We start from the raw sequence: 57,671 nt of genomic DNA, 5'->3' as shown, positions 1-57,671 counted from the left end.
ACCGAACCAAGAGGAAGAGTTCAGTGCACGCTGACACAGTCCAGCCCCTCGAGAGCAGTGTCGACCTGGCCCACCGCAACGCCTCGCGGGCCGCCGGCCTCGTCACACCCGCCCTGCGGGCCACCGTCGACACCTTCGACCACCGCATCCGCCCCATCGTCGCCTACCACTTCGGCTGGATGGACACCAGCGGACGCCCCACGGCGAACAGCGGCGGCAAGATGATCCGGGCGGCACTGACCATCCTTGCCGCCGAGGCCTGCGGCGGCGACGCCCAGCAGGCCGTACCCGGCGCCGCGGCCGTCGAACTGGTCCACAACTTCTCGCTGTTGCACGACGACGTCATGGACCGCGATCTGGAGCGGCGCGGCCGGCCCACCGTCTGGAGCAAGTTCGGCACCCCCGCGGCGATCCTGGCGGGCGACATCCTGCTGGCGCGCGCCTGCGGCATGTTCGACGAGGCCTCCGGCCACCAGGGCTGGGCGACCAAGGCCCTGATCGACGCGATCGCCGAGCTGGCCGCGGGCCAGATGGCCGACCTCGCGCTGGAGCGCCGCGCCACGGTGACCCTGGAAGAGGCCCTCACCGTCTCCGAGCAGAAGACCGCGGCGCTGCTGCGCTGCGCCTGCACGCTGGGCGCGGGGCTCGTCGGCGCGCCCGAGGGGACCAGCCGCCGCTTCGGCGCCTTCGGCATGCACCTGGGCATGGCGTTCCAGCTGGTCGACGACGTGCTCGGCATCTGGGGCGACCCGGCCGTCACCGGCAAGCCGGTCCGTTCGGACCTGCACAACAAGAAGAAGAGCATTCCCGTCGTCGCCGCCCTCCACAGCGGCCGGCCCGGCTCCGGGGAACTGGCCGCGCTCTACGCGGACACCGACCCCCTGACGGAGGACGGTGCCCGGCGCGCCGCCGAGCTGGTCGAGCTGGCCGGCGGCCGCGCCTGGACCGAGAGCGAGATCGAGCGGCACCGCGGCCTCGCCGTGGCGCAGCTCGACGCCCTCGGGCTGACGGAGGCGCAGCGGGCGCCCCTGCTCGCCCTCGCCGACTACGTCGCCTTCAGGAAGCACTGATGACCGCCGCCATCGTGAGTGTCGCCGCGCGCCCGCTGAGCACGGCGGTGCGCCACGGCGACGTGGTGCTCGCCGACCGGCTGCACCTGGAGTCGGGCGCCCGCGAGGGCCGGGTTCACCGGCTGCTCGCCGGGGCCCTCAGGGCACAGGGGCTGACGGTCCACACCGGCGGGGCCGCCGTCGCCGGCGTCGAGGCACCCCAGGGCGCCGAGGCCCCTCTGGTGGAGATCGGCGCGCCGGACCGGCTCCCGGAGACGGACGGCGACGCGCTGCTGTGCCTGGTGCGCGACGACGCGGGTTCGGACGCCGTCGACCGTGCCGAAGAGGCCCTGGCCCGGGTCCTGGGCGACTGGGAAGCGGCGAAGGGGGACCGAGAGGTGGCCCTGGCCGCCCCCCGGTCGTTCTGCGCCGGTGTGGACCGCGCCATCGAGATCGTCGAACGCGCCCTCGACCAGTACGGCGCCCCGGTCTACGTACGCAAGCAGATCGTCCACAACCGGCATGTCGTCGAGGACCTCGCCCGCCGCGGCGCGGTCTTCGTCGAGGAACTCGACGAGGTGCCGGAGGGCGAGCTGGTCGTCTTCTCCGCGCACGGGGTCGCCCCGGCGGTACGTGACGCGGCGGGCGAGCGCGGTCTGCGGGTGATCGACGCGACCTGCCCGCTGGTCACCAAGGTCCATGCCGAGGCCAAGCGGTTCGCGGGCCGCGGCGACACCGTCGTCCTGATCGGGCACGCCGGTCACGAGGAGGTCGAGGGCACGCTGGGCGAGGCGCCCGACCGCACGGTGCTGGTGCAGGACGCGGCGGAGGCGGCGCGCCTGGAGGTCGAGGACCCCGAGGCGGTCTCCTTCCTCATGCAGACCACGCTGGCGATGTCCGAGGCCACCGAGGTGGCCCGGGCCCTGGCCGGCCGCTTCCCGTCGATCAAGGCACCGCAGTCCGAGGACATCTGCTACGCCTCGACCAACCGGCAGCGCGCCGTCGAGGAGATCGCCGGCCGGGTCGATCTGCTCCTGGTGGTCGGATCGCCCAACTCCTCCAACTCCGTACGCCTGAAGGAACTCGCGGAGCGGATGGGCACCCCCGCCCAGCTGGTGGACGACGCCTCGTACGTCGTTCTGGAGCAGCTGCACGGGGCCCGGCGGATCGGCCTGACGGCCGGTGCCTCGGCCCCGGACGCCCTCGTCCAGGAAATCGTCGCCAATCTCCGCGCCCTCGGCCCCGTCACGGTCACCGAGCACCAAGTCGCGACGGAGAACGTCACCTTCCAGCTTCCCAAAGAGCTGAGGAGCGCCCGGAAAGACCGCGCCCGCAAAGACTTGGAGAAGACCGTTGACAGCTGTTGACCTTGCCGTGCCCACGACACCGCTGCGTCGTCCCACCCGGCAGCTGATGCTCGGCGGCGTGGGCGTCGGCAGCCGCCACCCCGTCTCGGTGCAGTCGATGACGACCACGGTGACGGCCGATGCCCAGGCCACCCTTCAGCAGATAGCCGAACTCACCGCCGCGGGCTGCGACATCGTCCGGGTCGCCTGCCCCAGCCGGGACGACGCCGAGGCCCTCGCGGAGATTGCCCAGAAGTCGAAGATCCCCGTCATCGCGGACATCCACTTCCAGCCGCGCTATGTCTTCGCCGCGATCGAGGCGGGCTGCGCCGGTGTCCGGGTCAACCCGGGCAACATCAAGGAATTCGACGACAAGATCAAGGAGATCGCGCAGGCCGCGAAGGAGGCCGGCACCCCGATCCGCATCGGCGTCAACGCGGGCTCGCTCGACCCGAGGATCCTGCGGAAGTTCGGCAAGGCGACCCCGGAGGCCCTGGCCGAATCGGCGCTGCGCGAGGCGGAGCTCTTCGCGGAGCACGACTTCCACGACTTCAAGATCTCGGTGAAGCACCACGACCCGATGGTGATGATCCGGGCGTACGAGCTGCTGGCCGCGCAGTGCGACTATCCGCTCCACCTCGGCGTCACCGAGGCGGGACCGGCCTTCCAGGGCACGGTCAAGTCCTCGGTGGCCTTCGGCGCGCTGCTGCGCCAGGGCATCGGCGACACCATCCGCGTCTCGCTGTCCGCGCCGCCCGTGGAGGAGGTCAAGGTCGGCATCCAGATCCTCCAGTCGCTCGGCCTGCGCCCCCGGCGCCTGGAGATCGTCTCCTGCCCGTCCTGCGGCCGCGCCCAGGTGGACGTCTACAAGCTCGCCGAAGAGGTGAGCGCCGGGCTCGAAGGGCTGCCGGTGCCGCTGCGGGTCGCCGTCATGGGCTGTGTCGTCAACGGCCCCGGCGAGGCCCGCGAGGCCGACCTCGGTGTCGCCTCCGGCAACGGCAAGGGGCAGATCTTCGTCAAGGGCGAGGTCGTCAAGACCGTCCCCGAGTCGAAGATCGTCGAGACCCTCATCGAAGAGGCGCTGCGCCTCGCGGACGAGATGGGGGTGGATCTCGATGAGACTGGCTGACCTCACCGGCCCCGCCGACCTGCAGTCCCTGACGGACGGCCAACTCGGGGCGCTGGCCGCGGACATCCGCTCCTTCCTGGTGGAGTCCGTCTCGAAGGTCGGCGGACACCTGGGCCCCAACCTCGGCGTCGTCGAGCTCACCCTCGCCCTGCACCGGGTCTTCGAGTCCCCCAAGGACACCCTGCTCTTCGACACCGGCCACCAGGCCTACGTCCACAAGCTGCTCACCGGCCGGATGAAGGCCTTCTCGACGCTGCGCCAGGAGGGCGGGCTGTCCGGCTATCCCGACCGCAGCGAGTCCGAGCACGATGTCATCGAGAACTCCCATGCCTCCACGGCCCTTTCGTACGCGGACGGCATCGCCAAGGGCTTCGGCCTGGCCGGCGCCGCGCACCGCAGGGTGGTCGCCGTCGTCGGCGACGGCGCGCTGACCGGCGGGATGAGCTGGGAGGCGCTCAACAACATCGGCGGCGCCCCGGACCGGCCGGTGATCATCGTCCTGAACGACAACGGCCGTTCCTACGCCCCCACCGCCGGCGCCCTCGCCACCCACCTCGGCGAGCTCCGGGAGGGCCGCGGCGGGGCCGGTCTCTTCGAGAACCTGGGCCTGGCCTACCTGGGCCCGGTCGACGGCCACGACCGCCCGGCGGTCGAGCGCGCACTGCGCCGGGCGGCCGCACTCGACCGCCCCGTGGTGGTGCACTGCGTGACGCAGAAGGGCCACGGCTACGCACCGGCCGCCGAGGACGCCGACGACTGCTGGCACGCGGTGGGCACCTTCGACCCCGAGACCGGCGGCAGGTCCGCTTCCGGCGGCCGCTCCTGGACCGAGGTGTTCGGTGCGGAGATGACGGAGCTCGGTGCGCAGCGGCCCGACGTGGTCGCCCTCACCGCCGCGATGCTCCAGCCCGTGGGCCTGGCCGGCTTCGCCCGCCGGTTCCCCGACCGGGTCTTCGACGTCGGCATCGGCGAACAGCACGCCGCCGTCTCCGCCGCCGGGCTGGCGCACACCGGACTGCACCCCGTCGTGGCCGTCTACTCCACCTTCCTCAACCGCGCCTTCGACCAGGTGCTGATGGATGTGGCGCTGCACCGGCAGCCGGTGACCTTCGTACTCGACCGGGCGGGCGTCACCGGCCCCGACGGCCCCAGCCATCACGGGATCTGGGACGCCTCCTGGCTGTCGCTGGTACCGGGGCTGCGCCTGGCGGTGCCGCGCGATGCCGAGGAGCTCAGGACGCTGCTGCGGGAGGCGGTCGCCGTCACGGACGGGCCCACCGTCCTCCGCTTCCCGAAGGCGCAGGCCGGCCCGGCCCTGCCGGCGCTCCGCCGGGAAGGGGGCATGGACGTGCTGCACGAGGCGCCCGGCGCCCGGGTGCTGCTGGTCCCGACCGGTCCGCTCGCCGACCCGTGCCTCCAGGCGGCGGCCGCACTGGACGCCCTGGGCATCCCGTCGACGGTGGTGGACCCGCGCTGGTCCGTCCCCGTACCGGAGGGGCTCCCGGAGCTGGCCGCACGGCACGAACTCGTGGTGACCGTCGAGGACAACCTGAGCGACGGCGGGCTCGGCGCGCGCCTGCTGCGGCAGCTGTCCGAGGCCGGTGCGCCCACCCCCGTACGGACCGTCGGGCTGCCGACGGAGTTCCTTCCCCACGGCAGCAGGACGGCCCTCCTGCGCCGGCATGGGCTCACCGCCGACGGCCTGGTCGCACGGGTCGGCGGATGGCTGCCACAAGCGGCCCCCCGCTGACCCGGGAGCCCGGGCGGCCATCCCTCGCCCACATTCGGCCACATGGCGTCAAGCCAGCCTGTAAGGAGTCGTATCCCATGCCTTCGCACCTTCCTTTCGCACGTCAGCTCAGGCTGCGGCGGCTTCACCGGCACGATGACGACAGACTCGTGATCGTGCCGCTCGACCACTCCGTCACCGACGGTCCGATCACCGGCGGGCGCCATGTCGACCGGCTCGTCGGGGAGTTGGCGGTCAGTGGCGTCGACGCGGCCATCGTCCACAAGGGGACGCTGCGCTGTATCGACCCGATGCGCTTCACGCAGATGTCGCTCATCGTGCACATGAGCGCGAGCACCGTGCACGCCCCCGACCCCAACGCCAAGTACCTCGTCGCCGGCGTCGAGGAAGCCGTACGGCACGGTGCCGACGCGGTCAGCGTGCACGTCAACATCGGCTCCGACGAGGAGAAGCAGCAGATCGCCGACCTGGCCGCGGTGGCCGAGGCCTGCGACCGGTGGAACGTGCCGCTGCTCGCGATGATGTACCCGCGCGGCCCCCGCATCGACAACCCCCGTGACCCGGAGCTGATCGCCCATGCGGCCTCGCTCGCCGCGGATCTGGGGGCCGACATCGTCAAGACCCTCTACACCGGGTCGCCCGACACCATGGCCGGGATCACGGACATGTCCCCACTGCCGATCCTGGTCGTCGGCGGCCCGCAGCGCAGCGGACTCGACGCGACCCTGTCGTACGTGGACGAGGCGCTGGGGGCGGGCGCCGCGGGAGTGGCCATGGGCCGCAACATCTTCCAGGCCGACGAGCCGGGCAAGGTCGCCCGCGCGGTCGTCGAACTCGTCCACGAGGGCTCCTCCGCCGGGTCCCGTATCGAAGCGGACATCCAGGTCCACGAGCTGTCCCTGCCCGTCTGACCGCACCTGTGTGCCGTCGACCTCGCCCCACCATATTTGTGGAGAAATAACATGAAGCTGAGCTGGCTGGACGTCCGAGCGGTCGGGGACGCGAAGGAAGCGATCCTCCAGGAGGCGCTGCACCACCGCATCGAGGGCATCGTCACCGATGACCTCGCGGACCTCGAAGGGCTGCCGCCGACCCTCACCAAGGTGCTGTTCCCCGGGGCGGGCGCGGTGCCCGAGGAGCTGGGGCGGGCCGATGTGGTGATCGTGGATCCGATACGTCATGGCATCACCCCCGCCGAGCTGGCGATCCGTCACCCCGAGGTGACCTTCGGCCGCTTCGTGGAGATCGTGGACGCGGACAGCCTCGAGCTGGCGTGTGAGTCCGCGCGTACCGAGCAGCTGAGCCTGCTGCTCTTCCGCGACCCGACCAAGATCCCGCTGGAGATCGTGATCGCGGCCGCCGCCAAGGCCACCGGCAGCCTGATCACCGTGGCGCAGGACGCCGAGGAGGCCGAGATCATCTTCGGTGTCCTGGAGCACGGTTCGGACGGCGTGATGATGGCCCCCAAGGGCGTCGGCGAAGCGGCGCACCTGAAGGCCGCGGCCCAGCTCGACACCCCGAACCTGAGCCTGGTCGAGCTGGAGGTCACCGCGACCAGCCACGTCGGCATGGGTGAGCGGGCCTGTGTCGACACCTGCACCCACTTCCGCGAGGACGAGGGGATTCTCGTCGGGTCGCACTCCAAGGGCATGATCCTCTGCGTCAGCGAGACCCACCCGCTGCCGTACATGCCCACCCGGCCGTTCCGCGTCAACGCCGGCGCCATCCACTCGTACACCCTCTCCAAGGACGAGCGGACCAACTACCTCAGCGAGCTCAAGTCCGGCAGCAAGGTGCTGGCCGTGGACGTCAAGGGCAACACCCGGCTGGTCACCGTGGGCCGGGTGAAGATCGAATCCCGTCCGCTGATCTCCATCGACGCGGTCGCGCCCGGCGGCCAGGCGGTCAATCTGATCCTCCAGGACGACTGGCACGTACGGGTGCTCGGCCCCGGTGGTGCCGTGCTCAACAGCACCGAGCTGAAGCCCGGCGACCGTGTCCTCGGCTTCCTGCCGAGCGCGGACCGCCACGTGGGCTACCCGATTGATGAGTTCTGCCTGGAGAAGTGACACCGGTGACGCACATAAGCAATAACCGGCCCCGGATCGCCGTGATCGGCGGCGGGATCGCCGGTCTGACGGTGGCCGCGTCGCTGTTGCGGGCCGGCATCGAGTGCACCGTGTACGAGCAGGCCACGGTGTTCGCCGATGCCGGCGCGGGGATCCAGATCGCCCCCAACTCGTCCCGCATCCTGCACCGCCTCGGGCTCGCCGGCGCACTGGAGCGGCGGGCCACCCGGGCGCACGCCATCGAGACGCGCCGCTGGCAGGACGGCGCGCCGCTCGCCCGCACGGAGCTCGGCGAATCCTGCGTGGAGCGCTACGGCGCGCCCTACTACCTCATCCAGCGGGCCGATCTGCACCGCAGCCTGCTGGAGTTGCTGCCGCCCGGGGTCGTCCGGCACAGCTCCGCATGCACCGCCGTCGAGGAGCGCCCGGACGGGGTCACCCTGCGCTTCGCCGACGGCACGAGCGAGGAGGCCGGGGTCGTCGTCGGCGCGGACGGCATCCATTCGACGCTCCGCAACACCCTCGTGGGCGACCGTCCCCGGTTCTCCGGGCACACGGTCCACCGCGGACTGGTGGCGGCCGACCGGCTGCCGTCCCTCTTCGAGGTGCCGAAGGTGCTCTTCTGGCTGGGGCCGAACGGCCATGTGACGAGCTATCCGATCGCCCAGCACGGTCTGGTCCACTTCAGCGCGGTGATCACCTCACCGGAGTGGGACCCGGAGGTGTGGTCGGCGCCGAGCCGCCCGGAGGAGGCCGCGGCCGCCTTCGCCGGCTGGAACACCGATGTCGCCGAGCTGATCGGGGCCGCGGAAACGGCCCACCACTGGGCCCTGTTCGACCGCGACTGCGTGGGCGGCTGGAGCACCGGCCGGATGACGCTGGCGGGCGACGCGGCGCACCCGATGGTGCCCTATCTGTCCCAGGGCGCCAACCAGGCCATCGAGGACGCCTGGGTGCTCGCGGATCTGCTCAGCGCCGCGGACCCCGATCCGGGGCCCGCGCTGCGGCGGTACGAGGAGCTGCGGCTGCCCCGCGTACGCGAGGTGCACCGGCGCTCCCGGGAGCGGGGCCATGAGTTCCACCTTCCCGACGGCCCGCAGCAGCGCCTGCGCGACCGGTCGATGCCCACGGCCGAGCGGCTGGACGACTACGCCTGGCTCTACGGCTTCGAGGCCGCGCCGGTAGGGAGCCGGTAGCCGCCGGCGGCCGCCCGCGAGCCCGTAGCAACCTGAGGAACGAAGGGGAGAGACCTCGGTGGACCAGAGCACCCTCGATGCATATCTGCGCCGTCTGGGCATCGGGCGTCCGCGGCGAACCGACGCCGGGACGCTCCGTGTGCTCCAGGAACGTCATCTCGTGTCGGTGCCGTTCGAGAACATGCACATCCGGTCGGGGAAACCCACCGCACTCGGCCCCGCGGTGATCGACAAGATCGCGCACCGCCACCGCGGCGGCACGTGCATCGAACTCGCCAGCGCCTTCGAGCAGTTGCTGCGCACCCTCGGCTACCCGGAGGTGACGGTGCTGGGCGGACGCATCTTCCACGCCGGCCGCTTCATGGCACCGGTGGTGCACTACGTGCTGAAGGTGGAGACCCCCGAGCCATGGCTCGTGGACGTGGGCTTCCTGCGCGGCAGCCGCTATCCGCTGCGGTTCGACGTGCGCACGCCCCAGCAGGACCCCGAGGGCGTCTTCCAGCTGGCCGACACGGACGGCGGCGGCATCGAACTGCGCCGCGACGGGGTACCCCAGTACCGGCTGGACCCCACCCCGCTGCGCTTCGAGGACTTCCCGCCCACCTGGTGGGCCTGGACGCTCCCTGAGCTGCCCATGTCGCATCTGCTGGTGGCCTCGATCCTGGACGCCACGGGGCGGACGACGATGGTCGACCAGCGCCGGCTGCTGGAGGTGTCGGGCGGGCGGACCTCCGAGCGGATCCTCGACGGCGCCGCCGAGGTGCTGGAGGTGTACCGGAGCCGGTTCGGCATCGCGCTGGACGAGCTCCCGGCCCCCGGGCCGGGCCCCGAGGAGGACGATCCGGTGGTGCTGGAGCAGTACCGTGCGTGGTTCCGTGCGCAGTACGGAGACCCCGAGGTGTCTCCGGTGGCGGGCGGCTTCCCGATGCGGTAGCGGCCCTGGGACAGCGGCCGGGCGTGCGGCCGGAACCCTCCGGTTCCGGCCGCACGCCCTCGGTGTCTCCCGGCGGCCGCTCAGCGCACGGGCCGTGCCTTCCAGAAGTAGTTGTGCACGCCGTCGGCGGTGAGCAGCCGGCGGAAGGACATCGTGACCCGCATCCCGGCGTGCATCTCCTCCTCGGCCGCGTCGGTGAGCTCGCACCGGAACCGGCCGCCGCCGTCGAACTCGATCACCGCCAGGATCAGCGGCGGGTGCGGGGTGAAGCCCAGATGGTCGACCGTGTAGGTGACGACGGTCGCCGGTGTGCCGTCGAGCCGCTCCTCGGTCATCTTGTCGATCGTCCGGCAGCTGGTGCACACCCGGGCGGGCGGCAGCTGCCGGGTCCCGCAGTCCGTGCAACGGCTGGCCACGAAGCCGTACTTCCACCCCGCCCGGCGCAACGACGGGGCGGCGGCGGGCGGTTGCGGCTTCGGACGGGCGGCGGGCTGCCGGTCGAGGAACCCGCGCCAGGTCAGATAGTCCCCGTACGAGAGCCGGTCGCTGCCGGCCGCCGCCGGTGCGGCGGCCGGGACGGCGGCCCGCCGCGCGGTCAGTGCGGCACAGGTCCGCAGGACGAGCACGGAGACTCCGTCACCGATGACGACCAGGGCGATCGTCTGCCCCGGCTCGGCGCGGTCGAGCGCGTCGGCGAGCAGCAGGCCCGGCTGCGCGGTGCCCGGGTTGCCGACGGCTTTGGCGAGGCCGTCCGCGTTCCCGTCCGCGGCCTTCCCGGTACGGGCGGACAGCCGGCCGGCCACGGACCGCAGGGCGCGCTGGTGCAGTCCGGCGACGGCGAGGTGGTCGAGCTGTTCCGCCCGCAGCTCCGCCCGCTCCAGCGCGTCGTCGAACGCGGCATCGGCCAGCCGGGTGTAGACCTGCTCGGTGAAGCGCTCCTCCGACGTCGTGGAGACCGGGGAGTCCGGTGTGCGACGGCGGTCGAGGATCTCGGCGGTCACCGAGGCATGGGCGATCACCTCGGCGAGCGGGGGGAGTTCGGGCCGGGCGCTGAAGAGGAAGGCCGCCCCCGCGTCGCCCCCGTCGCGTTCGTCGGCGCTTCCGGGCAGTCCCGTCCGTACGTCCGCGAGCACCACCAGGGTGTCCTCGGCGCTGCCGCTCGCCAGGTGCAGAGCGCCGGCACCGGACCGCACCGCGCCGGCCATGTCGACGGCCATCGCCTCCGGGGCGAGGCCGAGCGCCGCATGGATCGCCGCGGCATTGGTCTTGTCCAGATACGGCGGGGTGGCGGTGGCGAAGAGCAGGTTGCGTACGCTCCCGCGGGCTTCGGGGACGGCGGCCAGTGCGGCGCGGGCCGCCTCGACGCCCAGCGTCGTGCTGTCCTCGTCGTAGGAGGCGACCGCACGGGTTCCCCCGGCAGCTGTCCCGCCGAGCACGGTGGCGATCGCGCTCCGCCGGAGCCGGAAGTACGGCACATACGCGCCGTAGGCGACGAGCGAGGTCAAGTGACCCTCCCGTTAAAAGAGTGAGATCCTTATGATTATCTAACTGTATCGGCTCTAGGGAGGGGGAGACCGTGCCGTCACACGGCATCCGCGACAAGGTCGCGATCGTCGGTATGGGGTGCACCACGTTCGGGGAGCACTGGGACGCCTCGGCGGACGACCTCGTACTGGACGCGGTCCGGGCCGCCTGTGCGTCGGGCGGGGTCAGCGACGTCGAGGTCGACGCGTACTGGCTGAGCACCCTGGCGTCGGGGAACTCCGGACTCGCGCTGTCCCGCCCGCTGCGCCTGCCGTACAAGCCCGTCACCCGGGTGGAGAACTACTGCGCCGGCGGCTCGGACGCACTGCGCAACGCCTGCTACGCGGTGGCGAGCGGCGCGTACGACACGGCGATGGCCGTCGGGGTGGAGAAGCTCAAGGACTCCGGCATGTCCGGGCTCTCGGCCCCCGCGGTCCCCGGCGACGGCACCGAACCCGACCTCACCGCACCGGCCGCCTTCAGCCTGCTGGCCCAGGCGTACGGGCACAAGTACGGCCTGGCCGACGGGACGCTCCGTGAGGTGCTGGACCGGATCGCGTGGAAGAACCACGCCAACGGCGCGCTGAACCCGCGGGCGCACTTCCGCCGGGCGGTATCCATGGAGACCCTCCGCAAGGCCCCGCGCGTGACGGGCGAGTTGGGCGTCTTCGACTGCTCGGGTGTGAGCGACGGCGCGGCGGCGGCGCTGGTGGTACGGGCCGAGGACGCCTACCGCTACACCGACCGGCCGCTGTTCGTGAAGGCGCTCGCGCTCGCGGTCGGCCCGGCCGCCGGCACCGCCGACCCGGAGTACGACTTCACCTCCTTCCCCGAGGTCAGGCGCTCGGCCGCGGACGCCTACCGGCAGGCCGGGATCACCGACCCGGGGGCCGAACTGGCGCTGGCGGAGGTGCACGACTGCTTCACGGTCACCGAGCTGGTGCTGATGGAGGACCTCGGTTTCGCGCCGCCGGGGGAGGGCTGGCGCGCGGCCCTGGACGGCGCCTTCGACCGGGACGGTGCCCTGCCGGTGAATCCGGACGGCGGGCTGAAGGCCTTCGGGCATCCGATCGGGGCCTCGGGGCTGCGGATGCTGTTCGAGTGCTGGCTGCAACTGCGCGGGGAAGCGCCCCAGGAGCGCGCCCTGTCCGCGTCCGCCCTCGGGCGGGGGCTGGCGCTCACCCACAACCTCGGCGGCGGTCCGGGGGAGTGCCTGTCGTTCGTGTCCGTCGTCGGGGTCGAGCCCCCGGCGCCGGTGAAGCGTCATCACACCAGCGCCGTCACAGGGACGGCATGAGGGGGAGGAACAGCATGGCGAAGATCTGTGCCGGCCGGGTCGTCGTGATCACGGGCGCGGGCAACGGGATCGGCCGCGCGCACGCCCTGGCGTTCGCCGGGGCCGGCGCCCGGGTGGTCGTCAACGACCTCGGCGGGGCCAGGGACGGGGCCGGCAGCTCGACCGCCGCCGCCGAGACGGTGGCCGCCGAGATCCGGGCCGCCGGCGGCGAGGCCGTGGCCAACTTCGACGACATCTCGACCTGGGAAGGTGCCCGGCGGCTGATCGGCCAGGCCGTCGAGCGGTTCGGCAGGCTGGACACCCTGGTCAACAACGCCGGGATCCTCCGGGACCGGACGCTGGTCGGTATGACCGAGCAGGACTGGGACGCCGTGGTCGCCGTCCATCTGAAGGGCACCGCCGCCGTGCTCCACCACGCCGCCACCCACTGGCGTCAGCGGTCGAAGGCGGGCGAGGAGGTGGCCGGCCGGGTCATCAACACCACGTCCACCTCAGGGCTCTACGGCAATCCGGGGCAGTCCAACTACGCGGCGGCGAAGGCCGGTATCGCGGCCCTGACGATCGGCGCGGCGCAGGAGCTGGGCCGGTACGGCGTGACCGTGAACGCGGTCGCTCCGGCCGCCCTGACGCGTATGACCGAGGATCTGAGCGTCATGCCGGGCCTGGCCGCCCAGCATGATCTGGCGCCGGAGAGCGTGCCGCCGGTCGTCGTCTGGCTCGGCAGTCCGCTGTCCGGCCATGTCACGGGCCGGGTCGTCACGGTCTTCGGCAGGCGGATCTCGGTGGCGGAGGGCTGGGTGGACGGCCCCGCCGCTGTCGGTGCGGAGCGATGGGAGCCGGAGACTGCCGGCGAGGCGCTGGACAAGCTGGTCCAGCGGGCGGCCCCCAACGCCGATGCGTTCGGTAAGCGCTCCGAGTGACGGTCCGGGGACCGGTCCGGCCTGGCTGACGCTCAGTCGAGGAGTTCCAGACGGGTATTGGCGCCGCTCGCATTCAATTCCTTCTCCATACGGGAAATGTGACGGCGCCAATGGGCCTCGGCCTCGTCGGCCTCGCCCGCCTGAATCAGCTTCACCAACTTCACATGCTCTTCATGATCACGCCGGGTGCCGGTCTTTCCGCCGGTCGCAATATGCGGACTCTTGGCCTGGTAGAAGATGCATTGCAGCGTCTCGTGCAGTGCCAGCATCGCCCGGTTGCCGTTCAATTCGACCAGAGTCGCGTGGAATGCTGCCTTGGCCTCGGCGAGTGCGGCGGGGTCGTCCTTCGCCTCTTCCTCCGTGGCGAGCGCCTCGTGCAGCCGGCCGATGCCGGACGGGGTGTGCCGACTGGCGAGCTGTCGTACGCAGGGCGGCTCGATCGAGGCGACGAGCTGGAACATCTCGCCCAGTGTGGTCTCGCGGTACTCCAGGATGAGCCCGAGGTAGCGGGCGGCCACCATGGGATCGGGGGCGTTGACCCGGGCGCCGCCGTGCACGCCGCGGCGCACGCTGATCAGCGCCTCGGACTCCAGGACGCGAATGGCCTCGCGCAGGGTGGGGCGGGAAATGCCGAACTGCTCCATCAGGGCCGATTCCGGCGGGAGTGCGTCGCCCGGCGCCAGTTCGCCCCGGATGATGACCCGGCGCAGGCTGGCCGCCACCAGTTCCGCGGTCTTCGGGACACGCACGCGAAGTGTCGCCCCGTTTCGCTTCTGGGGGCCCTTATTCACCGCTCGGGTTGCTTCAGTCAAGGCCGCTTCCTCCTAGGTGGCGCGCATCGACGACGCGGTGCGAGCGAAATTGCAGTGAGCACCTTTACGCCCTGTTGAGTCGATTGCATTAAATGAATCAATCAGGATTACTGAGTGTAGCAAGGCTGCGCGCCGAAATGTGGACCGTCTGTGATCGCACGGTAACTCAGCTGTGACCCTGGGTGGATGGGGCGGGCGCGAATGGCCGGATGACAGTGCCTCAAGGGGGATGGTAGCGTTAAATCAGTTAACTAAGTTATGCCTTAGGGGGTGGGGTATGGGCAGGCTTGAGGGGAAGATCGCCATCGTCACCGGTGCCGCGTCGGGCATCGGAGCGGTCACCGCGGAGCGGCTCGCCGCGGAGGGGGCCCGGGTGGCGCTCGCCGACCTGGACGAGGCCGGCGTGAAAAGTTTGGCCGAGAAGATCCGGGGCGCGGACGGCACGCACGCGATCGGCATCGAGGCGGACCTGGCGGACCCGGCATCGGTGCGCGCCATGGTGGCCGCCACCGTCGAGGAGTTCGGCGGTCTGGACATCCTGCACAACAACGCCGCGGCGACCGCCCTGGCGTCCTCCCTGGACGTGCCGGTGGCCGACGCCGACCCCGAGGTGTGGGACCGGACCATGCGGGTCAACCTCAGCGGCGCCATGGTCGCCACCCAGGCCGCCCTGCCGCATCTCATCGCGCGCGGCGGCGGCTGCGTCATCAACACCTCCTCGGCCGCCGGGCTCTCCGGCGATCTGAGCCACCCGGCGTACGCGGCGTCCAAGGCCGCCCTCATCAGCCTGACGCGTTCCGTAGCCACCCAGGCGGGCCGAAGCGGTGTGCGCTGCAACGCGATCGCGCCCGGCCTCATCATCACCAGGCCCGAACGCGAGGCCGCCTACCGGGTGATGCTGCCCCACCACCTCACCACGCGGCTGGGACGGCCCGAGGACGTCGCGTCGGCCGTCGTCTTCCTCGCCTCCGACGAAGCCTCGTTCATCACCGGACAGACCCTCGTGGTCGACGGCGGGCTGCTCGCCCACCAGCCGTACTACGCGGACCGGAGGGCCGAGACGTGAGCGGCGGCCCGGACCTCGCCCACCGCACCGCCCGCACCCGGCTCCGGCCCTGGCTCGGTTCGGCCCCCGGCCCGGTGGCGGGACCGCCCACCGCGGCCGCCGGCGGTGTCGGGATCGGTCTGACCTGGCACGGCGGCGCGGACCTCGATCCCGCCCGGCCGGGCAGTGAGCCGGTGGTGCAGGCCCTGTGCGGGCTGATGCACCTCCACGGGCAGGAGGCGGGACGACCGCGCCGGCTCGGGCTGGAAGCGGCCTCGGCCGCGGCCGGAGTGCTGGCCGGCCAGGGCGTCCTCGCCGCTCACGTGGGGCGCGCCCGTGGCATCCCGGTCGACGCCGTGGAGACCTCCGTACTGCGCGCCGGCACCTTACTCGCCGGCCAGTACACCGCCGAGGCCACCTCCCCCGACCCGTGGGGACCCTCGGTCAAGGGGGACGGCGGCCCGCCGCCGTTCCGCAGCGCCGACGGGCCCCTCTTCGAGATCGAGACCTTCGACCCCGCCCGGTGGCTCGCGTTCTGGCGCAGCCTCGGCGTGGACACCGCCGTACTGGGCCGTGCCTGGACCGCCTTCCAGCACCGCTACCTCAAGGGCCACTGCCTGCTGCCCGCCGCACTGCACACGGCCGCGGCCGGCACGCCCTGGCCGCGGATCGTCGCGGTCGCACAGGAGTACGGGCTCAGCCTGTCGGCGCTGCGCGGCTACCGGGACGTACTGGCCGAGCCGGGCTGGTCGCCGGGCCAGCCCCGGCTGACCCCGCTGCCCGCGACCTGCGGTGGCAGGCCGGCCGCCGCACCCCAGAGCGCCGGAGCGGGCCGCACCGGCGATCTTCCGCTGGCCGGGATCCGGGTGGTCGAGGCCACCAGCCGGGTCCAAGGACCGCTCGCCGGACAGCTGTTGACCATGCTCGGGGCCGAGGTGACCTGGGTCGAGCCGCCCCAGGGCGACGCGAGCGGGATGGGCTCTCTCTACCACCGCGGCAAGCGGCGCACGGGTCTGGACCTCGGCCGTCCGGCCGGCCGGGACGCGCTGCGCGAACTCATCGCGGAGGCGGATGTCTTCCTGCACAACTGGCGTCCCGGAAAGGCCGCCGAGTGGGGCTTCGCCCCCGGGGAACTGGCCCGTACGAACCCCCGGCTGGTCTTCGGCGAGGCGTCGGGATGGGGTCCGCACCTCGACCGGCGCGAGGTGATCGGCACCGAATTCATGGTGCAGGCGTACGCCGGGGTGAGCGAAGGGAACACCCCGCGGCACGAGCGCCCGGCCACGACCCGGGTGCTGCTGTGCGACATGTTCGGTGCGCTGGTGGCCTGCGAAGGGGTGTTGGCCGGGCTGTACCGGCGGGAGCTGTCGGGCCACGGCTGGACGGCCGAGTCCTCGCTGCTGACCGGTGCCATGGCGCTCCAGTCCCATGTCGTCCTCGGCCGGGCCACCGGCGACGAACCCGGGCGCAGCGACGGCCGGCCGGTATGGGGCGCGATCGACGAGCCGGCCGGGACCGCGGACGGGTACCTCATGGTGAGCGCCGACGACGAACCCGCCTACCAGGCGCTGTGCGAGGTGCTGGAGGTACCGCCCGGCCGGCGCGGTGAGCGTGACGACCAGCTGACCGCACGCCTGCGCGAGGCCCCGGCGGCGCAGTGGGAGAAGCTGCTGACCGAGGCCGGTCTTCCGGCCGCCGCGGTCTGCCGGGACCTGTCCGATCCGCCGCGGGACCCGCGCCTCGCCCCGCTCTTCGAGCCGTTCGCCGGTGGCGGGCAGGCGCCTGTTGCGCCATGGCTCTTTCACTGACGACCGGCGTGCGCGGCCTCGCGCATGGAAAGGCAGACATGGAATCTGTGAGTGAACTGATCAAGGCATTGCGGGAAGCCTGCCGGAAGTGGCCGGAGCGCCCGGCGATGACCTTTCAGGGCCGCAGCCTGACCTACGGCCAGTTCTGGGAACGGGTGGAGGCGCTGGCCGCCTCCTATCGCGGGCTGGGCGTGAAGGACAAGGACCGGCTGGTCTGCCAGCTCCCCAACTCGCCCGAATACCTGGTGGCGTTGGTCGCGGCCTGGGAATGCGGGGCGACCTTCGTCGGGGTCGACCACGATCTCACCGGACCGGAACTGGTATCGATCACCGGGCGCACGGACGCGGTCGCCCTGCTGTACCAGCCGCGGTACGGGAACGACACCCCCATGGCGCCGCTGGACGACGTACGCGCCGCATTTCCCGGCGTCCACCTGATCGTGCACGGCGGCGACGTCCTCCCGCCGGAGGCCCACCAACTGGCGGACCTGGCCGACGCATCGCGTCCGCATTCCGCGATCGGCCCGGAATCACCGGGCGTGCCGGATTCCCGTACCGCGCTGCTGCTGCTGACCTCGGGAACCACCGGGCTGCCGAAGTGCGTCATGGAGTCCTTCAGCGCACTGTGGGCGAAGATCGAGTGCTTCACCACGGCCTTCGAGCCGGACGAGCGCGATGTGCACCTGCTGTATCTCCCGCTGGCCCACGCTCTGGGACTGAAGATGTCCATGGTGGCCCTGACCCGCGGAAGCCGGCTGGTGCTGATGGACCGCTTCTCGCCCGCCGGGGCGCTGCAACGCATCACGGACGAGCGGATCACGGTCCTGCCGGGCACCCCGGCACACTTCCAGCTGATGCTCGACCATCTCGACCCCGGCGCACACGACTTGAGCTCCCTGCGCTGGGCGGTGGCGGGCGCGGCGACCTTCCCCGGGGCGCTGTTGCAGCAGATGTACGCCACCTTCGGCGTGCAGCTCTTCTATATCTACGGTTGCAGCGAAGGATTCCTCTGCTACACCACCGACCGGGCCGAGATCGAAACGGGTTCGGTGGGCCACCGGGTGTTCGAGGGGCCCGCCGACACGGCTCCCGACGGCCGTCTGGAGATCTTCGCCAGGGACGGCGCCGAGATCCTGGGACGCGGTGTCGTGGGCGAAATCGTCTTCGGTGCGTCCCGCCCCGTCCGCTACTGGGGACAGGACAGTGTGGCGCAGGACGGCTGGTACCACACCGGTGACCTCGGGCTGATCGACGACGAGGGGCGGCTCCACGTCAAGGGCCGTATGAAGGAACTGGTGAACCGCGGCGGGCTGAAGGTCTCGTGCAGCGAAGTCGAGTCCGCTCTCACCGCGCTTCCGGGCATCGTCGACGCCGGGATCTTCCCGGTGCCGGACCGGATTCTGGGAGAGGCCATCGGCGCCTGTGTCGTCCTGGCGGACCCGCAGGACGAACTCGGACTGGAGGAACTGCGGGCGCGGCTGCGGCATTCCCTCGCGCGGCACAAGCTGCCGGACGCGCTGTGGGTGGTGGACGGTGTGCCCCGCACGAAGATAGGCAAGGTGGACCGGGCGGCGCTGCGGCTGATGGAGCCCGGAAGCGCGGCGGCACCCGCCGGCTGACGTAGGGCCAGGCCCGCCAGGAGCGGGCGCGCGGTTGTGGGAGGGGCACAACTTACCGGCGCCGAATCGGTCTGCTTCCGGCCTGTTTGGCAAGCTGATTGCTGGCATGATCGCTGTGAGATCGGCAGAGATCTTGTGCGGTTCCTACGAGATCAGAGGAGACGGAGATGGCCGAGAACGGTCAGGTGCTGGTGACGGGTATCGGAGCGATGACGCCGGTCGGCGCCGATGCGTCCTCGTCCTGGTCGGGGCTGCTGGCGGGAAAGTCCGGGGTCCGCGCGCTGGTGGAGGAGTGGGCCGCCGACCTCCCGGTGGGCATCGCGGCCGGGCTCACCGAGGACCCGGCCGCCGCGCTGCCCCGTACACAGGCCCGGAAGCTGGACCGCGGTGAGCAGCTCGCGATGCTCGCCTCCCGGGAGGCCTGGCAGGACGCCGGCGCGCCCGAGGTCGAGCCCGAGCGACTGGCCGTGGTCATCGGCACGGGCACCGGCGGGGTGCTCACCACCCTCGGGCAGGACGACATCTTCGAGGAGTCCGGGGCGCGCCGGCTCTCTCCGTTCGCGGTCCCCATGCTCATGCCCAACGGACCGGCCGCCTGGGTGAGCATGGACCTGGGCGCCAAGGGCGGCGCCAGGACGCCCGTCAGCGCCTGTGCGTCCGGTGCCGAGGCGCTCGCGATGGGCCTCGACCTGCTCCGCGCCGGGCGGGTGGACGTGGTGGTCGCCGGCGGCGTCGAGGCCTGTCTGCACCCGTTCACCATCGCCGCCTTCGCCCAGATGAAGGCGCTCTCGACGCAGTTCGAGAACCCGGAGTCGGTGTCCCGCCCGTTCGATGTGGCCCGCAGCGGCTTCGTCATGGGCGAGGGCGCGGGAATCATGGTCCTGGAGCGCGCCGAGTTCGCGCGGGCCCGCGGCGCCACGACGTACGGCACGCTGGCCGGCAGCGCCGTGAGCTCCAGCGCGAACCACATCACGGCGTCCGACGCGGCGGGCCAGGTCCACGCCATCGAGCTGGCCCTGCGGGATGCGGACCTGACCCCGCAGGACATCGGCCATGTGCACGCCCACGCCACCTCCACCGAGTCCGGTGACCTGGCGGAGGCCGAGGCGATCGGCCGGGCCGTGGGCACCCATGCCTCGGTCACGGCCACGAAGTCGATGACCGGTCACATGCTGGGTGCCTCCGGAGCGGTGGGCGCGATGGCGGCGCTGCTGGCGCTCAAGGACGGCGTGGCGCCCGCCATCCGCAACCTCGACGCACTCGACCCGAGGATCGACCTGGACGTGGTGCAGGGCGAGAACCGGACCGGGGAGTGGAAGGCCGCGCTGGCCAACTCCTTCGGGTTCGGCGGACACAACGTGAGCCTGGTGTTCACCAAGTGACCACGGCCGCCTGGCCGGTCGTCCCGCGGCGGCAGGGCCCTGGGGGCCCGCCCGGTGCCCGATGGGGCTCCTTGCCGCACCGCAGGACGTGACACAACAGAGGGGGATACGGGGGAGATGACGGTGGACGGTGCCGATGCCGCGCACACGGCGGGGCCGGCGGGCACAACGGTGGAACCGCACGGGGGCAGGTCCGGGGACCGGAAGACGGCCGCCCGCCCGGCGGGCGGATGGCGGGGGCGGCCCTGGCTGACCGTCTTCACCCTCTCCCTCGCCGCGATGATGGTCTCGCTCGACGGCACCATCGTCGCCGTGGCGCAGCCCGTCATGCAGCAGCGGCTGCATGCCTCGCTCACCGAGATGCAGTGGGTGACGAACGGCTATCTGCTCGCCGTCGCCGTACTGCTCATCGTGGCCGGCCGGGTGGGCGATCTCTTCGGCCACCGGCAGGTGTTCCTGGCCGGCACGCTGGGGTTCACCCTCGCCTCCGCGGCCATCGGGCTGTCGACGGACGTCGGTGCGGTGATCTGCTTCCGGGTGCTGCAAGGCGTGTTCGGCGCGCTGATGCAGCCGGCGACCCTGGCACTGATCATGACGGCGTTCCCCGCGGACCGGATGAACCTGCCGATCGCCGTACGCAGCAGTGTCATCGCCGTCTCCATGGCGCTCGGCCCCATCGCGGGCGGACTGATCGTCCACTACGCGAGCTGGCAGCTGGCCTTCTTCATCAATGTGCCGCTCGGGGCGCTCACCGTCCTGCTGGGGCTGGTCGTACTCCGCGACGCGAAGGAGGAGGGCGCCGCCCGCGGGCTGGACGTACCGGGACTGCTGCTGCTGAGCGCCACACTGAGCGCCCTGGTCTGGGGGCTCACCGCGGTGTCCGGCCGCGCCTGGGGCGACCCGGCGGTGTGGGCCCCGCTGGCCGGCGCGGCCGCGCTGGCCTGCTGCTTCGTCGGGTGGGAGCGGCGGGCTGCGAACCCGGTGATCCCGATGCCGCTCTTCCGGTCCCCGCTGCTGTCCGTCGGCGTGCTGCTGTTGATCGTCAATGCGTTCAGCTTGTTCGGTACCTCGTTCTTCCTCGCCTTCTACCTCCAGCACGTCCGCGGTCTGACGCCGATGGAAAGCGGTCTGCAAGTCCTGCCGCTCACGGTGATGATGGTGGTCGGCGCCCCGTTCGTCGCCCTGTGGATCGGCAAGGCGGGCCCGCGGATCCCCGCGGCGCTCGGCATGCTGATGAACGCGGTCGCGCTGTTCGGCATCTCCCGGCTGGACGGCCACGAGGGAAGCGGGCAGCTCGGGTTCTGGCTCTTCGTGATGGGCCTGGGGTTCAGCCCCATCATGGTCGGGGCGACGAAGCTCGTCCTGGGCAATGCGCCGCAGGGGTTCTCCGGAGTCGCCAGCGGCATCCAGCAGACCGCCATGCAGGTGGGCGGCAGTCTCGGAGTGGCCGTCCTCGGCGCCCTGATGGCCTCCGGCGTCAGGGACGTCCTCTCCCGCCGGCTGGCCGCGGACGGCACCCGCCTGTCCGCGGCGCAGTTCGATCACACCGTGCAGTCGGTGTCCGTCGGTCTGCACGGGCATTCCGCGCAGCTGTCGGGGCTGCCGTCCTCGGTGTTCGAACAGGTCAGCCGTGCGGCATTCCGGTCCGGCATGGGGACCGCCCTCACGGTCACCTGTCTGGTGGCGCTGTGCGCGGCGGTCGCCGGACTGCTCGTCCGTACCCGGCAGCCCGGCAAGTAGCGGAAAACATCCTGGAGTGAGTGATGACGTACGTAATTGCGCAGCCCTGTGTCGACCTCAAGGACAAGGCCTGCATCGAGGAGTGCCCGGTCGACTGCATCTACGAGGGCAAGCGGTCCTTGTACATCCACCCGGACGAATGCGTCGACTGCGGTGCCTGTGAGCCGGTCTGCCCGGTCGAGGCGATCTTCTACGAGGACGACACCCCGGAGGAGTGGAAGGACTACTACAAGGCCAATGTGGAGTTCTTCGACGAGCTCGGCTCGCCGGGCGGCGCCGCCCGGCTCGGCCTGATCGACCGCGACCACCCCGTGGTCGCGGAGCAGCCGGTCCGTACGGCCAAAGCCGCGGGCGAATAACGCGCTCCGCCCGCTCCGGCCCGCCGGGCCGGGGACGCGCCAGGAGCCGCAGCACGACGAAGGGCCGCCGGGGAAAGCCGGCGGCCCTTCTCGCGCGCTGAGCGAAGCCGGCTCAGCGCTTCTGGAACGTCAGCGCTCCACCAGCGTGAACAGGCTCTCCCAGCGGCCGACGATCTCCTCCGTGGAGAACCGCTGGATGTTCTCGCGGGCCGTTTCGCCCATCGTGTCCCGCAGGTCCTTGTCCGACATCAGGGCGTCGAGATGCCGGGCGAATTCGGTGACATTGCCGGGGGGCGCGAGGAGCCCGTCCACACCGTCCGAGATGATCTCGTGGACGCCCGGCGCCACATCGAACGCCACACACGGCACCGCGGTCGCCATCGCCTCCATGGGCGCCAGCGGGAAGCCCTCGCCGCGCGAGCTGAGCGCGAAGACCGCGCTCTCCCGCAGCGCGCCCGGGACATCGCTCGTCCGGCCCATCCAGGCGACCGTGGCGGTGATCCCCAGCTCCGCGGCCTGCTTGCGCAGCGCCTCTTCCTCCTCGCCGGAGCCGTAGATCCGCAGCGTCCAGTCGGGGTGCTGCGGCGCGACCTTCGCCCAGGCCTCCAGCAGCAGGTCCACGCCCTTCTCCTCGTGGAGCCGGCCGATGCTGACCACACACTTGTGGGAGCGGTCCGAGGGGACTTCAGGGAAGAACGGCAGCGGGTTCGGCATGAAGCCGACATTGTCCATCCGCTGCCGGATCCAGCGGTCGGCGTCCTCCCGGGTGAGCGTCAGCATCCGGTCGACGTCCTGGTAGAACCGCTTGACCCGGCCGAAGCGGGACGACTTGCGGCAGGTGTCGAACGATTCGTGGCTCATCCCGATCACCGTCAGCCCCGCGGTGTCGGCCAGCGCGACCCACTCCATCGCCCACACCTGCGTGACGATCACCACCCCGCCCGGCTTCGCCGCCCGGAACAGCGCGCTCATCTTGGCCGCCTGCTCCTGCATCCCCGCCTCGCGGGCGGCCCGGCGGCGCTGCTCGGCGAGGTTGAGCTTGTCCTTGAGGCCGCGCACGGGGCGGACGGACGGCGGGTGCGCGGCGTAGAGCGTGGTGGTCTTGAACGGCAGGTCGGCCGCCAGCTCATGGACCCGTCCCTCGGGGGGCGGCACCACGCCGACGAGGTGCACCCGGTGGCCCCGCTCGCTGAACAGACGCGCCATCTGGTGCGACCAGCTGGTGATGCCGCCCATCTCGTTGACGCTGTTGGAGACGAAGAAGATGTCCCGCGGCTCGGCTGCGTACGACTTGGTCATCAACGGCTCCACTGCGCGAAAAACTGATCGACGATGCTCTGGGCGGCGTTGCCCTGGTCGTATTCTCCGAACTTGGCGACGAATTCCTTGCGGCTCTTCGCGTATTCCAGAGCCTGCGACTCGAACGACTTGATCGCCTCGTGGAAAGCGTCCTCGGTGCGGACCACCGGGCCCGGTGCGTGCTCCAGCAGATCGAAGTAGGTGCCACGGCCCTCGTGCACATACTCGTCGTAGTCGTAGGTGAAGAACACCAGCGGCCGGTCGAGCAGCGCATAGTCGAACATCACCGAGGAATAGTCCGTGATCAGCCCGTCGGCCAGCTCCAGCAGCGGCGTCACATCGTGGCGCGCCGAAACGTCGATGACCCGGCCCTGCACGGTCGGCGGCAGCACCACATGATTGAGGTAGTGCGAGCGCACCAGGAGCACATAGCGGTCGCCGAACTGATCGGCGAAACGCTCCACGTCGAAGGGCAATTCGAAGCGCCCGTGCCGCCCGCCCGCCTTGCGGAACGTCGGCGCGTAAAGCAGCACGGTCTTGTCCTCGGCAATGCCCAACTCCGCGGCCAGCGGCCCGCGTTCACGCGCACCCAGTGCCGCTTCCCGCTGCCGGGCCCGGACCAGAGCGTCGTTGCGGGGGTAACCCACCCGCAGCAGGGTCTTCTCCTTGAGCCGGAACGCCTTGGCCAGGGTGTGCACGTCGTGCTCGGAGCGGATCAGGAACCGGTCGAAGCGGTCCAGTGAACGCTGCTGCTCCGCCTGCTGCTGCCGGGTCTGCGCCTTCAGCGACGGCTGGTCGAAGCCCATGTTCTTCAGCGCCGAGCCGTGCCAGGTCTGGATGTAGGTGGTCTCGGGACGCTTGGTGAGCTTGAGCGGGTAGCTCTGGTTGTCCACCCAGAACTCGGCCTGCGCCAGCGCCTTGAGATAGGGCAGCGACCAGCGCTTGACGAGCGTGACGCCCTTCGGGAAGTCCTTCGGGGACCCGGCGTAGGACCAGATCGCCTCGAACTCCAGGCCCTGCCGGCGCATCTCCTCGTAGATCGCCCGCGGGCTGTCGCTGAACTGCTTGCCCAGGTGGCTCTCGAAGACCACCGTGCGCTTCTTGACCGGCAGCCGGCTGAAGACCTCGTGGTAGGCGCGGAGCTTGTTGTCGCCGGAGGTGACCTTCTTGCGCAGCTCCTTCGCCTTGCGGTAGCCGGTCTTGGCCAGTGTCCCGGGCCTGCCGCGCACCCCGCGGGTGATCAGTTCCTGTACACGCTCGGCGTTACGGTTCTCGCTGACCAGGCGGAACGCCAGATGCCCCTTGGCCGAGACATGCGGTTCGAGACGGTCGGCGACCATCCGCGACAGCCGGGGCCGTACCGGCAGCCCACCGGAGAGCCCGGTGTCGGCGACGGTGAGCCGGCTCGTGGTGCGCACCCCGTCCACGTCCAGGCGCAGCCGGACGTCCCAGATGGTGTCGACGATGCCCAGCGGGCGCAGCTTCGCGGTGAGGTCGGCGACGGTCTCCCAGTGGATGGCGTCACCTTCGTGGCGCAGCACCCGCACCGGGAAGTGGAAGGTCTGGAGACTGCGCCGCCGGGCGCTGAACTCCAGCTCGCCCTTGAGCTGCGCGCCGGGCGGGATGATGCCGAGCGGATTGTTGATCCGGCCGGTCAGCGAGACGGACCTGCCGGACTCGGCGAAGCGGGTGAGCTGATTGCGCAGGAACAGCTGGTTGACCGGCTTCTCGTGGTAGCCGATGTCGGTCACGTCCAGCACATCGCGTCCGAACGGATCGTCGGTGTAGCCGTCGCACCAGTAGATCCGGCCGTCGTGCTCGGCGAGCGGCGAGGAGACCTTGTCGCGGTTGATGAGCGTGTCGACCGCCGGGATCAGGTGGTCCCAGTCACCCTGCTGGAGCAGATACGCACAGATGGCCTGTATCGGCTGCACGCGCTCGTACGCCTCGGGGGCGATGCTCGCGAGGTACTCCCGGGAGAGCTCGGCGAACTCCTGGCGGTAGGACTCGTCGCGGAACGGCAGATCGCGCAGATGCAGCACGAGGTCGTGCTTGAGGAATTTGACGTCCTTGGCGAGCTTCATCTCGGCCAGCCCGCGCTCCGCCAGCATGGCGTCGATACGCCGGTGGATTTCCAGCCGGTGGGAGTAGTTACTCATTTCGTGCCGCCGGTTCGTCACCGACTTCACGGCGGCCTGCTCGTGGACGTGCCAGAAGTAGACCTGATTGGGGATCAGCGTGATGCGCTGGGCCGCAAGATAGGCCTCGGCGATAAAGACCAGGTCCTCGTAGAACATTCCCTTGGGAAAGAGGAGATTGTTCTCGACGAGGAATTCCCGGCGATAGCACTTATTGGTGCACAGAGTGTCCCAGACGAACAGGTCCGGCAATTCTGTGACGGATTCCAGCGTGCGGGTGGTGGAATACAGCCAGGCGTACCACTCGTCGCGCTTCTGGTTCCGGGTGTCCTTGTGCAGCCGGACGGTCAGCCCGGAAACGATATCCGACCCGGTTTCCTCCGCCGCCTCCAGCATATTTCTGCACGCATTGAGTTCCAGGACGTCGTCGCTGTCCAGGAACATGACGTACCGGCCCTGGGTGTGCTGGATGCCGACGTTCCGCGGCTCGCCTCCCGCACCGCTGTTCTCCGGCAGCTGGAAGGCTCTGACCCGCCCGGGATGACCGGCCGCGAGTTGCTGCGCCACTTCGAAAGAACGGTCGGTGCTGCAGTCGTCGACGATCACCACCTCGACGTCCCGGAGCGTTTGGTCCAGCACGGACTGGACCGCGGTCGGCAACCGGTCGGCGTCGTTGTAGACGATGACGACTACTGAGACGTCAGGCACAGGCACCTCAACCCTCTTTCGATACTGTTTCCCGCCAGAATAGCCCTATCTGCCCCCTCGGATTACAACCGATCGCGCCCATAGCGCTACGGACGGTGAGCCACGGGAGCGTCGGGAAGGCGTACTCCGGCGTTCGGATCTTGACCATGCGTCAGCCCTGTAGATCCACCCGCCGCGGCAGGCTCCGGCCGGGAAGGAAGACGGGTGCCCCCGCGAATCGGTTGCCTGTCGTGCCATGTGACGTCCGTTGCGATCAGACATTTATCGGATTCCGTGCGAAGCGCAGTGGGAAGCAGCGGGAAGGGACCCGGAGCGGAGCGGTCGGAAATGGCAGTCCGCGCACGGCGTCCGCACGGGACGACAACAGGCGACAACCGACGACGGCAGACGACGACAGACGACGACAAGGCGGCGACAAGAGGACGGCAAGAGCGCGGCGAGGCAACGACAAGAGCACAACAAGAGATCGAATTCCCGGAATGCCGGGGACGGGGCGACGCGCCGGTGTAACGGCCGCACCGCCGGCCGCCCTCACGTGCCGGGCGCCCGGACCACGCTCCGGGCACCTCCGCGCCCGCTCATACGTCCTCCCCATGGAGGAGGTGTCCTCGCGAGTTCAGGGAAAGATCCTGCTCAAGAACTAGCGACGCGCCTTTGCCAAGCCATTACGCTTGCCGTCAAGGCCGCGCACGGCGGCCATGGAGGAGTGAGATGAGGAGCAGCAACCCGGTCTTCTCGCGACGGGGGTTCAGCCGCGACACCGGCTACGCGGGCTTCAACGCGCCGCCGCAGGCCGGGGGCGCCGCGAACCCGTACGCCGGAGCAAACCCCTACGCGCAGGGCGGCAACCCGTACGCCCAGGGCCAGCAGGACATCACCCAGGCACCGCCGCAGTACACACCGCAGACCCGCCCGATGACGATGGACGATGTCGTCGCGCGCACGGGCATGACGCTCGGCACGGTCATCGCGGGCGCCACCGTCGGCTGGCTCTTCCTGACCCAGAGCCTCGGCTTCGCCATCGGCGCCGGCCTGGTCGCGATGGTGCTGGCGCTCGTCCAGTCCTTCAAGCGCAAGCCGTCGCCCACGCTGATCCTGGCGTACGCGGCGCTGGAGGGCGTCTTCCTCGGCGCGCTCAGCGGCTTCATCAACGGCCTGCCGAACATGAACGGCGCCCCCATGCAGGCGGTGCTGGGCACGATGGCGGTGTTCGTCGCCATGCTGGTCGCCTACAAGACGCGGATCGTGCGGGTCACCGCCCGCTTCACCCGCTTCGTGATGATCGCGGCCATGGGCTTCGTCCTGCTGTCGCTGGTCAACGTGATGTTCATGGTGTTCGGCGGCGGTGAGGGCCTCGGCTTCCGCAGCGGTGGCCTGGGCATCGTCTTCGGCATCGTGGGCGTGGTCCTCGGCGCGCTGTTCCTGGCCCTGGACTTCAAGCAGGTCGAGGACGGCATCGCCTACGGCGCTCCGCGCGAGGAGTCCTGGCTGGCCGCGTTCGGCCTCACGCTGACGCTGGTGTGGATCTACATGGAGATGCTGCGGCTGATCTCGATCCTCCGGGGCGACTGACCCCGCAGGACACGGGCGCCGAAGCGCCCACGCGCCGTACGAAGGGCCCGCCGGCATCCTGCCTGCGGGCCCTTCGGCGTGAGGAACGGTGAGAGTCCTGAGCCGGACCGGGGCGGAGCCCGTCACCCGGGATCAGAACTTGCGCGCGGCGCGCCTGAGATCGTGTTCATGGACGATTGCCTTGGCGTGCCCGTAGGCGAGGTTGTGCTCGCCGCGGAGCCAGCTGACCTTTTCGTCGAAGCGGAAGAGAGCGGGGCCTTCCTCAACGGTGCGGAGCCAGTCGGAGATTTCCCGGCCGGTGCAGTGCGGGATACGGGAGAGCATGTTCCGGTGGGTCTCTTCGGAGAAGAGCTGAGACATCGGCGCCTCCGGACGCGGTCGATGCTGGTACTTCAGCCCACCGTGCCTGAGCGTTCGGGCGTTGGCAACCACCCCGGGGTGGCGCATAGGCTCACGGCGTGCTTGACGTGACCCCCTTGCAGACCGCCGTTGACGCCCTCGCCGACCGCCTCCGATCGCTGCCGCAGAGCAGGCTCGACCAAGGTGCCGCAGCGGAAGCACTCGCGCTGGCGCGGCAGTTGGCGACCCGGGCGCAGCTGATCGAGCGGCCACAGGAGCCCCCGTACGAGCTACCGGACGCCGGAATGTTCGCGGCCGGTGACCAGCTCGCGGTGGCCGGACACGATCTCGTCGAGGCGCTGCGGGCCGCGGCGGTGCGGATGGCCGACGGAGCGGGGGATTCTGACGCGAAAGTGGCCCCCGCCGAAGAACTGGCGGAGGCCGTGCGATGCGTCGGGGCGGTGGCGGCGCGCTGCTAGAGCCTGTCGTCGTGCGCCCGTCAGGGGTTACGGGACAGCCCTGGGGGCTTGCCGCCGCGCCGGGTCAGAGCGAGGCGATCACGCGGTCGGCGAGGATGTAGACGCTCTCCTCGCGGCTCTCACCCCAGGCGAAGGTCAGCGCATACGCACCGGAGATACCGGAGCCGCCCAGCAGCACGGGGGCGTGCCCCGCGTGCAGTGCGCCGGCCACGCGCTCCGCGGTCTCGCGCTGCCCGGGGGTCAGGCAGAGCGTGGTGCCGTCGGTGAAGACATAGACGTCGAGCGTGCCCAGCGGGCCGGGGCGTACGTCCGCGAGCGGGGTCGCCTGCTGCGCCAGCTCCTCCAGGCGCGCCACGGTGCGCTCGTGATCACTGATCACCGGGGGCGGGGAGAAGTCGGGGTGCGAGGGGTGGCGCCGGCGCGCGGCGGCCAGTTCGGCGGACTCGGTCTCCTCGACGGGCTCCAACTCCGGCGCGTCCAGGGCGTCCATGGACTCCAGCGCGTCCATCGCCTCCATGGCGTCCGAGCCGAGCAGCGGCTCCAGTCCGGCCAGGTCGGCCTGACGGGGCAGGAACGGCTGGATGTCGAGCCGGTCGGGCTCCTGGCGCTCGGGCAGCTCGCGGTCGGCACGGGCGTCCAGCAGGCCCTCGTCGCCGAGGCCGACCAGGCCGCCCAGCAGCGACGGGGCGTCTGCGGCGTCCCTGGCCTCCTGCGCGGCCCAGAAGGCGCGGGCCTCGGCCAGTTCGCGCTCCCGCTCCTCGGCCAGGGCGTCGGCGACGGCGGCGCGTATATCGGCGAGCGGGGTCTCGGCGGCCGGGGTGGGGCGGGCGGCCGGGATGGTCGCGAGGGCCGGGTGCACCGCCTCGGCGTCCGCGACGGCGTCCTGACGGGCAGCGGTGAGCTCGGCGTGCAGCTCGGCGATCTGGCGGCGCAGAGCGCGGGCGGTGTGCAGGGCGGCGACGCCCAGTGCCACGGCGACGGCCGCGGCACTCAGCAGGACGACAGTGGTGACGCTCATGCCGAAACCTCTCTTCGTTCGGTCTCGCATGCGCGAGACGCGCGCTGCTCGATGACCCTCCCCCGGCTTTCGGCCGGGGGCACCCCCATGCGGCGCTCGCTCATGCGTCCTCCCCACTTCGCTCGGCGGCCCTCTTCGCGCGGGCCGCGCACAGGTACGCGGACTTCCCCCGGCCTTCGGGCGGGGCGACCCCCCTGACGCACTCACTCACGGGATCACTCCTGGTAGCGGCTCACTCACCGGCGTACTCCCGTTAGCAGAATGTTCTCCGACTTCCTACATCAGCCTGCCGGTCCTCGGCGACCGCTCCCGGTGCGCTATGTCCCGAAAAGGAGGGGGTGCAGGGCCCCGTGCGTTCGTGTGACCCCATGCTGACCTGCAAGAACGCCTCTCCCTCAGGGCGTTGGTCACAATCCTGGGGGAGATTGGGTCGCGATCTCGTTAACGAGTGACGCAGGTCACGCCGTGTCGCCGCCGGTATCCGCACGACAGCGAAGGGTGTGCGCCCGGCGGGAGTTGGTCCGTTTTGTCGCGCTCCCCTTCGAGCCACCGGAGGGTGGCGGACGGGCTGAGCTTCGCCCCCGGTGGGGGACACGGCAGGGGCCGGGGCGCTCATTCTCGAGCCCCGGCCCCTACTCTCCGCTACGTCGCGGCTCAGCTCAGCTCAGCCGCTCGTGCTTGTGGTCGCGCTGGGCTTCGCTTCCGCTGCGGGCAGGTGCCGGGCACTCGTACCTCGCACCCGACCCCTACCCTCCGCTCCAGCTCAGCTCAGCCGCTCGATGACCATCGCCATGCCCTGGCCGCCACCCACGCACATCGTCTCCAGGCCGAACTGCTTGTCGTGCCACTGGAGGGAGTTGATGAGGGTGGTGGTGATGCGGGCGCCGGTCATGCCGAAGGGGTGGCCGACGGCGATGGCGCCGCCGTTGACGTTCAGGCGGTCCAGGTCGATGCCCAAGTCGCGGTAGGACGGGATCACCTGGGCGGCGAACGCCTCGTTGATCTCGACCAGGTCGATGTCGGAGACCGAGAGGCCGGCCCGCCGCAGCGCCTGCTTGCTGGCCTCGACCGGGCCGTAGCCCATGATCTCGGGCGACAGGCCGGAGACGCCGGTGGAGACGATCCGGGCCAGCGGGGTCAGGCCCAGCTCGCGCGCCTTGGTGTCGGACATGATGACCAGCGCCGCGGCGCCGTCGTTCAGCGGGCAGCAGTTGCCGGCGGTCACCAGGCCGTCGGGGCGGAAGACCGGCTTGAGGCCGGAGACGCCCTCGACGGTGACGCCGGCGCGCGGGCCGTCGTCCTTGGAGACGACCGTGCCGTCGGGCAGCGTGACCGGGGTGATCTCCCGCTCCCAGAAACCGTCGTTGATCGCCTTCTCGGCGAGGTTCTGGGACCGCACGCCGAACTCGTCCATGTCCTGGCGGGTGACGCCCTTGAGGCGGGCGAGGTTCTCCGCGGTCTGGCCCATGGAGATGTACGCGTCCGGGATCAGGCCGTCCTCGCGCGGGTCGTGCCAGTCGGCGCCCTCCTGCTCGGCGCGCGCCGCGGTACGGGCCTCGGCGTCGGCGAAGAGCGGGTTGTGGGTGTCCGGCAGGCCGTCGGAGCTGCCCTTGACGCTGCGGGAGACGGTCTCGACGCCGGCCGAGATGAAGACGTCGCCCTCACCGGCCTTGATGGCGTGCAGCGCCATCCGGGTCGTCTGGAGCGAGGAGGAACAGTAACGGGTGATGGTGCAGCCCGGGAGGTGGTCCATCCCCATCTGGACGGCCACGATGCGGCCGAGGTTGTGGCCCTGCTCGCCACCGGGGAGGCCGCAGCCCAGCATCAGGTCGTCGATGTCCCTGGGGTCCAGCTCGGGGACCTTGGCGAGGGCGGTCTCGATGATCTTCGCGGTCAGGTCGTCCGGTCGCAGATCCTTGAGCGAGCCCTTGAAGGCGCGGCCGATCGGGGAGCGGGCGGCTGAGACGATCACGGCTTCGGGCATCACACGGCTCCAAGTGCGCGGGAAAACGGCGGACTGTGAGGGAAGTTACCTGCACGTAGTGCTGAGGTCACGGGGTCCGCGCTGTGATGCGGGCCTCTTTTCTAAGCGGGCGCTTATGGGAACGGGCAGGAGCCGCACGGTATTCCCGTACGGCTCCTCCCCGTTCGTTCCGTGCCGCCCGGGGCACGCCCGGTGGCCGCCCGTCAGCGCGTGACCGACGAGGGGTCCGTCGGCTCCGGCGCCGGCAGCTGGCGGCGCCTGCGGTGCTTGAGCAGCGCCCAGGGCGCCCGGGAGGCGGTGACCTCCGTGCCGCCCTCGGAGGCCGCCTCGGCGGCCGCCTGCTCGACCGGCAGCAGTCCCTCGCCGCGGGCGGGCTCCGGCTGCTCCTTCTCCGGCCACAGGCCGAGCGAGGCGCACAGCGTCGGCAGGACGGCCATCGCGGCGGTGGCGTAGCCCTCGGCCGACGGGTGGTAGTTGTCCGGCCCGAACAGCTCCCGGGGATGTGCCTCGAATTCGGGGCCGAGCAGATCGCCGAGCGAGACCGTACGGCCGCCGCTCTCGACCACCCCGATGGTCTGGGCGGCGGCGAGCTGCCGGGAGAGCCGCCGGGCCACCCAGCGCAGCGGCTGGTAGACCGGCTCGATGGTGCCCAGATCCGGGCAGGTGCCGACGACCACCTCGCAGCCTGCCGCGCGCAGTCTGCGCACCGCCTCGGAGAGATGGCGCACGGACTGGGCCGGCGGCATCCGGTGGGTGACATCGTTCGCGCCGATCATGATGACGCACACGTCCGGGGTCTGGCTGCCGTCCGCGAGTATCAGCTCCACCTGGCGCTCCAGGTCGTCCGACTGTGCGCCGGGCAGTGCCACATTGCGGAAGTCGACGGGCAGCTCGGAGAGCGCGGCCAGGCCGGAGGCGAGCAGCGCGCCGGGGGTCTGGCGGGCGCGGTGGACGCCCTGGCCCGCCGCGGTGGAGTCGCCGAGGAAGCCGAGCCGCAGCGGCGGTCGGTCGGTGCGGTGATCGAAGGCGGCGCCGTAGCGGCCGTCGGCGCACGGCGGAATGTCGCTGGAGCCGCCGACCGTGCGGCGTGCCAGCCGGACCTCGGTCAGCAGTACCCCGACCGTGGCCACACCGAGCAGTCCGATCCCGCCGCCGCCGAAAGCGGCGGCGGTCGCGATCCGCCGCGCCACTCTGGCCCTGGACATCGTCATCGGCATGGGCCGGGCTCCTCCCCGCGCAGTGCGGGCGCGCCCTGGGCCCGCTGCGGGCCGGACGCGCTCGTGAATCGGCAAGAACTCCTACAACAGGGTGTTGCCCGTTCCTGCACGGAACGCAACTCATCCCTCCTCTAACGGACCCGGGCAATAGGCTGGCCGCACGGGCGCAGGAGAGCGTGCCGCCCCCTACCGCGGAGATCACCGTGCAGTTTTACGATTCGATGATTGAGCTAGTCGGCAACACCCCGCTCGTGCGGCTCAACAACGTCACTCGAGGAATCCAGGCCACCGTCCTGGCGAAGGTCGAGTACTTCAACCCCGGCGGATCGGTCAAGGACCGGATCGCCGTGCGGATGATCGAGGCCGCCGAGCAGTCGGGTGAGCTCCAGCCGGGCGGCACCATCGTCGAGCCGACATCCGGCAACACCGGTGTGGGCCTGGCGATCGTGGCCCAGCAAAAGGGTTACAAGTGCATCTTCGTCTGCCCGGACAAGGTGTCCACGGACAAGATCAATGTGCTGCGGGCCTACGGCGCCGAGGTGGTGGTCTGCCCGACCGCCGTGGATCCCGAGCACCCGGACTCCTACTACAACGTCTCGGACCGCCTGGTGCGCGAGACGCCCGGTGCGTGGAAGCCGGACCAGTACAGCAACCCGAACAATCCGCGCTCCCACTACGAGACGACCGGTCCCGAGCTGTGGGCGCAGACGGACGGGCGGATCACCCACTTCGTGACGGGCGTCGGCACCGGCGGCACGATCAGCGGCACCGGCCGCTATCTGAAGGACGCCAGTGACGGCAAGGTCAGGGTCATCGGCGCCGACCCGGAGGGCTCCGTCTACAGCGGCGGCTCCGGGCGCCCGTATCTGATCGAGGGCGTCGGTGAGGACTTCTGGCCGACGGCCTACGACCGCACCGTCGCGGACGAGATCGTGGCGGTCTCGGACAAGGACGCCTTCCAGATGACCCGGCGGCTCGCCAAGGAGGAGGGCCTGCTGGTCGGCGGCTCCTGCGGAATGGCCGTGGTGGGTGCGCTGGAGGTCGCCTCGAAGCTCGGGCCGGACGATGTGGTCGTCGTGCTGCTGCCGGACAGCGGCCGTGGCTATCTGTCCAAGATCTTCAACGACGAGTGGATGGCCGACTACGGCTTCCTCGAGGAGGGCGGCCCGGCGGCCCGCGTCGGCGAGGTGCTCCAGCACAAGGAGGGCGCGCTGCCCTCGCTGGTGCACATGCACCCGGAGGAGACCGTCGGCGAGGCGATCGACGTGCTGCGCGAGTACGGCGTCTCGCAGATGCCGATCGTCAAGCCGGGCGCCGGGCACCCGGACGTGATGGCCGCGGAGGTCGTCGGCTCGGTCGTCGAGCGCGAACTGCTCGATGCGCTGTTCACCCAGCGGGCCTCGCTGACCGACCCGCTGGAGAAGCACATGTGCCCGCCGCTGCCGCAGGTGGGCTCGGGCGAGCCGGTCGCCGACCTGATGGCGGTCCTGGAGAACGCGGACGCGGCGATCGTCCTCGTCGAGGGCAAGCCGAAGGGCGTGGTGAGCCGACAGGACCTGCTGGCCTACCTGGCGCGCGAGGCCGGCAAGTAGCAACGGCCCCGGCGGCCGGGGCAGGGGCAGCCGCTGCCCCGCCCCGGCCGCCGCCCGTTTCCGCACCCTTCGGGGCGTCAAGTGGCCGTCAGGAAACGGCCCGTCGACGCAAGGTGTACGTATGCGTCATGTGCGCGCAGCACGGGCTTAACACGCGGCGGGCACAGTGTTGTCACGGCGATAAGGACCTCCGGAGCGGCTCCCGGACCTCCACGATCGCCACCGGATGCGACGACCGGCTCTGACCCGGTACGCGTCCCTTGCGGGGACCGCCGTCGTCCCGCCCCTGGCTACGGCCGGGGTGCGGCGGTCCCCGCACATCCGGCTCCCGCCGGCGCCTTCAGTCCCTGCCGGTCCCTTGTCAGTCCCCTGAGTCCGCTGCGCCGTCGCGGCGCTCCGTGCGCGGGCGCAGCAGCTTGTGCGGGCCCCTGGCCTGTACGGCGTTGACGCCGACGATCCCGGCCCAGCACATCAGCAGCCCCGGCTGCCCCGCCTGGCTCACCGCGATCGCGGACAGCGGGACGGCCAGCACCAGCGAGAGAGCGGCGAGCCCGAACCGTTCCCAGACCTCCTTGCCGCCGCCCCCGGGGCGCGGCGGCCGGGCGCCGCGGGCCACCTGGAGCTGCTGCTCGGCGAGTTGCCGCCGTACCCGCTGGTCGACGCTCCGGTCCAGCTTCTCCAGGAAGGACTCCAGGAGCTCCGACTCGTACTCCGGGCCCAGCTCTTTGCGCGTCTGGAGGGTCGCGTCGAGTTCTTTGCGCAGGTCGGGGTCGTGCGTCGCCATGCGGCCGAGCGTACGGCCGCCGGGCGGGCGGCGCGGTAGGGCTAGCCCCCCAATTCGGCGGGCGCCTGGTCCTCGTGGGGCGCTGCCGGCTCCGCCGTGCGCGCGGTGTCGCGGCGGGCGGTCACCCAGTACAGGACGGCCGGCACGGCGAGCCCGACGAGCCAGGAGATGTCGGCGCCGCCGAGCGGTGCCACCAGCGGGCCGGTGAAGAAGTGCGTGGCCAGGAACGGGAGCTGGGCGAGCACCCCGAGGACGTAGACCGTCAGTGCCCGCACGTTCCAGGCGCCGTAGCGGCCGGCGGGGTCGCTCAGCGCCGGGATGTCGTAGCGCTCCTTGGAGATCAGGTAGTAGTCGACGAGGTTGATCGCCGACCAGGGCGTGAAGAAGGTCAGCAGGAACAGCAGGAAGTCCTTGAAGGACGTCAGGAAGGAGTCCTTGCCCAGGAGGGCGACGGCGGTGCCGGCCAGCATGATTCCGGCGATGTACGCGGAGCGGCCGCGCGGGCTGAGGGTGCGCTGCCCCCGGAACCCGCTGACGCTGGTGACCAGCGACATGAACCCGCCATAGGTGTTGAGGATGTTGATGGTGAGCTTGCCGAGGGCGATGGCGAAGTAGAGGAACGAGGCGATCACCCCGGCGCCGCCGAGGCCGACGATATAGCTGACCTCGTGCCCCACGAACGCGGCGGGCGCCGCGGCGGCCGCCAGCGCGCCGAACGTCATCGACCATTGCGAGCCGAGCACCGAACCGGACAGCGTCCACCAGAACGTGGCGCGCGCCGAGGTGTGCCGCGGGAGGTAGCGCGAGTAGTCGGCGACGTACGGGCCGAACGCCAGCTGCCAGGAGGCGGAGAGCGAGACGGCGAGCAGGAAGACCGGCAGCCCGAAGCGGTGGTCGGCCAGGAGCGTGCCGAGGTCGGCGCGCTCCAGCAGCCGGAAGCCGAGGTAGACGAAGGCCAGTGCGCAGACCAGGCCGGCGATCTTGCCGAGGGTGTGGATCAGGCGGTAGCCGACGGCCGCGGCGACCGCGGTGACCGCGGCGAAGAGGACGATCCCGGGGGTCTCGCCGAGGTGCGTCAGCTCCCCGACCGCCTGCCCGGCCAGCACGCTGCCGCTGGCGAAGAACCCGATGTACATCACGATGACCAGCGCCAGCGGGACCACCGCGCCGCGCACCCCGAACTGCGCCCGCGAGGTGATCATCTGCGGCAGGCCGAGCCGCGGCCCCTGGGCGGAGTGCAGTGCCATCACCGCACCGCCCAGCAGGTTGCCGAGCAGCAGCCCGATCAGCGACCAGAAGGCGTTCGCCCCGAAGACGACGGCCAGCGCGCCGGTGATGACGGCGGTGATCTGGAGGTTGGCGCCCAGCCAGAGCGTGAACTGGCTGACCGCGCTGCCGTGCCGTTCGTCGTCGGGGACGACGTCGATGGAGCGCCGTTCGACCACACCTGCCATGAGTCCGCCTCGCGTCGCGCCTGTATGGATTCATGCAGGATCGATGGCGGTGAATGGAAGGTCAATAGGCAGGGGTGAAATTCGTGGTCACGGGTGCCCGGCCGCGGACGGCCGCGCCCCCAGTGGTGAAGCGGCCCGGGGCCCGCGGTCCCGGGCCGCACGGCCGTTCAGGCCGCGGTCGCCCCGTCCATCGGCCGCAGCTCATCCGCGTACGAGACCGAGACCCGCCGCATCAGCCCGTCCCCGGTGATGTCGTACTGGCCCAGCCGCCACAGCGGCGGTGAGTACGCATGCACCGACACCGCATCGTCACTCGCGCCGGTGAGCCGGTGGATGTGGTCCGGGCCGAAGGAGAAGGAGGAGCCCTTGCCGACCGCGGTGGCCAGGTGCTCGCCGCCGATGCGGGGGTTGGACTCGGTCAGGACGCCCTGGACGACATGGACCGCTCCGGAGGAGATGTCGTGATCGTGCCAGCCGGTGTCGTTCTGCCGGGTCCAGCACAGCAGCCAGACATCGACGAACTCGTCGCGGTGCAGGGAGGCGTAGTGGCGCTCGGTGTCGGAGAACGCGACCTGTTCGCGCCAGAGGTCCGGGCGGATGGCGAGCTGGTCGACCAGCGCCTGGAGCTCGCGCTTGTCGAGGTTGCGCTCGGGCAGTGCGGTGAACGGCTCCTCGCCGTCGGGGACCTCGCGGGCGGTGTCGGCCAGGGAGGTGCGGTACGTCATGGGCGGGCTCCTTTCGTCGGGCCCAGCAGGCGGGCCGGGTTGGCGGTACGCAGGGCGTGGACGGCGGCCTGCGCGCCGAGGTCGGGGATGACGGGGTCGGCATAGGGGCGGTCGCTGCCGCTGACGACGACATCGATGCCGGTGGCCCGGACGAGCGCATCGACCGCACGGGTCCCGTAGGAGGACGTCTCGTAGAACGCCTTGCAGTCCACCCGGCCCCGGTCCCGGCCGCCGCCGCGGGCGACCAGCCGCTCGCCGTGCAGTGGCGCCAGTCCGGCCAGGGCCGCGAAGCAGACCCGCAGATCCGGGTGGCGCGGCCGGCCGAAGGCGCGGAAGGCGAACCAGGAGGCGTGCAGCTGCTGGAGGTAGGGGACCAGGGCGGGCCACCAGGCGGGCGCGTCCCCGTCGGCGGACGGCGCCGGGCCGGGGTGGATGAACAGCGGTGCGTCCTGCTCGGCGGCCGCGTCCAGCAGCGGGGCGCAGCGCGCCCACCCGGCGGCGTCGAGCAGCGCGGTGGCGGGGAGCTGGAGCCCCACGCAGCCGCGGGCCAGCTCGCGCCGCAGCGCCTCGGCGTCCGGCTCGGGTGCGGAGAGGCAGACCGAGGCCCAGACGCCGAAGGGGGCGGGCAGGTCCAGTGCGCCGTCGTGGAACGCGGCGAGCAGGGGGGCGGCCTGGGCGGGCGGCAGATATTCGATGCCGAGCGGGCTGGAGAGCGACACCAGGGCCAGATCGAGGCCGTCGGCGCGCGCGAGCCGGGCGCGGGCCGCGATGTCGTGGTCGGCGGGGTCGACGGCGTACGGGGGCTCGCCCGGCAGGTGCAGCGTCCAGCCGTCCAGCCGCGGCGGCGCACTGCGCGACCGCAGCAGCGCGACGAACTCGGGCGGCCAGATGTGCTGGTGGACGTCGGTGGGCACGGGCCTCCCTCGGGGCGCGGGGCGGTGGTGCGGACGGCACACGGACAGCACGCGGACCGCGGGGTCCGACACCTTGAACCGCTTCACTTAACCGCTTAACTGATGCGTTTAAGTGAAGCGGTTAACAGCAGGTGCTGTCAAGGCCGTGCCGGAGCTGCCGGGCCATTGCCCCCACCGGGAGCGCCGCCTCGGGACCTCCGCATCGTGGCCGGGCGCCGCCCCCTCCTTGGGTAGGCTTCCGGCATGGCCAGGCCCAATAAGCGCACCACCCTCCGCGAGGTGGCCGAGGCCACCGGCCTCTCCACTGCAGCCGTCTCCTACGCGTTGCGCGGCAAGCACGTCTCCAAGGAAACCGAGGAGCGGGTGCGCAAGGCCGCCGCCGACCTCGGCTACGAGGCCGACCCGATTGCCCGCGCCCTCGCCAGCGGCCGTACGAGCACCGTCGGGGTGCTCGCCGGTGATCTCCAGGACCTGTGGCAGCAGCAGCTGATGGCGGCGATAGGGCGCGAGCTGCTGGCCGGCGACCGCTATGCGCTGATCCTCGACGCGGGCGGCGACCCCGAACGCGAGCTGTCCCTCGCCAAGCAACTGCGCGACCAGCGCGTGGACGGCCTCCTGGTCTCACCCGTCGATCCGTCCGCCGAGGGCTGGTCGAAGATCGCCGATGCCGTGCCGGTGGTCTCCATCGGCGACGCCCTGAGCCGGGCCCGTACGGCGGGCGAGGTGCTCTTCGACAACCGGGCCGGCATCGACGCCGTCCTGGACTACCTCCGCGGGCTGGGCCACCGCCGGGTCACCGTGCTGACCCCCACCGGCCCCTCCACCCCCGACCGCCCCGCCGACGTCTATGTCCGCGAGGCCGCCGACCGGCTCGGTATCGAGGTCGAAGTCCTGCCTTGCCCGCAGGAGTTGGACGCGGCGACCGCGATGGCCCGCCGGGTCCTGGCCAACAGCCCGGACGGCCGCCGTCCGGCCGGGCTCGCCCCGCCCACCGCCGTCTTCTGCTTCTCCGACTCCATCGCCTACGGCGTTTACGCGGCAGCCGCCGAGGCCTCCCTCACCGTCGGCCGTGACCTCTCCGTCGTCGGCTTCGACGACCACCCCGTCTCCCGGGTCCTCACCCCGCCCCTGACCTCCGTCGACTGGGGCCTGGCGGCCATCGCCAAGGAAGCCGCCCGCCTCGCCGTCGCCGCCATCGAGGGCCGCCGGGTCCGCCGCAAACGCATCCTGTGCGCCCCGCGCCTCTCGGAGCGCGGGTCGGCGGTGGCCCCGCGGGAGTGAGGCGGCGGGGGCGGCGTCGGCGCCACGGGAGTGACGTCGTGGGAGCGGCGCTGTGGGAGCGGCGCCGGCGGCCCGATGGCCTTTGTGCGCGGCGCTCGTGGCGGGCCGTCAGATCAGCGGCCCGTTCAACTTCCCCGAAAACGGCACCGTTTACCGGGAAATTGCCCGCCATGGATCTTGCATTTGCGACGTGCCTCCTAGGCTGATCATGAACTTGATCCACACGGGGAACGGGGAATGATGAAGTTCCGGAAGACCGCCGCGACCGCGTTGACCGCGCTGGCTTTTGCGGGGGTGGCAGGGCCCGCCTCCGCGGACAGTGCGCTGCATTCCGCGAAGCCGGTGAGCGCCGCGAAAGGCGTCAAGCTGAAGTCGCTCCACTCGCCGGACGGCAAAACGCTGAAGGCCACGCTGTCCGTGCCCGCCGGTTACCACTTCACCGTCGCGGGCAAGAAGCTGACGCTGGTCGGGCCCGGCCATCGGACGGTGGGCCGGCTGGGCACCGCGGTCAAACTCAAGAACGGCAAAACGGCGCACGTCAGCTACCGCGCCAAGGGCGCCACGGTCACCGTGCGGGCGACCCGTAGTTTCCGGCAGCTCGGTGTCTCCGCGCGGGGCATGGCGGCCGAGAGTTACTCGCAGTGCGCCAACGACAAAATCCGGGACTATGTGGTCTCCGGCGGGATAGGCGGATGTATCGCCGGCGCCGAGACCGGGTGTGCCCCGGGTGCCACGGCCGGGGCTTTCGGAGGCCTGGTCTCCGGTGCGGTGCTCTCGCTCTCCGATTGCTGACGGTGGCCGGGCGACGCGGGAAAGCGATGACGAAGACGCATGAGCAGGACGCGCGGCGAGAAAGCAATGACGAGGAACCAATGGCGAGGAAGCAGTGGCGAGGAAGCAGTGATGGGCGGGAAATGATGGGCAGGAAATGAGAAAGGCAATGATCGCCGGAATTCTCGCGGTCGTGGTCGTCTTTGCGCTCACGCACACCGTGTTCTCCGGTTTGACGGAACCCGTCCGGCTCCTGGTGAGTGCCCTGGCCGGTGCGGTCGTCGGAGGAGCGCTGCGCGGCGTGCAGCTGCGCAGATGACCTGAGACGTGGGACGGGCCGGGGCGGCGGAGCCCCGGCCCGTCCCACGTGCCGTGTGCCGTTTCCCGGCCCCGGTCCCCGGCTGCAAAGCCCCGTGCCGAGGAGCAGACTGGGTGCCGGATGCTCCGGTAGCGTCGGGCGCGTGTGACGGTGGTCGGCCGACGGGCGGATGGGCGGGTCCTCGATGAAACGGTCCTCGACGAAACGGCCCTCGACGGGCGAAACCGCGGCGGTGGACGAAAGCACGGCGGCGGACGGTGCCGGGCGGGGCGCCCCGCAGGGGGAGCCGGCGGACCGGCTGGAGGCCCACCGTACCGAGCTGACCGGCTACTGCTACCGGATGCTGGGCTCGGCCTTCGAAGCCGAGGACGCCGTGCAGGAGACGATGGTGCGGGCCTGGCGGAGCTACGACCGGTTCGAGGGGCGGGCGTCCCTGCGGTCCTGGCTGTACCGGATCGCCACGAATGTCTGTCTGGACCTGCTCAAGGGCAGCCGGCGCCGGGCCCGGCCGATGGATCTCGCCTCTCCGTCGAGCGTGGACACCCCGGTCGGCACGGGACTGCCCGAGGCGACCTGGATCGGGCCCGTACCGGACCAGCGGGTGCTGGCGTCCGCGGAGGACCCGGCGGAGACCGCCGTCGCCCGGGAGTCGATCCGGCTCGCGTTCATCGCCGCGCTCCAGCGGCTGGCGCCCCGGCAGCGGGCGGTGCTGATCCTGCGGGAGGTGCTCAGCTGGTCGGCGAGCGAGGTCGCCGAGCTGCTGGGGAGCTCGGTCGCCTCGGTCAACAGCGCGCTCCAGCGGGCCCGCGCCACCCTCGCCGCGTCCGGCGAGACCGCCGACGAACCGCCGCGGCCCCTGGACGACGCACAGCAGGCGCTGCTCCAGCGCTATGTCGAGGCCTTCGAACGGTTCGACATGGACGCGCTCACGGCCCTGCTGCACGAGGACTCCACGCTGTCCATGCCGCCGTACGAGCTGTGGCTGCGCGGCCGCGACGACATCCTGAAGTGGCTGTTGGGGCCGGGCTGCGGCTGTGAGGGGTCGCATCTGGTGCCGGTCACGGCGAACGGCCGGCCGGCGTTCGGGCAGTACCGCGCCGACGGTGAGCCCTGGGCGGTCCAGGTCATCGAGACGGCGGACGGCCGGATCACCGCGCTCCAGTCGTTCCTGGACACCGAGCGGCTGTTCCCGCTGTTCGGACTGCCGCTCCGCTACGGAGGACCGGTCATGGAGGGGGCGACGGACGGGGCGGTGGCGTCCCCGGGGGAGGGGCGGCCGGCAGGATCTCGGCCAGCCCCGTCACCGTGAGCAGCAGGCCCAGCCCCTCCGGTACGTGACACAACCGGATGCCGTGCCCCAGCCGCCGGGCGGTGAGCTGGAGGCGGAGCAGGGCCTCGACGGTGGTGAGGCCGGGGGCGTCGAGGCCCGTACGTCGCACCGCTCCTGCCCCCGTCTCAGCCCAGCTTGTGCTTCTTCAGCCAGGCGTCGGCCACCCGGTCCGGGTCCTGCTTCTCCTTGTCCACGAGGCGGTTGAGCTCGGTGAGGTGGGAGGTGGTGAGGGTGTTGCCCAGACGGGCGAGGGCCTTGCGGACCTTGGAGTCGGCCTTGCGGGCGGCGATCAGCGGCACGATGTGCTGGGCGGGGATGAGGTGCTGGGGGTCCTGGAGCAGGATCCAGCCGTTCTCCGCGGTGTCGACGTCGGTGGTGAAGACATTGGCGATATCGATGTCGCCCTTCTTCAGCGCGCCCTTGACCAGCGGCCCGGACGAGTCCAGCGCCTTGAACTCCTTGAATTCCACGCCGTACTGGTCCTTGAGACCGACGACCCCGACGACCCGCTTCTTCATCTCGGCGGCCGCGCCGAACACCAGCTTCCCGTTGGCCTTGCGCAGGTCGGAGAGCGTCTTGAGGCCGTAGCGGTCGGCGGTCGCGCGGGTCACGGCGAAGCTGTCGCGGTCCTCGGCGGCCGCGTACGGGAGGACTTCGAGGCCGTCGGGGAGGACCGTGGCCAGCGCGTTCTGCATCGCGCCCGCCTCGGTCTCGGTGGCCTTCTTGTCGAGGTAGAGCAGCAGGCTGCCCTGGTACTCGGGGAGCAGGTCGATATCGCCGGAGCGCAGTGCGGGGACCACGATCTCGCGGGAGCCGAGGTTCGGCTTGACGGTGGTCTTGACCCCGGCGGCGTTCAGCACGCCCGCGTAGAGGTAGCCGAGGATCTGGTTCTCGGTGAAGTTGGCGGTGCCGATGACCAGTCCGCCGCTACTGCTGCCGCTGTCGCCGCCGGCGCCGTCCCCCTTGAGGGAGGTGATGCCGGAGGAACAGGCGGCCAGCAGCGGGGCCGAGGCGCCGGCGAGCAGAGTGGTCAAGGCGGTACGACGGTTCATGGGCGGGGCTCCTAGGGACGTACGGAGAGGGCGGGGGCGGCAGGTGCTCAGCGGGCGGTGGCCGGGCGGCCGCGGAACAGCAGCCGGGTGAGGCCGCCCAGGGCCAGGTCGGCGGCGACGGCGAGCACGGCGACCAGGGCCGCACCGCCGAGGACCTGCACCAGGTCGCGCTGCGCCAGCCCGTCGAAGACATAGCGGCCCAGCCCGCCGAAGCTGACATAGGCGGCGATGGTGGCGGTGGCAACGACCTGCACGGTCGCCAGCCGTACGCCGGTCATGATCAGCGGGAGCGCGAGCGGCAGTTCGACCTGCCAGAGGACCTGCCGGCCGCGCAGCCCCACGCCCTTGGCGGCGTCCTTGACCTCGGGGTCGACGGCGGCCATCCCCGCGTACGTATTGGTGATGATCACGGGCACGGCGAGCGCCACCAGCGACACATACACCGGCCACACGCTCAGCCCGCCCGCGAGGAACACCAGGGTCACCAGGCCGACGGTGGGCAGCGCCCGGCCGAAGGAGGAGAGGTTGACGGCGAGGAAGGCGCCGCGGCCGGTGTGCCCGATGAGCAGGCCGATGGGCAGCGCGATCACGGCCGCGGCGAGGGTGGCGAGCACCGAGTACTCCAGGTGCTCCAGGACGCGGGCGGCGATGCCCTCGGGACCGGACCACTGGGCCGGGCTGGTCAGCCAGGAGAGGAGGTTCTTCAGGAGTTCGAGCATCGGCGCGTCACGCTGCCTTCCGCCACAGAGAGGTGCGCTGCCGGGGGGTACCGCGCCGCCAGGGGGTGCACAGCCACTGAACGGTCACCAGCAGCGCGTCGGCGACCAGGGCGAGCAGCAGGGTCAGGGCCACACCGGCGATGACCGGGGTGGGGAAGTTGCGCTGGAAGCCGTCGGTGAAGAGCTGGCCGAGGCCGCCGTATCCGATGTAACTCGCCACACTGACCAGGGAGATGGACATGACGGTGGCGACCCGTATGCCCGCCATGATCACCGGGAGGGCGAGCGGCAGCTCGACGGTGAGCAGGGTCCGCAGCGGCTTGGTCCCCATCGCCTTCGACGCCTCACGGGCCTTGACCGGGACCGCGTCCAGGCCCTCGACGGTGTTCCGCACCAGCACGACCAGCGTGTATGCGGTCAGACCGACGATCGCCGTGGTGCGGGTGAGACCGGTGACCGGCAGGAGGAGGACGAAGAAGGCGAGGGAGGGGATGGTGTAGAGGATGTTGGACGCGCCGAGGATGAAGCCGCGCAGCGGCCGTACCCGGTGGGCGAGGACCGCCAGCGGCAGCGCGATCAGCAGCCCGAGGAGGACGGCGGGCACGGCGGTGGCGAGGTGGTCCGCGGTCAGCCGGGCCATCTGATCGGCGTGGTCGGGGAACCAGCCCCATTCGACGGTCATGCGGGGCGCTCCGTCGCGGAGGCGGTCTTACGGGGCGCGGGGCCCCCGGCGGCGTCCCCGTTTGCGTCCCCGTTTGCGTCCTCGGAACCGGGCGTCTCGGAACCGGGCGTCTCGGAACCGGGCGTCTCGGAACCGGGCGTCTCGGAACCGGGCGTCTCGGGGTCGGTGTCCCCGGCGGCCGCCGCCCGGCCCGCCTCCGCATGGCTGCGGCCCGCCCGGTCGTGGATGGCGTCACGGGAGGTGAGGCCCGCCAGCAGCCCGTCCGCGGTGACGCGGGCGATGGCGGCGGCGGGGGAGGAGACCGCCTCGTTGAGCGCCGAGAGCAGCGAATCGGTGTCGCGCAGCGGCCGTACGGCCTCCAGGGGTGCCTCGCCGGCCGTCCCGCCGGCGGGCAGCGCATCGGTGTCCAGCCACCCCAGCGGCTCCCCGCGCGGGGAGGTCACCAGGCGCCAGCGGTCGCCGTTGCGGGATATCTTGCCGACCGGCTCGTCCGCGCGTATCACCTGGCCGGGCGCGTACGGAACGTCCGCCAGGGTGGTGAGCGAGAGCAGCTTGAGCCCGCGCTCGGCGCCCAGGAAGTCGGCGACGAAGTCATCGGCGGGGCGGGCCAGCAGCTCGGCGGGCTCGGCGCACTGGACGAGCCGGCCGCCGGTGCGGAAGACCGCGATCCGGTCGCCCAGCCGGACCGCCTCGTCGATGTCGTGGGTCACGAAGACGACGGTCTTGCGCAGTTCCTCCTGGAGCCGCAGCAGCTCGTTCTGGAGCTGGGCGCGGACGACCGGGTCGACCGCGCCGAAGGGCTCGTCCATCAGCAGGACGGGCGGGTCGGCGGCGAGTGCGCGGGCGACGCCGACGCGCTGCTGCTGGCCGCCGGAGAGCTGGTGCGGATAGCGCTTGCCCGAGTCGGCGGGCAGGCCGACCAGCTCCAGCAGCTCGGCGGCGCGGGCGCGGGCCTTGCGCTTGCCCCAGCCCAGGAGCAGGGGGACCGTCGCGATGTTGTCCAGGATCGTACGGTGAGGGAAGAGACCGGACTGCTGGATCACATAACCGATACCGCGGCGCAGCTCTGCGGCGTCCGCCTCCAGGATGTCGTGGCCGCCGACGCTGATCGTGCCGGACGTCGGCTCGACCATGCGGTTGACCATCCGCAGGGTGGTGGTCTTGCCGCAGCCCGACGAGCCGACGAGGACGGTGACACCGCCCTCAGGGAGGTCAAGGGACAGCTCGTCCACGGCGGTGGTGCCATTCGGGTATCGCTTGCTGACTGCGTCGAACTTGATCATCCGCTGCCCCTTGCCCGGCCTGCATAGTGTCATGCAGAGTCTTAGGCACGTGAATAGAAGTCAATAGGCAGAAGTAAATCGTCCGTTACATCGCCTGTTACTTCGGCTCACCGTACGGAACGAGGTGTCGGACTTCCGTCCACAAAGCGCGTTATAAGAGGGAGTTGAGCCCCTTGGTTTCTCACATGCTGGACAACGGTCCCCGCACCGGCCGGCGCATCACACTCGACGGCACCGGTCTGCACACCGACGGCATCGCCGCCCTCGCGGAGCGCACCGCCCACCCCACGGCCCCCGACCCCAAGGCCTTCGCCCGCGCCGAGGAATCCTGGGAGACCGCCCGCCGCCTCGCCGCCACCGGCCGGGTCTACGGGCGCAGCACCGGCGTCGGCGCCAACCGTACGGAGGACGTCGGGGCCGCCGACGCCGACCACGGACTGCGGCTGCTGCGCAGCCACGCCGGCGCGATCGGCGACCCGCTGCCCGCCCGCGAGGTCCGCGCCATGCTCGCCGTACGCGCCAACCAGCTGCTGGCCGGCGGCGCCGGCCTCAACCCCGCCGTCATCACCTCCCTCCTCGAAGCGCTGGACGCCGGCGCCCACCCCGTCGTCAACGAACACGGCGCCGTCGGCACCGGAGACCTGGCCGCCCTCGCCCAGACCGGCCTCGCGCTGGCCGGCGAACACCCCTGGCACTGTGCGCCGGGCGGCCGGGCCCCCGCCCCCATCGCCCTCGACAACAACGACGCCCTCGCCCTGATCAGCAGCAACGCCCTCACCCTCGGACAGTCCGCGCTCGCCCTCGACGAACTGCGCCGGCTCCTGGCCGCCTCCCTCCCCGTCGCCGCGCTCTCCCTCCTCGCGGTCGGCGGTTCGTACGAGCCCTTCGCCGAGCCGGTGATGCTCGCCCGCCCGCACCCCGGCTCCGCGGCCGCCGCCACCCGGCTGCGCACCCTCTCCGGCGTCCCGCCCCGACCGGCCCCGCCCCTCGGCCGCATCCAGGACCCGTACGGCTTCCGCTGCATCCCGCAGATCCACGGCCCGGCACTGGACGCCGCCGACACCCTCGACGAGGTGCTGACGGTCGAGGTGAACGCCGCCGCCGAGAACCCCCTGATCAGCATCGAGGACCAGGCCGCCTACCACCACGGCAACTTCTACGCCGCGCATGCCGTGCTCGCCCTGGACACCTTCCGGCTGGCGGTGCTCCAGACCGCCCGGCTGTCCACCGCCCGGCTCGCCGCGCTCTCCGAGCCCGACTTCACCCGGCTGCGGCCCTTCCTCGGCGACGCGGCGCCCGCCAGCTCCGGCGTGATGATCCTCGAATACGCGGCCGGTGCGGCGCTCGGCGAGATGCGCGCGGTCTCCCACCCGGCCTCGCTCGGCCACGCCGTGCTCTCCCGCGGGGTCGAGGAACAGGCCAGCTTCGCCTCCCTCGGCGCCCGCCAGACCCTGCGGTCCTGCACGTACTACCGCCAGATCCTCGCCTGCGAACTGGTCGCCGCCATACGGGCGTTGCGGATGCGCTCCCTGGAACCCGACCCCGGCCTCCCCCTCGCCACCGCCTACGCCCTCGCCGCCGACGCCCTCGACCCGCGGATGGAGGACCGCCCGCTGACCGACGACGTGGCGGTGGCATCGGGGCTGCTGGACGGGCTGGCGGAGCTGTGAGGGGCGGGTTGTTCGCGTACGGCGGCCGGGAGGCAGGGCGATGCTGTGCGGTTTCGGGCGGCGGGGTGATGCTGTGCGGCTCCGGCTCCGGCTCCGGCTCCGGGCGGCGGGGCGTTCCCGCGTGGTCGCGGGGGCGGGGGGCGGGGTGATCGCGTACGGCCGGATCGTGGCGCGTATCCCGGGCCGGACCGGGCCAGGAATTCCGTACAGTCGGTCGACACAGGACAAGGCCCCCGACCGGGCCGGGAAGAAGAGGCGATGAGCGGGGACGGGGACAACGGCAACGACGCCGGCGGCACGGCCGGCGACGAGCCGAGGGACATCGGCGGCGGGCACGGCATCGGTGGTCCGCACGATGGCGGTGGCGGGCACGACGGTGGTGTGACGGGCGGCGGTGTGACGGACGGAGACGTGGCGGACGAGGAGGCCCAGGGCAGGGTTGGCGCGGCACGGGGCGTGCAGACCGGCCCGGAGGCTGCCGCTGCCGCGGAGAGGGGCGCCGCTGCCGCGGAGACCGGCACCACCGCCGCGGAGACCGGCACCGCCGCCCGCCTCCAGAAGCTCTTCGAGGGCCACCGGCTGACGCCCACCCAGCGCCGGATCGCCCACTGCATGGTGCGCCGGGCCGCCGATGCCCCCTTCCTCTCCAGCGTCGAACTCGCCGAACTGGCCGGCGTCAGCCAGCCGTCCGTCACCCGCTTCGCCGTCGCCCTCGGCTTCGACGGCTACCCGGCGCTGCGCCGCCATCTGCGCGAGGTCGCACCCACCGACAAGCCCGGCGACACCGGCTCCTACAACGAGTACCAGCAGGCCGTCCAGGCGGAGATCGACAACCTCCGCCGGCTCGCCGCCGTCCTCGCCGACCCGTCGCCGGTGAGCGAGGCGGGCCGCCTCCTCGCCGCTTCCCGGCCGCTCCCCGTCCTCGGCCTGCGCGCCGCCACCGCCCAGGCCGCCGGCTTCAGCTACTTCGCCCGCAAGGTCCACCCCGACGTCCGCCTCCTGGACGAGGGCGGCACGATGCTCGCCGACCGCATCGACGCCGCCGTCCGGGCCGGCGCAAGCGCCCTGCTCTGCTTCGCCCTGCCCCGTCACCCCCGTGAGGTCGTCGACGCCCTCGACTACGCCCGCACGGCCGGGCTGACCGTCGTCACCGTCGCCGACAGCGCCTTCGCCCCCGTCGCCCACCACACCGACCTGCTCCTCCCGGCCCCCGTCGGCACCGGCCTGGCCTTCGACACCGCCTGCGCCCCCATGCTCCTGGGCCGCGTCCTGCTGGAAGCGATGTGCGACGCCCTGCCGGACGCCCAGGCCCGCCTGGAGGAGTTCGACGCGGGCGCGGCGGCGCGGGGGTTGTTCGTGGAGTGAGCCGCGGGGAGCGAAGCGGCGGGGAGCGAAGCGGCGGGCGGCGGTGCCGTGGTGGGGGGAGGTGCCGTCAGGATGTCCGCCGCACGTCCCGGCCTGCCCGCCGGTTCCCCGCCACCGCCTCGGCTCAACTCCCGCGCGCCGTCTCAGGGAATCCTCATCCGGGCTGGCTACGATCCGCCGCCGGCACAGGTGTGCCGGACAGGTGGGACGGAGCGGTCGCAGGGCGAGGAGGTCTGTCGTGGGGCACGGGGTGTATGCGCTGGCACGGGTGGCAGTGGTGGTGCGGGCCCCGGCGGGCCTGCTCTGGTGGCCGGGGCTGCTGGCCGCGGGGATCGGGGCGCTGGTGCCGGGGCTGACCGGGCGGACGGCCGGGCTGTCGGCAGGGGCGGCGCTGTTCGTGATCGCCGGGTGCGTGCGGTGCGTGGCACGGCGCGGACGGTAAGCGGCGCCGGCGCGCGACGCGTCGCGCGCCGGGAAGGCCGTCATTCTGCAGGATCGTTTGGTCACCCTCCGGATCTGGCGGCGGGCGCACCGCTGGTGGCTGCTGCTCGCCTTCCTGGCGGCGGTCGGCTCATCGTTCGTGCTGCCGGCGGCCGGCGGGCTGCTGATGGCCGGGTCCGCGCGCGGGCTGTGGGCCAAGGCGCTGTGGCTGGGGCGCTGGGAGCGGGAGCACGAGGCCCTGCTGTGGGTGCGTACGGAGGCGGCCGGGCGGGGCGGCGCGGCCGGCAAGGAGGTGCGTGGGTACCTCCTGACCGGTACAGCCGCCGGGGACGCGCGGCCCGGCGGGGCACGGGCCGGGGGAGCACAGGCCGGCGGGCCGCGGGCCGGGAGAGCGCGGGCCGGCCGCGGAGCGGGGAGCGCGGGCCGCTCGCTGACCGGGAGCGCGGGCCGGCCGCTGACCTGGAGCGAGGACCGGCCGCGGAGCGGGGAGCGTGGGCCGTTCGCTGGCCGGCGCGTACCCGGCAGGTGACGGGTCTGCTGCCTACGGGCCTGCCGGCTACGGGCCTCGTGCCTACGGCCCTCCGGCCCATGGGCCTGCCGCTTACGGGCCTTCGGGCCCACGGGTCTGCCGCCTACGTGCCGGCCGCCAACGTGCCTACTGCCTACCCCCGCCGTGCCTACTGCTTCCCGAGGTCGCTCAGTGACTTCGCGTGTGCGCCGCCGCTCTCCGCGGTGAGGTCCTCCAAGGTCTGCGGGGGGCGGACGGCGGCGAAGCGGATGGTGCCGTCCGCGTCCGTCGCATAGCCGTAAATCCCGGGACGTGGGAGGGAGTTGTAGGCGAAGTGGGTGGAGAAGTAGTAGGCGCCGGTGTCCAGGAGGGCGGCGTGGTCGCCGGACTCCAGGAGGGGGAGTGGGCGGTTCTCGGCGACCAGGTCACCCGCGAAGCAGCAGGGTCCCGCGATGTCCTGGGCAACCGGAGCGCCGGTCTTGGGGCGCCCCTCGGCGTCGTAGGCCGCGACCCGGAGCGGCCAGGCCTCGGGGACGAAGACCGTGCGGGTGGCGACCTGGGCGCCGGCGTGGGTGACCGCGATGGGCCGGCCGCCGGCCGACTTGGCGTACTCGACGCGGGCGAGGACCGTGCCGTTCTTGGCCAGCAGCGAGCGGCCGAACTCGGTGACGATTCCGTAGCGTCCGGACAGCAGGCCGGGGACGGTCGCGTGCAGCAGCGCGGCGTACTCGCGGTAGGTCGGGGTGGTGGCGTCCGAGGAGAAGTTCACCGGCAGACCGCCGCCGATGTCGAGGGTGTCGATCTGGCGTCGGCCGGCCTTCTCGTTGATCTCCTCGGCGAGGTGGTACAGGGCGCGTACGCCCGCGGCCATCAGCTCCAGCGGCATGCCCTGGGAACCGACATGGGCATGCAGCCGGGTCAGCCACGGGCGGGCGAGGAAGGCCTCTACGACCCAGTCGCGGGCGCCCTCGTCACGCAGCCCGACACCGAACTTCGAGGTGTCCGTGGCTGTGCTCATCGCCCCGATGCTGCCGCCGCCGATCTGGGGGTTGACCCGCAGACCGATGGGTGCGCTGCTCGGCGCCGACGCCATCAGCGCGTCGATACGCGTCAGTTCCTCGGGGTTGTCGGCGTTCACGGCGATCCCGAGAGCCAGCGCCTCACGGAGTTCGGGGAGGGTCTTTGCGGGCGAGTCCAGGACGGTCCGCCCGACCGGCACCCCGGCGGCACGGGCCAGCGCCAGCTCGCCGGGGCTGGCCACCTCGCACCCGAGCCCCTCTTGCGCAAGCAGCCGCAATACGGGGACGAGCGAGGCGGCCTTCACGGCGAAAGCGTGCAGGACCGGGGTGCCGGGGGCGGTGAACTCCTCGAAAGCCGCACGGAGTTCGGCCGCCGACCGGCGGATCCCGGCGATGTCGAGCAACCCGGCGACGGGCTCGCCGGGCCCCACCAGCCCGCGCGCTACGGCTGCCTCTACGGCACGGTCTCGCTCCGTGAAGTTCATGCCTCAACTCCATCATTGGGTGGGGGTGTCACGCCAACCGGGACCGGTGCCCCGGCAGCCTGCCCGCCGCGCGGGCTGTGCGATCCCTGCCCGGACTGTGCGATCCCCGTCCGGGCTGTCCGAGCCCCGTCCGGGCTGTGCGATCCCCGCGTGGGCTGTCCGATCCCCGTCCGGGGCCGTCTGCCCCTGCCCGGGCCGTCTTGCCGTCTGCCGCCCGGACTGTCCGCCCCGCCCGGACTGTCCGCCCCGCCCGCCCCGCCTGGGCCGTCTGCCCCCGCCGGGGCCGCCTGGCCATCTGCGCCCGGCAGCCCGTCTGCCCCCGCCCCCCTCGCCCCCCGCTTCATCTGCCCAGGCCATCCGACCCCGACCCCGGACCGTCCAACCCCTGCCCAGGCCATCCGACCCCGACCCCGGACCGTCCAACCCCTGCCCGGACCGTCCGACCTTCGCCCGCACCGCCCGGGCCGACCGACTCCCCGGCGCCGACCGACTCCCCGCCGGCGGCTGGCTCCCCGGCGGCTCCCGGCTCAGGCCGTTCCGCCGCCGTACCCTGCCTTGCGGTGGCGTTCGGTGAGGCGGGAGCCGGACTCGCGGCGGGCGGCGCGGCGCAGGAGCGGGACGGCCAGCAGGAAGCCGAGGACGGCCCAGGCGGTGAGTATCAGGGCCACGGTCGGCAGCTCCCAGGAGCCGGCCGGTTCCGCGGCGCGCGCGGCGTCCGGCAGGAGGGCCGAGCGCAGGCCCTGCGCCATCCACTTGAGGGGGAAGACGGAGGCGATCTTCTGGACCACCGCGGGCAGCGAGCTGAGCGGGAACATCGCCCCCGAGGTGACCAGCAGCCCCATCACGGGCAGCATGATCAGCGCCAGCGCCTCCCGCGGATTCGGCAGCACGGCGCCGAGGGCCGCGCCCAGCGGTACGACCGCGAGCAACCCGAGCGCGCTGACCCACAGCAGCGTCAGCCAGCCACCGGGCCCGTGCGGCAGCGGGCCGTCCACCAGCAGGGCGGCGGCTCCCAGCAGGACGACCAGGGTCCCGAACGCCATGGCGACCACCAGCAGCGACTTGGCGACGAGATACGCGGGTATGCCGCCTGGGGTGGCGCGCAGCCGCAGCAGGGCGCCCTCCTCGCGCTCGGTCACCAGGATCTGCGGGAGATTGACCAGCCCGATCTGGAACAGCAGATAGGCGGCGAAGCCCGCGAGCGTCAGATGTGCCAGCGGGACCTGGGTACCGGGCACCTTGGAGCTGATATAGCCGGCGAGCAGCAGCGCGACGACGACATTGACCAGATGGCCGCTCATCTCCTTGGGATTGCGGACGAGGTGGCGGAGTTCGATGCCCCCGCGCAGGAGACCGGCCCGCCAGTAGCGGCGGCGGTGGCCCGAGGCGGTCGCCCTCGCGCTCGCAGCGGCCGTGTCCGGCCTCCCCACTGTGTCCGGCCTTCCCGCCGTCTCCGGCCTCCCCGCCACATCGGCCCCCTGGTCGCTGCCCGTCGCCGCTGTCGCTTCCGTCACGGCCGTCACTTCACTCCCCCTCATGCTTGCTTCTCCCCGTCCGAGGCCGTTGTCCCGTCCGACGCGGTGGTCCCGCCCGTGCTCCCGGTACCGGCCCCGGCCCCCTCGCCCTGGTGCACCATGTGCAGGTAGGTGTCCTCCAGCGTCGGGCGGCGCACCTCCAGGTCGGCGACCGGTCCCTCCGTCTCCTGATGCAGCTCCCAGACCAGCCGGGAGGGGTCCTCGGTACGTTCCCGGCGGGCCGTGCCGTCGGCCGCCGTCCAGCGGACCTCGGCCTGTGCGGCGGCCCGCCGGGCCAGTTCCGCCGGGGTGCCGTCGGCCCGGATCCGGCCGTTGACCAGCACCGCTATCCGGTCGGCCAGCCGCTCGGCCTCCGCCAGGTCATGGGTGGTGAGCAGGATCGTGACGCCCTCGTCGCGCGCGAGCCGTTCGACCAGGTCGTGGAAGTCGCGCCGGGCCTCGGGGTCGAAGCCGGTGGTCGGCTCGTCCAGGAAGAGGAGCTCGGGGCGGCCGATGATCGCGAGTGCCACGTCCAGGCGGCGGCGCTGGCCGCCGGACAGCCGGTCGACCTGCTGTCCGGCCTGCTCCGTGAGGCCGACCAGGGCCAGCAGCCCGGCGGGGTCGCGGGGGGCCGGGTAATAGAGGGCGAAGTGCGTCAGCAGCTCGGCCACCCGCCAGCGGCGGTGGTCGCGCCAGGACTGGAGGACCAGGCCGATCCGGCCGCGCCAGGCGTCGTCGCCGTGCGCCGGGTCCGTCCCCAGCACGGAGACCTCCCCGCCGGAGCGCCGCCGGAAGCCTTCCAGGATCTCGACGGTGGTGGTCTTCCCCGCGCCGTTGGGGCCGAGCAGCGCGAAGATCTCGCCGCGGCGGATGTCCAGATCGATGCCGTGCAGGACGTGGGTGCTGCCGTACGACATCCTCAAGTCGCGCACCCGGATGACCGGTGGGGCGGATCCGGCGGAGGCCGTGGCTGCCGAAGCCGCCGTGGCCGGGGGGAGGGGCAGTTGCCCGGTGGTCGTCATCGGCCCGCCTCCGCGCGCTGTTGCTGTGGTCCTGTCCCTGCTGCCGCCGCGGCGGACTCCGTCGCCGGTGCGGCCGCCGCCGCGGGCCCCGCGCCCTCGACGATGGCGCGGAGTGCGGCCACATGGCCCTCGAAGGCGGTGCGGCCGCGGCTCGTCAGCCGTACTTTGGTGCGCCGTTTGCGGCCGCCGCCCTCCTTGCGGATCTCCAGATACCCGGCCTCTTCCAGGGTGTGCAGCTGCTTGGAGAGCGCGGAGTCGCTGAGCGAGAGGCTGTCGCGGATGAACGGGAAGTCGGCCCATTCCGTGGCGGCGAGCAGCGCCACCACGGACAGCCGGGTGGAGGGGTGGATCAGTTCGTCGAACCCGCTCGGGGTGCTCATCGGTTCGTCTCCTTGAGGCTCGCTCTCGCGGCGCGGTCGCGCAGCGAGCTGACCGCCCAGCGGTTCGCGGGGCCGACGAAGAGCAGGAAGGCGCCCGCGGAGACGGTGGCCTGGATCAGGCTGCCGAACGGCAGCGCCAGCCAGTCGACCAGTGCGCCGGAGGCCACGATGGTCACGCCGGTCACCGCCATGCCCGCGAGGAAGGTGGCGAACGACCGCCAGCTGTGACGCGAGCGGTGCAGCCGCATCCGGGTCCGGCGGTTGTAGATCACGGCCAGCGAGCCGAGCAGGGTGACGTACGCGGTCAGCACCAGCCAGAACGCCCACCGGGGCAGATCGAGGCCCGATACGGCGAGGAACACCCACATGATTCCGGCCGTGGTGTACGTCGCCCCGGCGTCGCTATGGGCGCATCTCTCGATCTCGTCGTACACCCGCTCCTGCGGTACCCGAATGCGCTGCAGATCCTGCCAGGCCTGTTCGGCATCCACCGATGTGCTCATGGCCATCGCCTCCCCAAGGCGGTCCGGACATTCTCCGTTGACTTGCCTACTAGGAAAGCTAGCGCAGACTTTCCCAGTGGGCAAGTAAAAATTCCGGAGCCGGTCGCGCGGTCGGTTCCGGAGTCGGCCGCCGGTTCATGCGGCTCGCGGCGAGCGGCTCGCCGGAGCCTGTTGACTAGCAGTATTCAGCGGCGCCAATATGTGAATAGCTCAATCCATTCGACGTCAGGGAGGCACGGCCCATGTCGGGACCGCGACCCGTGCGGGCACCGCGCGGTACGGAGCTCAGTGCTCGGGGATGGCAGCAGGAAGCCGCGCTGCGCATGCTGCAGAACAACCTCGATCCGGAGGTGGCCGAACACCCGGACCAGCTCGTCGTCTACGGCGGCACGGGCAAGGCCGCCCGTGACTGGCGCTCCTTCGACGCGATGGTGCGCACGCTCACCACGCTCAAGCAGGACGAGACGATGCTCGTCCAGTCCGGCCGGCCGGTCGGCGTGATGCAGACGCACGAATGGGCGCCGCGGGTGCTCATCGCCAACTCCAACCTCGTCGGCGACTGGGCCAACTGGGAGGAGTTCCGCCGCCTGGAGGCCCTCGGCCTGACCATGTACGGGCAGATGACCGCCGGTTCGTGGATCTACATCGGCACCCAGGGCATCCTCCAGGGCACCTACGAGACCTTCGCGGCCGTCGCGGCGAAGAAGTTCCACGGCACGCTCGCCGGGACGATCACGCTCACCGCCGGCCTCGGCGGCATGGGCGGCGCCCAGCCGCTCGCCGTCACCATGAACGACGGCGTCGCCATCTGTATCGACGTCGACCCGCGGGCCATCGAGCGCCGGATCGAGCACCGCTACCTCGACGTGAAGGCCGATAGCCTCCAGCACGCGCTCCAGCTCGCCGTCGAGGCCCGTGACCAGCGCAAGCCGCTCTCCATCGGCCTGCTCGGCAACGCCGCCGAGCTGCTGCCGCAGATGCTCGCCGAGGGCGCGCCGATCGACATCGTCACCGACCAGACCAGCGCCCACGACCCGCTGGCCTACCTGCCCGTCGGCATCGACTTCGACGACATGGCCGCCTACGCGGCGGAAAAGCCCGCCGACTTCACCCAGCGGGCGCGCGAGTCGATGGCCAAGCACGTCGAGGCCATGGTCGGCTTCATGGACGCCGGCGCCGAGGTCTTCGACTACGGCAACTCGATCCGCGGCGAGGCCCAACTCGCCGGATACGAGCGGGCCTTTGCCTTCCCCGGCTTCGTCCCCGCCTATATCCGGCCACTGTTCGCCGAGGGCAAGGGGCCTTTCCGCTGGGCCGCGCTGTCCGGCGATGCCCGGGACATCGCCGCCACCGACAAGGCGATCCTCGACCTCTTCCCGGAGAACGAGTCGCTGGCCCGCTGGATCAAGCTGGCCGGCGAGCGGGTGCACTTCCAGGGCCTGCCCGCCCGGATCTGCTGGCTCGGCTACGGCGAACGCGACAAGGCCGGTGAGCGCTTCAACGAGATGGTCGCCGACGGCACCCTGCGCGCCCCGCTGGCCATCGGCCGCGACCACCTCGACTGCGGCTCCGTCGCCTCGCCCTACCGCGAGACCGAGGCCATGAAGGACGGCTCCGACGCGATCGCCGACTGGCCGCTGCTCAACGCCATGGTCAACGTCGCCTCCGGCGCCTCCTGGGTCTCGCTGCACCACGGCGGCGGCGTCGGCATGGGCCGCTCGATCCACGCCGGACAGGTCACCGTCGCCGACGGCACCCCGCTGGCCGGCGAGAAGATCCGTCGGGTGCTCACCAACGACCCCGGTATGGGCGTCATCCGGCATGTCGACGCGGGCTACGAGCGCGCCGACGAGGTGGCCGCCGAGCGCGGCGTCCGCATCCCGATGCGCGAGGGCGAAGGCGGGGGCGCGTGACCGCCTCGTTCCACGAGATGTGGGAGGAGCTGCGGCCCCTCGGCCGCGACTCCTCCTCCGGGGGCTACCGCCGCTACGCCTGGACCGGCGCCGACGCCGACTGCCGCGCGTGGTTCCGGGCCCAGGCCGAGGCCCGCGGGCTCGCCTACGAACTCGACCGCAACGGCAACCAGTGGGCCTGGCTCGGCGCCACCGGCTACCAGGACGTGGCCCCCGGCGACGCCGTCGTCACCGGCTCGCACCTGGACTCCGTACCGGACGGCGGCGCCTTCGACGGCCCGCTGGGCGTCGTCTCCTCCTTCGCCGCGCTGGACGAACTGCGCCGGAGGGGAGCGGAATTCGGCAAGCCGCTGGCGATCGTCAACTTCGGCGACGAGGAAGGCGCCCGCTTCGGTCTGGCCTGCGTCGGCTCCCGGCTCGCCGCCGGTGCGCTGACCACCGAGGCCGCGCACCGGCTGCGCGACGGCGACGGCGTCACCCTCCCGCAGGCCATGGAGCGCTCCGGATACGACCCCGAGGCGATCGGCCCGGACCCCGAACGGCTCGCCAGGATCGGCGCGTTCGTCGAACTCCACGTCGAGCAGGGCCGGGCCCTGGACCTGTCCGGCGATCCGGTCGGCATCGCCTCCGCCATCTGGCCGCACGGCCGCTGGCGGTTCGACTTCCACGGCGAGGCCAACCACGCCGGCACCACTCGCCTCGACGACCGCCGCGACCCGATGCTCAGCTACGCCGCGACCGTGCTCGCCGCCCGCGAGCAGGCCCGGCTGGCCGGCGCCCTGGCCACCTTCGGGAAGATCAGCGTGGAGCCGAACGGGGTCAACGCCATCCCCTCGCTCGTCCGCGGCTGGCTGGACTCCCGCGCCGCCGACCAGGACACCCTGGACACCGTGATCGCCGGGATCGAGCAGGCCGCAGCCGAGCGCGCCGCCCGCGACGGTGTGGACCTGACCGTGGTCCGCGAATCCTTCACCCCCGTCGTGGAGTTCCAGCACGCCCTGCGGGACGAGCTGAGCGCGATCCTCGGCAAGTCGGGGGAGCGGCCGGTGCCCGTCCTGGGCACCGGAGCCGGGCACGATGCCGGTATTTTGTCCGGAACCGTCCCCACCGCGATGCTGTTCGTCCGCAACCCCACAGGGGTGTCGCACTCGCCCGCCGAAGCAGCGGGGGAGGACGACTGCGCCGCCGGGGTCACCGCACTCGCCGACGTAC

At 71.8% G+C, this 57,671-nt stretch carries 48 protein-coding genes and 1 pseudogene (1 of these 49 cut by a window edge); 28 read left to right on the top strand and 21 right to left on the bottom strand.

Going from position 1 to position 57,671, the window contains the following annotated elements; translation table 11 throughout:
• The first annotated feature begins 23 nt into the window (after positions 1–23).
• The 8 genes from K7C20_RS14925 (at position 24) to K7C20_RS14890 (ending at position 9,473) form a co-directional block, all read left to right on the top strand.
• Positions 24–1,070 carry a polyprenyl synthetase family protein gene (locus tag K7C20_RS14925; protein WP_160328763.1) on the top strand — a complete coding sequence of 349 codons (1,047 nt, stop codon included), beginning with the start codon at positions 24–26 and terminating at the stop codon, positions 1,068–1,070.
• A complete protein-coding gene (gene ispH / locus K7C20_RS14920) occupies positions 1,070–2,416 on the top strand; it encodes a 4-hydroxy-3-methylbut-2-enyl diphosphate reductase (protein ID WP_078953473.1) in 1,347 nt (448 codons plus the stop codon). The genes K7C20_RS14925 and ispH overlap by 1 nt, the downstream gene beginning before the upstream one ends.
• The gene (gene ispG, locus K7C20_RS14915) at positions 2,403–3,524 is read left to right on the top strand and encodes a flavodoxin-dependent (E)-4-hydroxy-3-methylbut-2-enyl-diphosphate synthase (RefSeq protein WP_030085561.1); all 1,122 of its coding nucleotides are present in this window, start codon (positions 2,403–2,405) and stop codon (positions 3,522–3,524) included. Before ispH ends, ispG begins: the two co-directional genes overlap by 14 nt.
• Positions 3,511–5,274, top strand: coding sequence for a 1-deoxy-D-xylulose-5-phosphate synthase (locus K7C20_RS14910; RefSeq protein WP_048829943.1), 1,764 nt, complete (start codon positions 3,511–3,513; stop codon positions 5,272–5,274). The genes ispG and K7C20_RS14910 overlap by 14 nt, the downstream gene beginning before the upstream one ends.
• A 77-nt stretch (positions 5,275–5,351) precedes the next feature.
• Positions 5,352–6,185 (top strand): 2-amino-3,7-dideoxy-D-threo-hept-6-ulosonate synthase, encoded by an 834-nt coding sequence (locus K7C20_RS14905; RefSeq protein WP_048829944.1) that lies wholly within the window; start codon positions 5,352–5,354, stop codon positions 6,183–6,185.
• 51 nt (positions 6,186–6,236) lie between these two features.
• Positions 6,237–7,343, top strand: coding sequence for a 3-dehydroquinate synthase II family protein (locus K7C20_RS14900; protein ID WP_030085567.1), 1,107 nt, complete (start codon positions 6,237–6,239; stop codon positions 7,341–7,343).
• 5 nt (positions 7,344–7,348) lie between these two features.
• Positions 7,349–8,539, top strand: a complete 1,191-nt coding sequence (locus tag K7C20_RS14895) for an FAD-dependent oxidoreductase (RefSeq protein WP_245171643.1) — start codon at positions 7,349–7,351, stop codon at positions 8,537–8,539.
• A 58-nt stretch (positions 8,540–8,597) separates the two neighbouring features.
• Positions 8,598–9,473, top strand: coding sequence for an arylamine N-acetyltransferase family protein (locus K7C20_RS14890; RefSeq protein ID WP_053210036.1), 876 nt, complete (start codon positions 8,598–8,600; stop codon positions 9,471–9,473).
• 80 nt (positions 9,474–9,553) lie between these two features.
• Here K7C20_RS14890 and K7C20_RS14885 read toward each other — a convergent pair whose 3' ends face one another.
• A complete protein-coding gene (locus tag K7C20_RS14885; protein ID WP_053210035.1) occupies positions 9,554–10,978 on the bottom strand; it encodes an OB-fold domain-containing protein in 1,425 nt (474 codons plus the stop codon).
• Positions 10,979–11,049: 71 nt separating this feature from the next.
• Here K7C20_RS14885 and K7C20_RS14880 point away from each other — a divergent pair, with 71 nt between their 5' ends.
• Complete coding sequence (locus K7C20_RS14880; protein WP_053210034.1) at positions 11,050–12,294, top strand: acetyl-CoA acetyltransferase; 1,245 nt, start codon at positions 11,050–11,052, stop codon at positions 12,292–12,294.
• Between the two features lie 14 nt (positions 12,295–12,308).
• Positions 12,309–13,214, top strand: a complete 906-nt coding sequence (locus tag K7C20_RS14875; RefSeq protein WP_053210033.1) for an SDR family oxidoreductase — start codon at positions 12,309–12,311, stop codon at positions 13,212–13,214.
• 32 nt (positions 13,215–13,246) lie between these two features.
• On the opposite strand, the gene K7C20_RS14870 is transcribed toward K7C20_RS14875, so the two are convergent.
• Positions 13,247–14,026, bottom strand: a complete 780-nt coding sequence (locus tag K7C20_RS14870) for a FadR/GntR family transcriptional regulator (RefSeq protein WP_030085581.1) — start codon at positions 14,024–14,026, stop codon at positions 13,247–13,249.
• 277 nt (positions 14,027–14,303) lie between these two features.
• On the opposite strand from K7C20_RS14870, the gene K7C20_RS14865 reads away from it, so the two are divergent.
• From K7C20_RS14865 to fdxA, 6 genes are all read left to right on the top strand, one after another.
• On the top strand, positions 14,304–15,092 hold the full coding sequence (locus K7C20_RS14865) for an SDR family NAD(P)-dependent oxidoreductase (protein ID WP_030085583.1): 789 nt from the start codon (positions 14,304–14,306) through the stop codon (positions 15,090–15,092).
• The gene (locus K7C20_RS14860; protein WP_053210032.1) at positions 15,089–16,879 is read left to right on the top strand and encodes a CoA transferase; all 1,791 of its coding nucleotides are present in this window, start codon (positions 15,089–15,091) and stop codon (positions 16,877–16,879) included. The genes K7C20_RS14865 and K7C20_RS14860 overlap by 4 nt, the downstream gene beginning before the upstream one ends.
• Before the next feature lie 38 nt (positions 16,880–16,917).
• Positions 16,918–18,498, top strand: coding sequence for a class I adenylate-forming enzyme family protein (locus K7C20_RS14855; protein WP_030085588.1), 1,581 nt, complete (start codon positions 16,918–16,920; stop codon positions 18,496–18,498).
• 167 nt (positions 18,499–18,665) lie between these two features.
• Positions 18,666–19,880 carry a beta-ketoacyl-[acyl-carrier-protein] synthase family protein gene (locus K7C20_RS14850; RefSeq protein WP_030085589.1) on the top strand — a complete coding sequence of 405 codons (1,215 nt, stop codon included), beginning with the start codon at positions 18,666–18,668 and terminating at the stop codon, positions 19,878–19,880.
• A gap of 117 nt (positions 19,881–19,997) precedes the next feature.
• Positions 19,998–21,620: an MFS transporter gene (locus K7C20_RS14845; protein WP_053210031.1), complete on the top strand. Its 1,623-nt coding sequence runs from the start codon at positions 19,998–20,000 to the stop codon at positions 21,618–21,620.
• A gap of 23 nt (positions 21,621–21,643) precedes the next feature.
• Positions 21,644–21,979 (top strand): ferredoxin, encoded by a 336-nt coding sequence (fdxA, locus tag K7C20_RS14840; RefSeq protein WP_053210030.1) that lies wholly within the window; start codon positions 21,644–21,646, stop codon positions 21,977–21,979.
• Between the two features lie 129 nt (positions 21,980–22,108).
• On the opposite strand, the gene K7C20_RS14835 is transcribed toward fdxA, so the two are convergent.
• Both K7C20_RS14835 and K7C20_RS14830 read right to left on the bottom strand, forming a co-directional pair.
• Positions 22,109–23,278, bottom strand: coding sequence for a glycosyltransferase (locus tag K7C20_RS14835; RefSeq protein WP_030088463.1), 1,170 nt, complete (start codon positions 23,276–23,278; stop codon positions 22,109–22,111).
• Positions 23,278–26,124: a bifunctional glycosyltransferase/CDP-glycerol:glycerophosphate glycerophosphotransferase gene (locus K7C20_RS14830; protein WP_053210029.1), complete on the bottom strand. Its 2,847-nt coding sequence runs from the start codon at positions 26,122–26,124 to the stop codon at positions 23,278–23,280. Before K7C20_RS14830 ends, K7C20_RS14835 begins: the two co-directional genes overlap by 1 nt.
• A 711-nt stretch (positions 26,125–26,835) precedes the next feature.
• Between K7C20_RS14830 and K7C20_RS14825 the strand changes: the two genes are divergently transcribed.
• Positions 26,836–27,696, top strand: a complete 861-nt coding sequence (locus K7C20_RS14825) for a Bax inhibitor-1/YccA family protein (RefSeq protein WP_030088457.1) — start codon at positions 26,836–26,838, stop codon at positions 27,694–27,696.
• Between the two features lie 132 nt (positions 27,697–27,828).
• On the opposite strand, the gene K7C20_RS14820 is transcribed toward K7C20_RS14825, so the two are convergent.
• Positions 27,829–28,056 carry a DUF4287 domain-containing protein gene (locus K7C20_RS14820; RefSeq protein WP_030088455.1) on the bottom strand — a complete coding sequence of 76 codons (228 nt, stop codon included), beginning with the start codon at positions 28,054–28,056 and terminating at the stop codon, positions 27,829–27,831.
• 98 nt (positions 28,057–28,154) lie between these two features.
• Here K7C20_RS14820 and K7C20_RS14815 point away from each other — a divergent pair, with 98 nt between their 5' ends.
• Positions 28,155–28,514, top strand: coding sequence for a hypothetical protein (locus K7C20_RS14815; RefSeq protein ID WP_030088453.1), 360 nt, complete (start codon positions 28,155–28,157; stop codon positions 28,512–28,514).
• A gap of 64 nt (positions 28,515–28,578) precedes the next feature.
• Here K7C20_RS14815 and K7C20_RS14810 read toward each other — a convergent pair whose 3' ends face one another.
• From K7C20_RS14810 to K7C20_RS14800, 3 genes are all read right to left on the bottom strand, one after another.
• On the bottom strand, positions 28,579–29,532 hold the full coding sequence (locus K7C20_RS14810) for a hypothetical protein (protein ID WP_053210028.1): 954 nt from the start codon (positions 29,530–29,532) through the stop codon (positions 28,579–28,581).
• A gap of 763 nt (positions 29,533–30,295) precedes the next feature.
• A complete protein-coding gene (locus tag K7C20_RS14805) occupies positions 30,296–31,516 on the bottom strand; it encodes an acetyl-CoA C-acetyltransferase (protein WP_030088451.1) in 1,221 nt (406 codons plus the stop codon).
• Positions 31,517–31,719: 203 nt separating this feature from the next.
• Positions 31,720–32,733 (bottom strand): SGNH/GDSL hydrolase family protein, encoded by a 1,014-nt coding sequence (locus tag K7C20_RS14800; RefSeq protein ID WP_053210027.1) that lies wholly within the window; start codon positions 32,731–32,733, stop codon positions 31,720–31,722.
• 203 nt (positions 32,734–32,936) lie between these two features.
• Here K7C20_RS14800 and K7C20_RS14795 point away from each other — a divergent pair, with 203 nt between their 5' ends.
• The gene (locus K7C20_RS14795) at positions 32,937–34,325 is read left to right on the top strand and encodes a cystathionine beta-synthase (RefSeq protein WP_030088447.1); all 1,389 of its coding nucleotides are present in this window, start codon (positions 32,937–32,939) and stop codon (positions 34,323–34,325) included.
• Positions 34,326–34,686: 361 nt separating this feature from the next.
• Here K7C20_RS14795 and K7C20_RS14790 read toward each other — a convergent pair whose 3' ends face one another.
• The 4 genes from K7C20_RS14790 to K7C20_RS14775 form a co-directional block, all read right to left on the bottom strand.
• Complete coding sequence (locus K7C20_RS14790) at positions 34,687–35,109, bottom strand: hypothetical protein (protein ID WP_053210026.1); 423 nt, start codon at positions 35,107–35,109, stop codon at positions 34,687–34,689.
• 41 nt (positions 35,110–35,150) lie between these two features.
• Complete coding sequence (locus tag K7C20_RS14785; protein WP_053210025.1) at positions 35,151–36,563, bottom strand: purine-cytosine permease family protein; 1,413 nt, start codon at positions 36,561–36,563, stop codon at positions 35,151–35,153.
• A gap of 167 nt (positions 36,564–36,730) precedes the next feature.
• Positions 36,731–37,288, bottom strand: coding sequence for a cysteine dioxygenase (locus tag K7C20_RS14780; RefSeq protein ID WP_030088441.1), 558 nt, complete (start codon positions 37,286–37,288; stop codon positions 36,731–36,733).
• Positions 37,285–38,202 (bottom strand): amidohydrolase family protein, encoded by a 918-nt coding sequence (locus tag K7C20_RS14775; RefSeq protein WP_053210024.1) that lies wholly within the window; start codon positions 38,200–38,202, stop codon positions 37,285–37,287. The genes K7C20_RS14780 and K7C20_RS14775 overlap by 4 nt, the downstream gene beginning before the upstream one ends.
• A 243-nt stretch (positions 38,203–38,445) precedes the next feature.
• On the opposite strand from K7C20_RS14775, the gene K7C20_RS14770 reads away from it, so the two are divergent.
• The 4 genes from K7C20_RS14770 (at position 38,446) to K7C20_RS14755 (ending at position 41,882) form a co-directional block, all read left to right on the top strand.
• Entirely contained in the window at positions 38,446–39,483 is a 1,038-nt protein-coding gene (locus tag K7C20_RS14770; protein ID WP_053210023.1) for a LacI family DNA-binding transcriptional regulator, read from the top strand.
• A gap of 237 nt (positions 39,484–39,720) precedes the next feature.
• A complete protein-coding gene (locus K7C20_RS14765) occupies positions 39,721–40,275 on the top strand; it encodes a hypothetical protein (RefSeq protein ID WP_030088435.1) in 555 nt (184 codons plus the stop codon).
• Between the two features lie 148 nt (positions 40,276–40,423).
• The gene (locus K7C20_RS14760) at positions 40,424–40,573 is read left to right on the top strand and encodes a hypothetical protein (RefSeq protein ID WP_160328762.1); all 150 of its coding nucleotides are present in this window, start codon (positions 40,424–40,426) and stop codon (positions 40,571–40,573) included.
• 232 nt (positions 40,574–40,805) lie between these two features.
• Positions 40,806–41,882 (top strand): sigma-70 family RNA polymerase sigma factor, encoded by a 1,077-nt coding sequence (locus K7C20_RS14755; protein ID WP_245171641.1) that lies wholly within the window; start codon positions 40,806–40,808, stop codon positions 41,880–41,882.
• A 146-nt stretch (positions 41,883–42,028) separates the two neighbouring features.
• On the opposite strand, the gene K7C20_RS14750 is transcribed toward K7C20_RS14755, so the two are convergent.
• Genes K7C20_RS14750 through K7C20_RS39685 form a run of 4 tightly spaced genes read right to left on the bottom strand, consistent with a single transcriptional unit; the run spans position 42,029 to position 45,639 of the window.
• Positions 42,029–42,955, bottom strand: a complete 927-nt coding sequence (locus tag K7C20_RS14750; protein ID WP_030088431.1) for an ABC transporter substrate-binding protein — start codon at positions 42,953–42,955, stop codon at positions 42,029–42,031.
• A gap of 47 nt (positions 42,956–43,002) precedes the next feature.
• The gene (locus K7C20_RS14745) at positions 43,003–43,674 is read right to left on the bottom strand and encodes an ABC transporter permease (protein ID WP_030088430.1); all 672 of its coding nucleotides are present in this window, start codon (positions 43,672–43,674) and stop codon (positions 43,003–43,005) included.
• Between the two features lie 7 nt (positions 43,675–43,681).
• Positions 43,682–44,356 carry an ABC transporter permease gene (locus K7C20_RS14740; RefSeq protein ID WP_030088429.1) on the bottom strand — a complete coding sequence of 225 codons (675 nt, stop codon included), beginning with the start codon at positions 44,354–44,356 and terminating at the stop codon, positions 43,682–43,684.
• Positions 44,353–45,639, bottom strand: a complete 1,287-nt coding sequence (locus K7C20_RS39685; RefSeq protein WP_053210022.1) for an ABC transporter ATP-binding protein — start codon at positions 45,637–45,639, stop codon at positions 44,353–44,355. The genes K7C20_RS14740 and K7C20_RS39685 overlap by 4 nt, the downstream gene beginning before the upstream one ends.
• A 185-nt stretch (positions 45,640–45,824) precedes the next feature.
• On the opposite strand from K7C20_RS39685, the gene K7C20_RS14725 reads away from it, so the two are divergent.
• The 3 genes and pseudogenes from K7C20_RS14725 to K7C20_RS14715 all read left to right on the top strand — a co-directional run.
• A complete protein-coding gene (locus K7C20_RS14725) occupies positions 45,825–47,309 on the top strand; it encodes an aromatic amino acid ammonia-lyase (protein ID WP_053210021.1) in 1,485 nt (494 codons plus the stop codon).
• Positions 47,310–47,888: 579 nt separating this feature from the next.
• Positions 47,889–48,674 (top strand): MurR/RpiR family transcriptional regulator, encoded by a 786-nt coding sequence (locus K7C20_RS14720; RefSeq protein ID WP_053210037.1) that lies wholly within the window; start codon positions 47,889–47,891, stop codon positions 48,672–48,674.
• A gap of 238 nt (positions 48,675–48,912) precedes the next feature.
• A pseudogene (locus K7C20_RS14715) lies at positions 48,913–49,485 on the top strand (hypothetical protein); the annotation flags it as partial.
• 307 nt (positions 49,486–49,792) lie between these two features.
• Here the strand turns inward: K7C20_RS14715 and K7C20_RS14710 are convergent.
• The 5 genes from K7C20_RS14710 to K7C20_RS14690 all read right to left on the bottom strand — a co-directional run bounded on the left by K7C20_RS14710 (position 49,793) and on the right by K7C20_RS14690 (position 54,546).
• Positions 49,793–51,127 (bottom strand): type III PLP-dependent enzyme domain-containing protein, encoded by a 1,335-nt coding sequence (locus K7C20_RS14710; protein WP_030088418.1) that lies wholly within the window; start codon positions 51,125–51,127, stop codon positions 49,793–49,795.
• 527 nt (positions 51,128–51,654) lie between these two features.
• The gene (locus K7C20_RS14705; protein WP_053209723.1) at positions 51,655–52,476 is read right to left on the bottom strand and encodes an ABC transporter permease; all 822 of its coding nucleotides are present in this window, start codon (positions 52,474–52,476) and stop codon (positions 51,655–51,657) included.
• A 185-nt stretch (positions 52,477–52,661) separates the two neighbouring features.
• Positions 52,662–53,663 carry an ABC transporter ATP-binding protein gene (locus tag K7C20_RS14700; RefSeq protein WP_078953411.1) on the bottom strand — a complete coding sequence of 334 codons (1,002 nt, stop codon included), beginning with the start codon at positions 53,661–53,663 and terminating at the stop codon, positions 52,662–52,664.
• A complete protein-coding gene (locus K7C20_RS14695) occupies positions 53,660–54,043 on the bottom strand; it encodes a transcriptional regulator (RefSeq protein ID WP_053209703.1) in 384 nt (127 codons plus the stop codon). The genes K7C20_RS14700 and K7C20_RS14695 overlap by 4 nt, the downstream gene beginning before the upstream one ends.
• Positions 54,040–54,546: a hypothetical protein gene (locus K7C20_RS14690; protein WP_167352527.1), complete on the bottom strand. Its 507-nt coding sequence runs from the start codon at positions 54,544–54,546 to the stop codon at positions 54,040–54,042. Before K7C20_RS14690 ends, K7C20_RS14695 begins: the two co-directional genes overlap by 4 nt.
• A 242-nt stretch (positions 54,547–54,788) precedes the next feature.
• Between K7C20_RS14690 and hutU the strand changes: the two genes are divergently transcribed.
• Together hutU and K7C20_RS14680 are read left to right on the top strand one after the other, a co-directional pair.
• Entirely contained in the window at positions 54,789–56,459 is a 1,671-nt protein-coding gene (gene hutU / locus K7C20_RS14685; RefSeq protein WP_030086405.1) for a urocanate hydratase, read from the top strand.
• Positions 56,460–56,476: 17 nt separating this feature from the next.
• Positions 56,477–57,671, top strand: partial view of an allantoate amidohydrolase gene (locus K7C20_RS14680; RefSeq protein WP_245171549.1) — the 5' portion only. 23 nt of this gene lie beyond the right edge of the window; the window shows 1,195 of its 1,218 coding nt (coding positions 1–1,195); the start codon lies at positions 56,477–56,479; its stop codon lies beyond the right edge, outside the window.

The sequence above is a fragment of the Streptomyces decoyicus genome, from assembly GCF_019880305.1.
Taxonomy (GTDB): Bacteria; Actinomycetota; Actinomycetes; order Streptomycetales; family Streptomycetaceae; genus Streptomyces; species Streptomyces decoyicus.
This window is presented reverse-complemented; position numbering and strand designations above follow the sequence as displayed.

Coding starts and splice junctions, on each gene's coding strand:
- K7C20_RS14785 (WP_053210025.1), bottom strand. CDS start 36,563: ATGGCAGGTGTGGTCGAACGGCGCTCCATCGACGTCGTCCCCGACGAC.
- K7C20_RS14745 (WP_030088430.1), bottom strand. CDS start 43,674: ATGCTCGAACTCCTGAAGAACCTCCTCTCCTGGCTGACCAGCCCGGCC.
- hutU (WP_030086405.1), top strand. CDS start 54,789: ATGTCGGGACCGCGACCCGTGCGGGCACCGCGCGGTACGGAGCTCAGT.
- K7C20_RS14805 (WP_030088451.1), bottom strand. CDS start 31,516: ATGCCCGAAGCCGTGATCGTCTCAGCCGCCCGCTCCCCGATCGGCCGC.
- K7C20_RS14865 (WP_030085583.1), top strand. CDS start 14,304: ATGGGCAGGCTTGAGGGGAAGATCGCCATCGTCACCGGTGCCGCGTCG.
- K7C20_RS14780 (WP_030088441.1), bottom strand. CDS start 37,288: ATGACGTACCGCACCTCCCTGGCCGACACCGCCCGCGAGGTCCCCGAC.
- K7C20_RS14695 (WP_053209703.1), bottom strand. CDS start 54,043: ATGAGCACCCCGAGCGGGTTCGACGAACTGATCCACCCCTCCACCCGG.
- K7C20_RS14850 (WP_030085589.1), top strand. CDS start 18,666: ATGGCCGAGAACGGTCAGGTGCTGGTGACGGGTATCGGAGCGATGACG.
- K7C20_RS14905 (WP_048829944.1), top strand. CDS start 5,352: ATGCCTTCGCACCTTCCTTTCGCACGTCAGCTCAGGCTGCGGCGGCTT.
- K7C20_RS14910 (WP_048829943.1), top strand. CDS start 3,511: ATGAGACTGGCTGACCTCACCGGCCCCGCCGACCTGCAGTCCCTGACG.
- K7C20_RS14835 (WP_030088463.1), bottom strand. CDS start 23,278: ATGACCAAGTCGTACGCAGCCGAGCCGCGGGACATCTTCTTCGTCTCC.
- K7C20_RS14845 (WP_053210031.1), top strand. CDS start 19,998: ATGACGGTGGACGGTGCCGATGCCGCGCACACGGCGGGGCCGGCGGGC.
- K7C20_RS14740 (WP_030088429.1), bottom strand. CDS start 44,356: ATGACCGTCGAATGGGGCTGGTTCCCCGACCACGCCGATCAGATGGCC.
- K7C20_RS14725 (WP_053210021.1), top strand. CDS start 45,825: ATGCTGGACAACGGTCCCCGCACCGGCCGGCGCATCACACTCGACGGC.
- K7C20_RS14710 (WP_030088418.1), bottom strand. CDS start 51,127: ATGAACTTCACGGAGCGAGACCGTGCCGTAGAGGCAGCCGTAGCGCGC.
- K7C20_RS14820 (WP_030088455.1), bottom strand. CDS start 28,056: ATGTCTCAGCTCTTCTCCGAAGAGACCCACCGGAACATGCTCTCCCGT.
- K7C20_RS14700 (WP_078953411.1), bottom strand. CDS start 53,663: ATGACGACCACCGGGCAACTGCCCCTCCCCCCGGCCACGGCGGCTTCG.
- K7C20_RS14760 (WP_160328762.1), top strand. CDS start 40,424: ATGATCGCCGGAATTCTCGCGGTCGTGGTCGTCTTTGCGCTCACGCAC.
- K7C20_RS14855 (WP_030085588.1), top strand. CDS start 16,918: ATGGAATCTGTGAGTGAACTGATCAAGGCATTGCGGGAAGCCTGCCGG.
- fdxA (WP_053210030.1), top strand. CDS start 21,644: ATGACGTACGTAATTGCGCAGCCCTGTGTCGACCTCAAGGACAAGGCC.
- K7C20_RS14750 (WP_030088431.1), bottom strand. CDS start 42,955: ATGAACCGTCGTACCGCCTTGACCACTCTGCTCGCCGGCGCCTCGGCC.
- K7C20_RS14690 (WP_167352527.1), bottom strand. CDS start 54,546: ATGAGCACATCGGTGGATGCCGAACAGGCCTGGCAGGATCTGCAGCGC.
- K7C20_RS14875 (WP_053210033.1), top strand. CDS start 12,309: ATGGCGAAGATCTGTGCCGGCCGGGTCGTCGTGATCACGGGCGCGGGC.
- K7C20_RS14810 (WP_053210028.1), bottom strand. CDS start 29,532: ATGAGCGTCACCACTGTCGTCCTGCTGAGTGCCGCGGCCGTCGCCGTG.
- K7C20_RS14800 (WP_053210027.1), bottom strand. CDS start 32,733: ATGCCGATGACGATGTCCAGGGCCAGAGTGGCGCGGCGGATCGCGACC.
- K7C20_RS14790 (WP_053210026.1), bottom strand. CDS start 35,109: ATGGCGACGCACGACCCCGACCTGCGCAAAGAACTCGACGCGACCCTC.
- ispH (WP_078953473.1), top strand. CDS start 1,070: ATGACCGCCGCCATCGTGAGTGTCGCCGCGCGCCCGCTGAGCACGGCG.
- K7C20_RS14900 (WP_030085567.1), top strand. CDS start 6,237: ATGAAGCTGAGCTGGCTGGACGTCCGAGCGGTCGGGGACGCGAAGGAA.
- K7C20_RS14765 (WP_030088435.1), top strand. CDS start 39,721: ATGATGAAGTTCCGGAAGACCGCCGCGACCGCGTTGACCGCGCTGGCT.
- K7C20_RS14770 (WP_053210023.1), top strand. CDS start 38,446: ATGGCCAGGCCCAATAAGCGCACCACCCTCCGCGAGGTGGCCGAGGCC.
- K7C20_RS14825 (WP_030088457.1), top strand. CDS start 26,836: ATGAGGAGCAGCAACCCGGTCTTCTCGCGACGGGGGTTCAGCCGCGAC.
- K7C20_RS39685 (WP_053210022.1), bottom strand. CDS start 45,639: ATGATCAAGTTCGACGCAGTCAGCAAGCGATACCCGAATGGCACCACC.